This is a genomic window from Pseudomonas sp. SLFW (assembly GCF_009905615.1).
Taxonomy (GTDB): domain Bacteria; phylum Pseudomonadota; class Gammaproteobacteria; order Pseudomonadales; family Pseudomonadaceae; genus Aquipseudomonas; species Aquipseudomonas bambusae.
The window spans coordinates 55,776-112,902 of the sequence record NZ_JAAAKW010000003.1; the positions used below are offsets into that span (position 1 = coordinate 55,776).

The 57,127-nt window shown below is 61.8% G+C and carries 51 protein-coding genes and 1 pseudogene (2 of these 52 only partly in view); 33 read left to right on the top strand and 19 right to left on the bottom strand.

All coding sequences use genetic code 11. The annotated features are described in order from the left end of the window. Positions 1-446 carry the 3' end of an alpha/beta fold hydrolase gene (locus tag GVN17_RS06105; protein WP_166594343.1) on the top strand. Its footprint begins 541 nt before the window's first position, so only the last 446 of its 987 coding nucleotides appear in the window; its start codon lies beyond the left edge, outside the window; its stop codon occupies positions 444-446. 223 nt (positions 447-669) lie between these two features. On the opposite strand, the gene GVN17_RS06110 is transcribed toward GVN17_RS06105, so the two are convergent. The 3 genes from GVN17_RS06110 to GVN17_RS06120 all read right to left on the bottom strand — a co-directional run bounded on the left by GVN17_RS06110 (position 670) and on the right by GVN17_RS06120 (position 3,378). Continuing rightward, complete coding sequence (locus tag GVN17_RS06110) at positions 670-1,245, bottom strand: LysR substrate-binding domain-containing protein (protein WP_371928509.1); 576 nt, start codon at positions 1,243-1,245, stop codon at positions 670-672. Positions 1,246-1,252: 7 nt separating this feature from the next. Next, entirely contained in the window at positions 1,253-2,314 is a 1,062-nt protein-coding gene (locus tag GVN17_RS06115; protein WP_166594345.1) for a nitronate monooxygenase family protein, read from the bottom strand. A gap of 140 nt (positions 2,315-2,454) precedes the next feature. Continuing rightward, positions 2,455-3,378, bottom strand: a complete 924-nt coding sequence (locus tag GVN17_RS06120; protein WP_166594346.1) for a LysR family transcriptional regulator — start codon at positions 3,376-3,378, stop codon at positions 2,455-2,457. A gap of 93 nt (positions 3,379-3,471) precedes the next feature. On the opposite strand from GVN17_RS06120, the gene GVN17_RS06125 reads away from it, so the two are divergent. The 3 genes from GVN17_RS06125 (at position 3,472) to GVN17_RS06135 (ending at position 6,353) form a co-directional block, all read left to right on the top strand. Continuing rightward, entirely contained in the window at positions 3,472-4,794 is a 1,323-nt protein-coding gene (locus GVN17_RS06125) for an MFS transporter (RefSeq protein ID WP_166594347.1), read from the top strand. A gap of 9 nt (positions 4,795-4,803) precedes the next feature. After that, positions 4,804-5,730: a carbon-nitrogen hydrolase family protein gene (locus GVN17_RS06130; protein WP_166594348.1), complete on the top strand. Its 927-nt coding sequence runs from the start codon at positions 4,804-4,806 to the stop codon at positions 5,728-5,730. Positions 5,731-6,026: 296 nt separating this feature from the next. Continuing rightward, positions 6,027-6,353, top strand: a complete 327-nt coding sequence (locus tag GVN17_RS06135; protein WP_166594349.1) for a hypothetical protein — start codon at positions 6,027-6,029, stop codon at positions 6,351-6,353. 16 nt (positions 6,354-6,369) lie between these two features. Here GVN17_RS06135 and GVN17_RS06140 read toward each other — a convergent pair whose 3' ends face one another. Genes GVN17_RS06140 through GVN17_RS06150 form a run of 3 tightly spaced genes read right to left on the bottom strand, consistent with a single transcriptional unit; the run spans position 6,370 to position 10,476 of the window. Next, positions 6,370-7,797 (bottom strand): efflux transporter outer membrane subunit, encoded by a 1,428-nt coding sequence (locus GVN17_RS06140; protein WP_166594350.1) that lies wholly within the window; start codon positions 7,795-7,797, stop codon positions 6,370-6,372. Next, entirely contained in the window at positions 7,797-9,374 is a 1,578-nt protein-coding gene (locus tag GVN17_RS06145) for an MDR family MFS transporter (protein ID WP_166594351.1), read from the bottom strand. Before GVN17_RS06145 ends, GVN17_RS06140 begins: the two co-directional genes overlap by 1 nt. Continuing rightward, positions 9,367-10,476 (bottom strand): HlyD family secretion protein, encoded by a 1,110-nt coding sequence (locus tag GVN17_RS06150; protein WP_166594352.1) that lies wholly within the window; start codon positions 10,474-10,476, stop codon positions 9,367-9,369. The genes GVN17_RS06145 and GVN17_RS06150 overlap by 8 nt, the downstream gene beginning before the upstream one ends. Positions 10,477-10,574: 98 nt before the next feature. Here GVN17_RS06150 and GVN17_RS06155 point away from each other — a divergent pair, with 98 nt between their 5' ends. From GVN17_RS06155 to GVN17_RS06225, 15 genes are all read left to right on the top strand, one after another. Then, a complete protein-coding gene (locus GVN17_RS06155) occupies positions 10,575-11,276 on the top strand; it encodes a CerR family C-terminal domain-containing protein (protein WP_166594353.1) in 702 nt (233 codons plus the stop codon). 102 nt (positions 11,277-11,378) lie between these two features. Continuing rightward, complete coding sequence (locus GVN17_RS06160) at positions 11,379-11,783, top strand: antitoxin Xre-like helix-turn-helix domain-containing protein (protein ID WP_166594354.1); 405 nt, start codon at positions 11,379-11,381, stop codon at positions 11,781-11,783. Then, a complete protein-coding gene (locus GVN17_RS06165; protein WP_166594355.1) occupies positions 11,777-12,469 on the top strand; it encodes an RES family NAD+ phosphorylase in 693 nt (230 codons plus the stop codon). Before GVN17_RS06160 ends, GVN17_RS06165 begins: the two co-directional genes overlap by 7 nt. A 128-nt stretch (positions 12,470-12,597) precedes the next feature. After that, entirely contained in the window at positions 12,598-13,299 is a 702-nt protein-coding gene (locus tag GVN17_RS06170; protein WP_166594356.1) for a TetR/AcrR family transcriptional regulator, read from the top strand. Positions 13,300-13,523: 224 nt separating this feature from the next. Further along, the gene (locus GVN17_RS06175; protein WP_166594357.1) at positions 13,524-14,582 is read left to right on the top strand and encodes an aromatic ring-hydroxylating dioxygenase subunit alpha; all 1,059 of its coding nucleotides are present in this window, start codon (positions 13,524-13,526) and stop codon (positions 14,580-14,582) included. Beyond that, a complete protein-coding gene (locus GVN17_RS06180) occupies positions 14,569-15,528 on the top strand; it encodes a PDR/VanB family oxidoreductase (RefSeq protein WP_166594358.1) in 960 nt (319 codons plus the stop codon). The genes GVN17_RS06175 and GVN17_RS06180 overlap by 14 nt, the downstream gene beginning before the upstream one ends. A 101-nt stretch (positions 15,529-15,629) precedes the next feature. Beyond that, complete coding sequence (locus GVN17_RS06185) at positions 15,630-16,865, top strand: FAD-dependent monooxygenase (RefSeq protein ID WP_166594359.1); 1,236 nt, start codon at positions 15,630-15,632, stop codon at positions 16,863-16,865. Positions 16,866-16,925: 60 nt separating this feature from the next. Beyond that, entirely contained in the window at positions 16,926-17,777 is an 852-nt protein-coding gene (locus tag GVN17_RS06190) for an alpha/beta fold hydrolase (RefSeq protein WP_166594360.1), read from the top strand. Then, positions 17,764-18,807: a 2,5-dihydroxypyridine 5,6-dioxygenase gene (locus tag GVN17_RS06195; protein ID WP_166594361.1), complete on the top strand. Its 1,044-nt coding sequence runs from the start codon at positions 17,764-17,766 to the stop codon at positions 18,805-18,807. Before GVN17_RS06190 ends, GVN17_RS06195 begins: the two co-directional genes overlap by 14 nt. Next, on the top strand, positions 18,807-19,430 hold the full coding sequence (locus GVN17_RS06200; protein WP_166594362.1) for an isochorismatase family protein: 624 nt from the start codon (positions 18,807-18,809) through the stop codon (positions 19,428-19,430). The genes GVN17_RS06195 and GVN17_RS06200 overlap by 1 nt, the downstream gene beginning before the upstream one ends. A 126-nt stretch (positions 19,431-19,556) precedes the next feature. Continuing rightward, positions 19,557-20,777: an ABC transporter substrate-binding protein gene (locus GVN17_RS06205; RefSeq protein ID WP_166594363.1), complete on the top strand. Its 1,221-nt coding sequence runs from the start codon at positions 19,557-19,559 to the stop codon at positions 20,775-20,777. A 144-nt stretch (positions 20,778-20,921) separates the two neighbouring features. Beyond that, positions 20,922-22,868, top strand: coding sequence for an ABC transporter permease (locus GVN17_RS06210; RefSeq protein WP_166594364.1), 1,947 nt, complete (start codon positions 20,922-20,924; stop codon positions 22,866-22,868). Beyond that, positions 22,865-23,647 carry an ABC transporter ATP-binding protein gene (locus GVN17_RS06215; protein ID WP_166594365.1) on the top strand — a complete coding sequence of 261 codons (783 nt, stop codon included), beginning with the start codon at positions 22,865-22,867 and terminating at the stop codon, positions 23,645-23,647. Before GVN17_RS06210 ends, GVN17_RS06215 begins: the two co-directional genes overlap by 4 nt. Next, entirely contained in the window at positions 23,644-24,414 is a 771-nt protein-coding gene (locus GVN17_RS06220) for an ABC transporter ATP-binding protein (protein ID WP_166594366.1), read from the top strand. Before GVN17_RS06215 ends, GVN17_RS06220 begins: the two co-directional genes overlap by 4 nt. A gap of 63 nt (positions 24,415-24,477) precedes the next feature. Beyond that, a complete protein-coding gene (locus GVN17_RS06225) occupies positions 24,478-24,783 on the top strand; it encodes a DUF1883 domain-containing protein (RefSeq protein WP_166594367.1) in 306 nt (101 codons plus the stop codon). Positions 24,784-25,063: 280 nt separating this feature from the next. Here GVN17_RS06225 and tauA read toward each other — a convergent pair whose 3' ends face one another. After that, positions 25,064-26,050 carry a taurine ABC transporter substrate-binding protein gene (gene tauA, locus GVN17_RS06230; RefSeq protein ID WP_166594368.1) on the bottom strand — a complete coding sequence of 329 codons (987 nt, stop codon included), beginning with the start codon at positions 26,048-26,050 and terminating at the stop codon, positions 25,064-25,066. Positions 26,051-26,257: 207 nt separating this feature from the next. Here tauA and GVN17_RS06235 point away from each other — a divergent pair, with 207 nt between their 5' ends. From GVN17_RS06235 to GVN17_RS06255, 5 genes and pseudogenes are all read left to right on the top strand, one after another. After that, the gene (locus GVN17_RS06235) at positions 26,258-26,536 is read left to right on the top strand and encodes a hypothetical protein (protein ID WP_166594369.1); all 279 of its coding nucleotides are present in this window, start codon (positions 26,258-26,260) and stop codon (positions 26,534-26,536) included. Next, the gene (locus GVN17_RS06240; protein WP_166594370.1) at positions 26,533-27,198 is read left to right on the top strand and encodes an amino acid ABC transporter permease; all 666 of its coding nucleotides are present in this window, start codon (positions 26,533-26,535) and stop codon (positions 27,196-27,198) included. Before GVN17_RS06235 ends, GVN17_RS06240 begins: the two co-directional genes overlap by 4 nt. Further along, complete coding sequence (locus tag GVN17_RS06245) at positions 27,179-27,838, top strand: amino acid ABC transporter permease (protein ID WP_166594371.1); 660 nt, start codon at positions 27,179-27,181, stop codon at positions 27,836-27,838. The genes GVN17_RS06240 and GVN17_RS06245 overlap by 20 nt, the downstream gene beginning before the upstream one ends. Beyond that, positions 27,835-28,596 (top strand): amino acid ABC transporter ATP-binding protein, encoded by a 762-nt coding sequence (locus GVN17_RS06250; RefSeq protein WP_166594372.1) that lies wholly within the window; start codon positions 27,835-27,837, stop codon positions 28,594-28,596. Before GVN17_RS06245 ends, GVN17_RS06250 begins: the two co-directional genes overlap by 4 nt. A 68-nt stretch (positions 28,597-28,664) precedes the next feature. Beyond that, positions 28,665-29,426: pseudogene (locus GVN17_RS06255) on the top strand (transporter substrate-binding domain-containing protein); the annotation flags it as partial. A gap of 183 nt (positions 29,427-29,609) precedes the next feature. On the opposite strand, the gene GVN17_RS06260 reads toward GVN17_RS06255, so the two are convergent. The 5 genes from GVN17_RS06260 to GVN17_RS06280 all read right to left on the bottom strand — a co-directional run bounded on the left by GVN17_RS06260 (position 29,610) and on the right by GVN17_RS06280 (position 34,013). Continuing rightward, positions 29,610-30,401 carry an amino acid ABC transporter ATP-binding protein gene (locus tag GVN17_RS06260; protein ID WP_166594373.1) on the bottom strand — a complete coding sequence of 264 codons (792 nt, stop codon included), beginning with the start codon at positions 30,399-30,401 and terminating at the stop codon, positions 29,610-29,612. After that, positions 30,394-31,044, bottom strand: a complete 651-nt coding sequence (ehuD, locus tag GVN17_RS06265) for an ectoine/hydroxyectoine ABC transporter permease subunit EhuD (protein WP_166594374.1) — start codon at positions 31,042-31,044, stop codon at positions 30,394-30,396. Before ehuD ends, GVN17_RS06260 begins: the two co-directional genes overlap by 8 nt. Then, a complete protein-coding gene (ehuC, locus tag GVN17_RS06270) occupies positions 31,041-31,721 on the bottom strand; it encodes an ectoine/hydroxyectoine ABC transporter permease subunit EhuC (protein ID WP_166594375.1) in 681 nt (226 codons plus the stop codon). Before ehuC ends, ehuD begins: the two co-directional genes overlap by 4 nt. Before the next feature lie 381 nt (positions 31,722-32,102). After that, positions 32,103-32,969 carry an ectoine/hydroxyectoine ABC transporter substrate-binding protein EhuB gene (gene ehuB, locus GVN17_RS06275; protein ID WP_166594376.1) on the bottom strand — a complete coding sequence of 289 codons (867 nt, stop codon included), beginning with the start codon at positions 32,967-32,969 and terminating at the stop codon, positions 32,103-32,105. Positions 32,970-33,032: 63 nt separating this feature from the next. Beyond that, on the bottom strand, positions 33,033-34,013 hold the full coding sequence (locus tag GVN17_RS06280) for an aliphatic sulfonate ABC transporter substrate-binding protein (protein WP_166594377.1): 981 nt from the start codon (positions 34,011-34,013) through the stop codon (positions 33,033-33,035). A gap of 286 nt (positions 34,014-34,299) precedes the next feature. On the opposite strand from GVN17_RS06280, the gene GVN17_RS06285 reads away from it, so the two are divergent. From GVN17_RS06285 to GVN17_RS06295, 3 genes are all read left to right on the top strand, one after another. Beyond that, positions 34,300-35,112: an energy transducer TonB gene (locus GVN17_RS06285; protein ID WP_166594378.1), complete on the top strand. Its 813-nt coding sequence runs from the start codon at positions 34,300-34,302 to the stop codon at positions 35,110-35,112. A gap of 86 nt (positions 35,113-35,198) precedes the next feature. After that, positions 35,199-35,921 (top strand): MotA/TolQ/ExbB proton channel family protein, encoded by a 723-nt coding sequence (locus GVN17_RS06290; protein WP_166594379.1) that lies wholly within the window; start codon positions 35,199-35,201, stop codon positions 35,919-35,921. 1 nt (position 35,922) lies between these two features. Then, the gene (locus GVN17_RS06295; protein ID WP_166594380.1) at positions 35,923-36,324 is read left to right on the top strand and encodes a biopolymer transporter ExbD; all 402 of its coding nucleotides are present in this window, start codon (positions 35,923-35,925) and stop codon (positions 36,322-36,324) included. 302 nt (positions 36,325-36,626) lie between these two features. Here the strand turns inward: GVN17_RS06295 and GVN17_RS06300 are convergent, their stop codons facing one another. The 3 genes from GVN17_RS06300 to GVN17_RS06310 are packed head-to-tail and all read right to left on the bottom strand — an operon-like array spanning position 36,627 to position 40,100. Next, a complete protein-coding gene (locus GVN17_RS06300) occupies positions 36,627-38,222 on the bottom strand; it encodes an ABC transporter substrate-binding protein (protein ID WP_166594381.1) in 1,596 nt (531 codons plus the stop codon). A 40-nt stretch (positions 38,223-38,262) separates the two neighbouring features. Then, positions 38,263-39,114: an ABC transporter permease gene (locus tag GVN17_RS06305; RefSeq protein ID WP_166594382.1), complete on the bottom strand. Its 852-nt coding sequence runs from the start codon at positions 39,112-39,114 to the stop codon at positions 38,263-38,265. Beyond that, on the bottom strand, positions 39,111-40,100 hold the full coding sequence (locus GVN17_RS06310) for an ABC transporter permease (protein WP_166594383.1): 990 nt from the start codon (positions 40,098-40,100) through the stop codon (positions 39,111-39,113). The genes GVN17_RS06305 and GVN17_RS06310 overlap by 4 nt, the downstream gene beginning before the upstream one ends. A 275-nt stretch (positions 40,101-40,375) precedes the next feature. Between GVN17_RS06310 and GVN17_RS06315 the strand changes: the two genes are divergently transcribed. The 5 genes from GVN17_RS06315 to GVN17_RS06335 all read left to right on the top strand — a co-directional run bounded on the left by GVN17_RS06315 (position 40,376) and on the right by GVN17_RS06335 (position 48,201). After that, positions 40,376-41,659, top strand: a complete 1,284-nt coding sequence (locus GVN17_RS06315) for an acyl-CoA dehydrogenase family protein (RefSeq protein ID WP_371928490.1) — start codon at positions 40,376-40,378, stop codon at positions 41,657-41,659. Between the two features lie 160 nt (positions 41,660-41,819). Beyond that, positions 41,820-44,354 carry a TonB-dependent siderophore receptor gene (locus GVN17_RS06320; protein ID WP_256665103.1) on the top strand — a complete coding sequence of 845 codons (2,535 nt, stop codon included), beginning with the start codon at positions 41,820-41,822 and terminating at the stop codon, positions 44,352-44,354. Positions 44,355-44,426: 72 nt separating this feature from the next. Beyond that, a complete protein-coding gene (locus GVN17_RS06325) occupies positions 44,427-45,593 on the top strand; it encodes an LLM class flavin-dependent oxidoreductase (protein ID WP_166594385.1) in 1,167 nt (388 codons plus the stop codon). Between the two features lie 378 nt (positions 45,594-45,971). Continuing rightward, on the top strand, positions 45,972-47,033 hold the full coding sequence (locus GVN17_RS06330) for an LLM class flavin-dependent oxidoreductase (RefSeq protein ID WP_166594386.1): 1,062 nt from the start codon (positions 45,972-45,974) through the stop codon (positions 47,031-47,033). Further along, positions 47,026-48,201 (top strand): JmjC domain-containing protein, encoded by a 1,176-nt coding sequence (locus GVN17_RS06335; RefSeq protein ID WP_166594387.1) that lies wholly within the window; start codon positions 47,026-47,028, stop codon positions 48,199-48,201. Before GVN17_RS06330 ends, GVN17_RS06335 begins: the two co-directional genes overlap by 8 nt. Positions 48,202-48,210: 9 nt before the next feature. Here GVN17_RS06335 and GVN17_RS06340 read toward each other — a convergent pair whose 3' ends face one another. The 4 genes from GVN17_RS06340 to GVN17_RS06355 form a co-directional block, all read right to left on the bottom strand. Next, positions 48,211-49,803, bottom strand: coding sequence for an ABC transporter substrate-binding protein (locus GVN17_RS06340; RefSeq protein WP_166594388.1), 1,593 nt, complete (start codon positions 49,801-49,803; stop codon positions 48,211-48,213). Positions 49,804-50,058: 255 nt separating this feature from the next. Beyond that, a complete protein-coding gene (locus GVN17_RS06345) occupies positions 50,059-52,602 on the bottom strand; it encodes a TonB-dependent siderophore receptor (protein WP_166594389.1) in 2,544 nt (847 codons plus the stop codon). A gap of 391 nt (positions 52,603-52,993) precedes the next feature. Then, positions 52,994-54,223 carry an SfnB family sulfur acquisition oxidoreductase gene (locus GVN17_RS06350; RefSeq protein WP_166594390.1) on the bottom strand — a complete coding sequence of 410 codons (1,230 nt, stop codon included), beginning with the start codon at positions 54,221-54,223 and terminating at the stop codon, positions 52,994-52,996. 49 nt (positions 54,224-54,272) lie between these two features. After that, positions 54,273-55,862 carry an ABC transporter substrate-binding protein gene (locus GVN17_RS06355; protein WP_166594748.1) on the bottom strand — a complete coding sequence of 530 codons (1,590 nt, stop codon included), beginning with the start codon at positions 55,860-55,862 and terminating at the stop codon, positions 54,273-54,275. Positions 55,863-56,161: 299 nt separating this feature from the next. Between GVN17_RS06355 and GVN17_RS06360 the strand changes: the two genes are divergently transcribed. Beyond that, positions 56,162-57,127 carry the 5' portion of an ABC transporter permease gene (locus GVN17_RS06360; RefSeq protein ID WP_166594391.1) on the top strand. Its footprint extends 54 nt past the window's final position, so only the first 966 of its 1,020 coding nucleotides appear in the window; its start codon is at positions 56,162-56,164; its stop codon lies off the right edge, out of view.

Below are 57,127 nucleotides of genomic sequence, written 5' to 3' on the forward strand. Positions count from 1 at the left end.
TTCAGAAATACTGGAAAGACCCGTCGCAGCAGAACCGCGATGCATTGCGTCCGTTCTTTGAGACAGATGCCATCCGGGACCAATACACGCACGGCACGCAAGATCCGAGTGTGGTCGCACCGGAAACGTACTTGATGGATGCCGCGCATGTCGCTCGCGGTGATAACGCTGAAATTCAACTGGATTTGTTTCGCGATTACCGTAACAACGTCGCGATGTATCCCGAGTTTCAGAAGTACTTCCGCGAACACCAGCCGCCGCTCCTGGCCGTATGGGGCAAGAATGATCCGTTCTTTCTGCCACCCGGTGCAGAAGCCTTCAAGCGGGATTTGAAACATGCCGATGTTCGTTTCTACGATACCGGTCACTTCGCACTGGAAACTCACGTCGATGAAATAGGCGCGGCGATCGTTCAGTTCCTCGACCATAACGTCAAGCGCAAGTAAGGCGGCCGCTTCGAGGGTCAAGTGACACACTTGAAGCTAAAGCAGAACGTGAAAATGGCGGCCATTGTGGTCGCCATTTTTTATGGGCGTCGGTTGGGTTTCTTCATATAAACCCTAACTTGCCCAAAGGTTTTAATGAGGTTATTCAGGCCGCTTCCGCAGTCCTGTGTCAGGCCCGAGCCTTCATGGCGACGCGGCCATACGCGGCAAGAAGCCGCCGTGCCTAATCCAGAAACAACCCCTGTTCCTGCTCGAAGGTCTCCATCAGGTAATCCGCAACCGCCCGAATGGGCAAGTCTTTGCGATCCTGCGGGCGTATCAACAGCCATGCCTCCCTGGGCGGCGGGGCACTCTTCAACTGGCAAAGCCGCAGCGTCGGTTCCTGTCGCCCCACGTAATGAGGCACAAGCGCCAGCCCCGATCCGAACCGGGCCGCCGTGGCCTGGGCAATGTGGTTGTTGGCGCGAAACGGCACCCGTGCGGACGGGAAGTGGCGGGCGAGCCACAACGCTTCTGGCATGTCCGAATTTTCTTCATCGAAGCTGATGAATTTCGGATCGCCACCGGCTTCGACGGCGCGGCAGACGTCGTCCGTGCCGTAATACCCGAAGGCCAGTCGACCCAGTGGTTTGGCGATGAAATTGCCATCCAGTGGCTTGCCGATGCGCACGGCGATGTCCGCCTGATGCCGTTCCAGGCTGACCGAGCGCAGGTCGGTGGCCAGATCAATGTCGAGGCCCGGGTACATCACCGGCAGCCTGGCCAGCCGCTCGATGGGTTGAATCCCCGCGCCCTTGATCCACCGCTTAGGCTCCGGAAAGGTTCAACACCACGCCGCCCAAGTGACGGGTCAGCTCAGCAGTGGTCATCTGTGGCGAGAGCCTGAAGGACTGGCCCGCCCACATGTTGGTGAAGTCTGAGACCCCGGCCTTGTCGGTCACTGCACGCAACGGCATCAGCGCGCCGCCTGCGGTGGGAAAGGCCGGGGCGTGTTCGGACAGCGGGCCGATTTCGCGCATCAGGCGGTTGAGAATGCCCCGCGCCGGACGGCCCGTGAACAGGTTGGTCAGTACTGTGCTGTCGTCGTCGGCATTCAACAGGGCCTGACGATGGAAATCGCTGATCTTCGCTTCCGGCGTCAACAGGTACGCGGTGCCCACCTGAATGGCTTCGGCACCGAGCGCGAAGGCCGCCCGCGCACCCCGCGCCTCGGCAATGCCTCCCGCTGCGATCACCGGGATCGACACAGCGTCCGCGATCTGCGGCACCAGCGAGAACAGCCCGACCTGCGCGGCCATGTCGTGGGTCAGGAAGTTGCCCCGATGACCGCCCGCTTCGTAGCCCATGGCAATCACCGCGTCGACACCACGCTCGGCCAGCCATTGCGCTTCTTTGACCGTGGTGGCCGACGCGATGATTTTCGCCCCGGTGGCGCGCACGCGCTTCAACAGCGCTTCATCCGGCAGGCCAAAATGGAAACTCACCACCTCGGCCCGGTACTGCTCGACGACACGGCAATAGGCGTCATCGAAGGGTGCCCGCGCCGAGGAGGGAATCGGCTCGGCAGGGTCCAACCCCAGTTCGACATAATAGGGCGCCAGTTTGGATCGCCAGGCCATCTGCTTCACTGGATCAGCGGCGGGCGCGACGTGGGAGAAAAAATTCAGGTTGATCGGCTTGCGGGTCTGCCCACGAATCTCATCCAGCGCGGCGGTCATTTGCTCAATGGAGAGCATCGCCCCCGGCAGGGAACCCAGGCCGCCCGCATTGCTGGCTTCGATGACCATTTTCGCGGTGGTCGCGCCCGCCATGGGGGCCTGGATGATGGGCAGATCAATACCGAAAAGGTCGAGGATGCGGTGGCTCATGGGTGACTCCTGGTGGTTCGAATCAAGGGTTCAGACGTCCAGGCCTGATCGGAACAGAATGCCCGGACTCGTGTCGTCGGTGCGCAACGGGTGTGCAGAAAAGCACGGCGGGTCGCGCGTTGCAGGGGTCTTCTCGCCCGCTATTTCAGCTCCCTCGTGACCTGGGAGATGAAGCTGCGAATCCACTCATGCTGGGGTTTGTCCTGCTTGGCGATGTCCCAGACCATGAAGCAGCGAAACGACGGCACGGCCAGGGGCACCGGGCAGGTCGTCAGCGGCATGTATTGGGCGAAACTGCGCGCCGCAAAGGTCGGAATCGTCGCCACCACGTCGGTGCTCAACAGCGTCGTCAGCGCCCCGGCGAAGTGGGTGAACGACGCCGTCACCTTGCGCGTGTGGCCCGCCGCCTCGAACAGGTCATCAATGAACCCCCGTCGTCCGTCGAAGCAGATTCGCACGTGTTCCGCGGCAAAATAATCGTCCAGTTCCAGCGGCTCCGATTCGCCTGCTCCTGGCCGGTACAGGCAGGAATAGGACGACGAAAACAGCACCTGTGACGAGTATTGCGTACTGAAATCCTTCGGCTCGCTGCAGATCACCAGGTCCATCGCCGGATCATGCAGCGCGTTCTTCCACAGCGAACTGTTGGTCTGGTGAAAGGCGAAGCGAATGCCGAGCCGTTCCTGAGACACGGCACCGACGAGCCGGGGTGCAAGAAACGCTTCGAGGTCGTCCGACATCGCGAGGTTGAAGACGTAATGGGATTCCTCGGGTGAAAACGAGGTGTCCGACCCCAGCAGCGCAGACACGGTGGACAGCGCCTCGGTGATCATCGGCGCGATCTCCAGTGCCTTGCGTGTGGGCTGCATCCCGGCACTGGTGCGCACGAACAGCTCATCGCCGAAGTGTTCGCGCAGACGGCGCAACGCCGAACTCACCGCGCCCTGAGTCACGTGCAAGACGGCGGACGCCCGCGTGGCGCTGCGTTCCGTCATCAGGCAGTGAAACGTCAGCAGCAGGTTCAGGTCCATGCGCGCGATATTACGTACGTTAATCCGGCTCATATTTCCTAATCGTTTGTCACCGCTCCCTGGCCATTTCACGATGCCCCCGCACGACACACATAACCAGAAATGACCAACCAAAGGGGCAGTCCAATGAGCGTGGCACAACATTCGGCACAAAGGGAAGCGTCGGCTTCCGACACGGAACGGGTCGACATCAACAAGCGGGCGATCGCCGTCGGCATCGGCAATTTCATGGAATGGTTCGACTTCGCGATCTACGGATATTTCGCCGGGATCATCGGCACGCTGTTCTTTCCCTCCACCGCAGCGGGGGTTTCGCTGCTCTCGTCCCTGGCCGTGTTCGCTGTCGGCTTTCTGTCCCGCCCGTTGGGCGCACTGGTGCTGGGGCCGTTGGGTGACCGGCTGGGTCGTCGCGCCGTGTTGATTGTGACGGTGTTCGGCATGGGCATTTGCACCACGATCATCGGCCTGTTGCCCTCGTACGAGGCCATTGGCATCGCGGCGCCAATCCTGTTGATCGCGTTGCGCTTCATTCAGGGGATGATGGTCGGCGGCGAGTGGTCGAGCGCCGGGATCTACATCGTCGAAAGCGCGCCGAGCCACCGCCGGGCCACAGCTGCCAGCGTGATCACCGGCACCGCCGGGCTGGCGTTTCTGGTCGGCACGTTTACGGCGGCGATGCTGTCCTCGAACCTGACGGACGCGCAACTGATGGCCTGGGGCTGGCGTGTGCCGTTCGTGGTCTCGATCGTCATGACCGGCATCGCCGTGTTCATCCGCCGCAAGTTGGGCGACACCCCGGTCTACGAAGAACTGGTCAAACAACGTCAGTCTGCCCATGTGTCGCTGCCGTCCCGCGCGGCCAAGCGCAAGGCGTTCATCACCACGTACGCGTTTTCGGCGCTGTTCGGGGTGTCGCTGTATTACTTCATCACCTACGCCAACAACCATCTGGTCACCGCCGTCGGCCTGCCGAAAAGCACCGCGTTGTGGCTGTGCAGCGCCGCGCTGGTGGTGTACTGCATCGTCAACCCGATCATTGGCCGCATCAGCGACGCCATTGGCCGCCGCACATTGGTGCTGTTTTCCGCTGCGGGCCTGACGGTCATGGCCTACCCGATCTTTTGGATGCTCAACAGTGGCAGCACCGCGCTGATCATCACAGCCTTGCTGGTGTTCGCGATTCTGGTGGCGATCACGGCGGTCATGGACGTGGTGCTGCTGGTGGAAGTCTTCCCGGCCTCCATTCGTTCCACCGGCGCCGCATTGGGCCATAACCTGGCGTTGGCGACGCTGGCAGGCCCCGGACCGTTCATTGCCGCCGCGCTGATCAAGGCCACCGGCGACGTCAACATGCCCGCGCTTTACCTCACCGCAGTGTCGGCCCTGTGTTTTGCCGTGTTGCTGGTGACCCTTCCAGAAACCAAAGACAACAACATTTCTGCGTACTAGGAGAACAGCATGACCCGTATCGCCGTTGTACAAGCCTCTTCCGTTCCGTTCGCCCCCGTGGCCAGCGCCGAAAAGGCCTGTGAGATTTTGCACCGCGTCGCCAGCCAAGGCGCGCGGCTGGCGGTCTTCCCGGAAGCCTTTATCGGCGGATATCCCAAGGGCCAGAGTTTCGGCAGCGTCGTCGGTAACCGGACCATCGATGGCCGGGACCTCTACAACGAATATTTCGAAGGCGCCGTTGCGCTGGACGGGCCCGAGCTGGCCATCATCGCCGAGTGCGCGACTGAGGTGAACGTGATCGCAGTCATGGGCATCATCGAACGTTTCGGGCGGACCCTGTACTGCACCGCCGTGACGTTCGTGCCCGGCAAAGGCATTGCCAGCTATCACCGCAAATTGATGCCCACTGGCCAGGAACGCATCATCTGGGGGTTTGGTGACGGCTCGACCATCGAGGCGGTGCCCACCGACATCGGCATCATCGGCAACGTGATTTGCTGGGAAAACTACATGCCGGCGCTGCGGCAGGCGATGTACGCCCAAGGCACTCAGTTCTATTGCGCACCGACCGCCGATGACCGCAAGGGCTGGAGCAGTTCGATGGTGCACATCGCGCTGGAAGGACGAGCGTTCGTGCTGTCGGCCTGCCAGGCGATCAAGCTGAATGAGTACCCGCACAGCTATCAGGAAGCGTTCGGTCTGGAATTCAACGCCGACGAATACATCATGCGCGGTGGCAGCATGATCGTCAGCCCCATGGGTGAAGTGCTCGCGGGGCCGGTGTTCGACACCGAAACCGAGCTGTACGCCGACGTCGACCTGGCAATGCTGAACAAATCCAACCTGGACTTCGATGTCTGCGGCCATTACTCGCGGCCCGACGTGTTCGAGTTGCAGGTCAACACCAAGGCGATGCGTGCGGTGAGCTTTAAATAAGCCGTCATGAGGCGACAGGGGAAGGCGCTTGAGATGAGGATTGCGCATCGTTTTCAGGCGTCTTCTGAGGGCAAAGGGACTTGGTCAGGCTACGCGATACGGGCGTGGAGGCCGTAACGAAATTACGCGATGGTGGTTATCTCCTGAGCAGATGGCTCAGCGGGTGACAAGCTGTTTATCGTTAACGGTGATAGTCAGCATCAAAGATTACAAGTTCAGTTATGACGCCCGATCTGGACAATGGCCTGCATTAGAAAAGCTGCCCGCTGGGGCAGCACGAATGACAGGAATCCCCCATGCGTCTGACCCTTGCTTCGATGGCCCTGACGGCTTTCGCCGTGTTAACCGGTTGTGCTTCTGCGCCCAACGAACCCACCTTGACCCTGGAAACCAGCAAGTCGCCGGAGCAGTTCGCGGCCTGCGTGGTGCCCAAGCTGCAAAGTCATTCGCTGAGCCCGTTGCTGTCCCAGACCCAGCGCCACTACCGAATCACGATGTCCAGCTCGCTGGCGGCCGACAACGTGATCGAAGCCTATAAGGCTGGCAGCGGTGGCAAAGTGTTCATCTACGAACGCAGCCTGCTGTCGTCGGGCGTGGGGCAGGCCGCCAAAGACTGCGTGTGATTCAGCCCGCTACGGTCTATAGCACCCAACCGAGTCCCAGCGATTTGTGCAGCGCGGCGAAATCTTTGAGCAGCGCTGCATCACCGGAAATTCGGCTTTCCTGCGCCTGGTAGCGGGTGCGTTCGGCGTCGAGCCAGTCCAGCGTGCTGGCGGTGCCAGCGCGATAGCGTTGCTGGGTGAGGTCGGCGGCGCGTACGGCGGAGGCCTCGACGTTGCGCAACAGCACGACGTTTTCCCGCTGATGGCCGTAGCGCGCCAGTGACACGTCCGCATCCCGCAAGGCACTCAACACCACACTTTTATACTGCGCGAGCGCTTCGTCGTGCCCGGCTTCGGCGCCTTCGACGCTGGCGGCCACGCGCCCGAAATCCAGAATGTTCCAGGTCAGGCGCGGCAACAACAGCCACGTGCCGTTTTCCTTGCGCGCAAGGTGGCCGGGGTCGGCCGCGGAGAACGACAGGTCACCGGTCAGGCTGAGCTTCGGGAACCAGTCGGCTTTCTTTTCGCCGATCTGTGCGTTGCTGGAAGCGAGGGCGCGTTCGGCGACGCGGATGTCAGGGCGCGCCTTGAGAATCGCCGCCGGGTCGGCAAACGGCACTTGGCTGGGGATCGACGGCATGGGTTGCGCGGTGTTCAGGTTGTCGTCGAGTTCGCCGGGTTCCAGCCCGCACAGCAGACTCAACTGGTCCACCGATTCGACAATTGAGGCTTGCAGCGGCAGACGCTGGGCGCGGGTGTTGTCGGCCTGGGTCAGCACTTGCTCCAGTTGCAATTGCGACGCCACGCCCCGGCTGCGGCGTTGCCGCGTGAGGTCCAGCGCCTGATCTTCGATGGCCACGCTGGCCTCGACCAGCGCCAGACGCGCCTGTTGGTCGCGAAGGTCGGCGTAGGTTTGCACGATCTCTGCCGCCAGTTGCACCTGCGCGTCCGCCAGCCGGGCCTGTGACGATTCGGCTTCGGCCTGGGCGGCTTCGATGGCGCGACGTGAGCCGCCGAACAGGTCGGCCTCCCAACTGGCGTCGAACCCGGCGAGGTACAGCGTCAGCGGCCCACGACCACCGCCGCCACTGTCACCCCCTAATACAGAGGTGTCAGGAGAGCGCAGTTTCAGCATTGCGGCATCGCCGCTGATTTTGGGCAGCAACTCGGCGTCGGCGCCTTTGAGGCTGGCGCGAGATTGCCGCAGCCGTGCCTGAGCCGTGGCGATGTCGGGGCTGTTTTGCATCGCCTGACTGATCAGCGCATTGAGCTGCGTATCCCCAAGCGACTGCCACCACTGGGCGACAGCGGGTTCCGGGGCGGCGTGGGTGTCCGCGTGGGGGAGTTGACCGGCCGCCAGGGTTTTCGGCGCCACGTTCGGTGCGCCGTGGTAATCCGGGCCGACGGTGCAGGCCGACAACAGCGCAGCGGACAGCAGCAGGAGGGGGAATGAACGGGGAATCATTATCGTGGACCTGCCTGCGCGGCGCGCTTTTTCAGGATGAAGATCAGGGGGAAGCACGCCAGCATGGCCATCCCCAGCACATAAAAAGCATCGTTGTAGGCCAGCACCGACGCCTGCTGCGCAATGTCGCTGCCCAGTTGCGCGAAGGCCTGGAGTTGGGCGGTGGACGGGTCGCCGGTCTGGGCCAGAAATCGGGCGGTGTCACTGGCCATGTGGTCCTGCGCCAGTTGGCTGTTGGCAAGAATGCCTTCGCGCAGCACGTCGTCGTGGTAGTGACTGCGTCGGTCCATCAACACACCGAGCAGCGCCAGGCCGAGGGTACCCCCCAGGTTGCGCGACATGTTGTAGAGCCCGGCGGCGTCGCCCGCGTCTTTGGCCTCGACCGAACGCATCGACAGTTGGCTCAACGGCAGCATGACCAGAATCTGGCCGAACCCTCGGAGTAACTGCGACAGGGTGAAGTCGTGGCCCACGCTCTGAACCGTCAGTTCGGTGTCGAGAAAACAGCTGGCCCAATACAGCAGCAGCCCCGCGCCGACCATCAGCCTCAGGTCGTAACGCCCCAGCATCTTCGGCAGGATCGGCATCAGGAAGAACGCCGGAATGCCTGACAGCAGCATGATCGAACCCGACTGCTCGGCGTTGTAGCCCGAGAGGATGCCGAGGAATTGCGGTACCAGATACGCCGTGCCGTACAGCCCGGCGCCCACCGCCGTGGCGATCAGCAAGACACTGCCGAAGCTGCTGTTGAGCACCAGTTGCAGACGCAGGATCGGCGTACTGGAGCGGACCTGGCCCACCGCGATCAAAAAGAAACCCAGCAGCGTGGCAAGGCTCAGCCAGACGATCAGCAGCGAGTCGAACCAGTGCTCACGCTGGCCTTCCTCCAGCACCACGGTCAGCGAACTCAGCCCCATCGCCAGGCCGATGATGCCCAGCCAGTCGGCCTTGATGAAGCGTTCCAGGTTCATGCGCTCGCTGGGCAGACCGGTCAGCAGCAGGGTGATCAGTGCGATGCTGATGGGCAGGTTGAGAAAAAAGCACCAGCGCCAGTTGATGTTTTCCGTGAGCCAGCCGCCCACCACCGGCCCCATCAACGGACCGAGAATCGCGGTCATGCCGAAAAGCGTGGTGCCGATCGCCAATTGATGCGGCGGCAGGCGCGTGCGGACGATGGTCTGCGCCGTGGGAATCATCGCGCCCCCCGCGAAACCCTGGCCGATGCGCCCGGCGATCATCGCGCCGAGGCTCGATGACAGGCCGCAGAACAGCGAGAAGAAGGTGAACATCAGCGCCGTGCCGATCAGAAAACGCCGCAGGCCGAACACGCGGGTCAGCCAGGCGGCGAGGGGGATCATGACGATTTCCGACATCAGGTAACCGGTGGCGATCCAGGTGCCTTCCGTGCCGGTGGCGCCGATCTGCCCCTGAATCTGCGGCAGCGCCGAGTTGGTGATCGAGATGTCCAGCGTTGCCAGCAACGCCCCCAACGAACCCGCCGCGACGGCGATCCAGTCGGTCAACGAGGCGTTGCGGGGTGTCTCGGCGATGGCCGGAAGGGCAGCGGCATCAGCCATGATGGGCGTCTGCCTTGGCGGTGCGAATGTCCACGTCCACCGTCGCGGACAGGCCGGGCACGAGGGCAGGGCGCACGTCATCGGTCACGTCCAGCGCGATCCGCACCGGCACCCGCTGCACGATCTTGGTGAAATTGCCGGTGGCGTTGGACGGTGGCAACAGCGCGAACTGGGCGCCGGTGCCGGGGGCGAGGCTGTCGATGTGGCCTTGCAGGTCGCGCCCCGGCAGGGCATCGACGTGCACGACCACGTTCTGACCGGCGCGCATCTCGCCAATCTGGGTTTCCTTGTAATTGGCGGTCAGGTAAATCGCATTCACAGGGACCACGGTCAGCAACCGCGTGCCGGGCTGAACGTACTGACCCACCCGCACGCCCCGGTCGGCGACGCGGCCGTCCAGCGGGCTGCGGATCACTGCGTCGTCCACGTCCAGCTGACTTTGCGCCTCGCTGGCCTTGGCCACGCCCAATTGCGCCTGGGCCTGTTTGAGTTGAGCTTGCAGCGTGCCGTAGCGGGTCTGGCTGGAGCGCAAGGCGGCCTGCTTGGCGGCGACGTTGCTGCGGGCCTGAGCGAGTTCGTTGTTCAGTTGCGCCAGGCGTTCTTCCGGTTCGGCGCCTGATCGGGCCAGCGGCGCATAACGGGCGGCTTCGGTCTGCGCGTGTTTGGCATCGGCTTGCGCGCCTTGCAACTGAGCCTGGGCTTCGGCGATGGTCGAGTCCTGTTGCACCAAATCGGCTTCGGCTTTCGCCAGATCCGCAGTGCGCGCGGCAATGGTCGCCGAGGCTTCGTCGCTGACCGCCTGGTATTTGCGGGCATCGAGCCGGACCAGAATGTCACCGCGCTTGACGGGCTGATTGTCAGCCACCAGCACTTCACCCACATAGCCGCTGATCTTCGGCGCGACGCTGATGCTGTCGGCCTGAAGATAGGCGTCGTCGGTGGTTTCGATGAAACGGCCATGCAGCCACCACCACACGCCCCAGCCCACGGCGAGCAGCAGGGCGACGGAGCCCAGGGTCAGCAGAATGCGTCGGGCTTTGCCACGTTGGCCGGTGGCGGTTTCTTCAGGGGCGACCTGAGGGGTAGGTTGTGCAACGGACATCAGGTCAACTCCGAATTTGTATCAGGTGATATAAATTCGTTTCTTCGCCATTTTTTGTCAATCGGTATATTTTGGCGGTCACTGAAAAGGAGCAGCACATGGCACGACACAAACCTGCCGCCGAAGGGGGTTACCAACGGGGTGAAGAGACCCGCGCCCGCCTGATCGAAGCCGCCGTCGCAGTGTTTGGCGAGCGTGGTTACGACGGCGCCTCGACCCGTGATATCGCCACCGCAGCAGGCCTGAATTCCCCGGCTTTGCAGTATTACTTCGACGGAAAGGAGGGCGTTTACCTGGCCTGCGTCGAGCATCTGATCACGCTGCTGTGGCGCAAAATGGGCGACCCGGTCGAAGCGGCCGAGACGGCTCTGGCCGACGAAGCGGCTGGCGATCCGGTGCTGATTGAGGTGTCGCTGGGGATTTTGAGCGCGGTGGTTTCGACGATTCAGGACAGCCCACAAACCACAGCCTGGCGTGCGTTTCTCGACCGGCATCAGGCCGGGCTGTGCCCGGAAGGGGCCACGAACGCATTCGAAGACCGCTTCAAAAAACGCATTGGCGTGGTCATCCGGCAATTGATCGCGCGCCTGTCCGGGCTGGCCGTCGACGATGAGCGCACGATCATCCACTCCATGGCGCTGTTCACCCAGGGGCTGGCCTTCCGGGTGCAGAAACCCAAGCTGCTGGAAGCGCTGAACTGGACCGCCATCGATCAGCAGGAAATGGAGCTGGTGCGCGATGTGGTGCTGACTCAAGCCCGTTTTACCCTTGAAGGACTGGTCAGGCAGAGGGACGCGTAGCGGCCTTGAAACCTCGAACGCTCGTCGGACAGGTTCGCCATAATTTGCATCTATAGACGCATTGGGTCTACATTAGCGTCTATAGATCAGGAGGGCACTGTGATGAGTCTGCCGCTGCAACAACCGCAACTTTCCCGATCCCAAGGCGTCGTGGGCCTGCGCACCGCCTTGCGGATCCTCGACAAATGGAAGGCCTCCGGCGATCAGGCCTGTCGCATGCTGCGCATTTCCCGCAGCACCTACACCCGGGCTCGGCAGGACGACGCTGAGTGGTCCGTGGCGCTGGACCTCGATCAGATGCAGCGCATCAGTTTCGTGCTGAACATTCACGCCGCGCTGCGCACCTTGTTCGACAACCCGGACAACGTCTACGGCTTTCCGTCCATGGACAACCACAACGCGTTCTTCAACGGCCGCAAGCCACTGGACGTGATGGCTCAGGGCGACATGATTTCCCTCTACGAAACCTTCCGCCGGATCGACGCCCTGCGGGGCGCCCAATGGTGAGTCTGGACGACCTGCCTCTCCTGCCGGATGAAAAACGGCTCGCCCACCGACTGGTCAACTCCAAATACCCGCCCATCGACCTGTTCAACGACGTGGCCGATGCGGAGGAGTTCGATACCCTGTTTCAGATCCAGGCCATGACCAATCCCCGGCTGTTGAATGAGGTCGGCAGACTGGAGCTGATTCCTCGTCAGGACATCCCCTTCGGCATTCCCGGCTGCTCCTACGCCACCGCGCCGTTCACTCATGTCAATGCCGACGGTTCGCGTTTCAGCGCGGGTGAGTTCGGGGTGTTGTACCTGGCAGACACTGTCGAAACCGCCGTCGCGGAAGTACGGCATCACCAGCAGCAGTATTGGTCCCGTGTTGCCGACCTCAACTACGAGCGTTTCGTGTTCCGCAGCCTGTCCTGCCGTTTTCGCGAAGTTGGCAGCGTCGATGCCACCGTGCTCCCGTCCTCCCACCCAATTTACGCCCCTGACGACTACAGCGCGTCCCGTGCCTTGGGTGCGGCCCTCAAACACAAGAGCGTGACGGGGCTGCGTTATCACTCGGTTCGCTCGCCGGGCAATGTGTGTTGGGGGCTGCTCACGCCTCGGCACGTCGCCTCGATCCACCAGAGCGCGCATTACGAAATGATCTGGAACGGGCGGATTACCAGCGTGAGTCGCTTGTCCGGGGCGTGAACGAGCCACTGGCATGATCGCTGCTAGGAATTAAAGAGCTAATCAATTAATTTGTGGGCTCCGGCTTTCAGAGGCCCCAATGGGCCTCTCCCGACATCGAATTTGGCCGCTCAAGGTAACCCGTACCCATGCAGACAATCATTGGCCGTCGTGGCAAGGCCGCTTCTCCTGAAGGGAAGGCCAAGACCAACAGAAAAGGCCCGGGACGCCCCGAAGGCGCCAGCAACTTGCGCGACGTGATTCTGGACGCCGCCGAGGAGCTGTTCGCCAACCTGGGCTACGCCGGCACCACCATGCGCGAAGTGTCCCAACACGCCAACGTGACACAGGCGCTGATCAGCTATTACTTCGGTTCCAAATACGGCCTGTTCGAAGAGGTGTTCCTGCGACGCGGCAGCGCGATCTCCGATGAGCGCCTGAAAAACCTCGACACGCTGCAAGCCCAAGGCCAGGTACCGGGCGCGCGGGCGATTGTCGAGGCGTTCCTGTTGCCGACCGTAGTGCTGAGGACGTCCGTGCAGGGGCGACATTTCCTTCGTTTACAGGCGCGACTTCACACTGAGCCGCCTAATATTTCCTACGCGTTGCGGGACAAAGCCTATGGCACGTCCACGCAACGTTACGTCGATGCCTTGAAAGATGCCGTGCCGGGGTTGAGCGATCTGGACGCCAACTGGCGCATCACCTTGATGGTGGGCACGTACTTATATGCGTTCTCGGACAGCCATCGCATGGAAGAGCGCCTGCCGGACGGGCAATACAACCCCGAAGACTGGCAATCGCTGATTCAGCAGGTCACCAGTTTCGTGGTGGGCGGGATGTCGGCGTAACGGGTTACAGGTGGGTAAAACGGCACCAGATTGGGGAGCGACTCCCCAAACGGGTGCGGAGCGTAACGGCGACGAATCGACGGCTTAAATAGAAAATCCATAAGAATCAGGTAGTTGTCACATTTTTTAGCAATTGGCACAGCTTCTGCTATCTATTAATTAAAAGGTTGATTAATTAATTACAGCTTTTGAGTGGTTACACCCAGAAAAGCAAAGGAGTCGTGATGAACCTGATTGCCGTTTCCTCTCATCAACCGGTCACCGCCGCAGACGGATGCCAGGACCCGGTGCTGCTCAATGACTGGCACGTCGTGGGCTACAGCACTGATTTCGTCGAAGGCACTATTTATCCCGTGCGTCTCTTGGAGCGCGAGCTGATTGTCTGGCGCAGCGCCGACAATCAGATTCACGTCTGGGAAGACCTGTGCATTCACCGTGGCGCGCGTCTGTCCAAAGGCTGGATCAAGAACGACTCGGTGGTATGCCCGTACCACGGCTGGGAATACAACGGCAGCGGCGCCTGCACCTTGATGCCTGCCGCGCCGGACGAAAAACCGATGAAGAAAGCCCGCGCCTTTCCGTACCCGGCGGTGGAGCGTTATGGCTTCGTCTGGACTTGTCTGGGCGAACCCGCTTCGGACATTCCAGTGTTCCCGGAATGGGACAACGACGTGTTCATGAAGGTCCACAGCGGTCCGTACCCATACGCCGCCAACGGTTTCCGTGCGGTGGAAAACTTCATTGATGCGTCGCACTTTCCGTTCGTGCACGCCGGCCTCAACGGCGTGATGGACAAACCCGATCGTCTGGAGCCATACACCGTGGAGGAGGTCGACACCGGCCTGCGTTCTTCCGAAGTGCGTGTGTTCCAGCCGTGGGGCGATGCGCGGGGCAAGCCGCTGGTGGCGTTCTACACCTACCACGCGTTCCGTCCGCTGGTGGGTTACTTCTCCAAACGCACCCAGGACTCCGACGCCGAAGGCAATGTCATCAGCGACAAATCCGACACCTTCGCGACACTGTTCACCGTGCAGCCGCTGGATGCGGTGAATTGCATCGTGCGGGTGTGCGCTGCCATGGACGTCAACCCGCGACCGGACGCCGACGCCGTGCGCGCCCGCGCCGACGTGGTATTTGGCCAGGACCGCGACATCGTCGAAACACAGCGTCCGGAGCGCATCCCCACCGAACTGCGTTACGAACTGCACCATCGCACCGACCTCATGGGCCAGCGCTACCGCACCTGGTTGCGCAACAAGGGCATCCAATATGGCGTTATCTGACGGCTTGTTGATTGTGCGGCTGCGCGCCATCGAATACGGCGCGCCGGGCATCAACCTTTACACCTTCGAATCCCTCGACGGGCAACCGCTACCGCCCTACGAGCCGGGTGCTCACGTGGACGTGGCGATGGCCCCGGACCTGCTGCGCCAGTATTCGTTGCTGTGGCCAGCAACCGAGCCAAGCCAGTACCGGATTGCGGTGCAACTGGCTGAGGTGGGTAAGGGTGGCTCGCGCAAGCTGCATTTCGAATCGGTGGTGGGCGCGACGTACGAGGTGTCGGCGCCGCGCAATCACTTCCCGCTGATGCCCAGCGACGAGGCGTTTCACCTGTTTGCGGGCGGCATCGGCATCACGCCGATCATCTCGATGTACCGGCAGTTGAAGGCCAGCGGGCGCACGGTGTTTCTGTACTACTGGGCGGCGAGCGCGCAACACATGCTGTTCCATGAAGCGCTGTGTCAGGAAACCGAAGGCGTGCAGCTGTTCCACACCCGCTGCGGCGGGGCTGCGCCGCCGCGTTTGAAGGACGTGATCGCGACCTTGCCCAACAGCGCTCAGCTGTATTGCTGCGGCCCGCAAGGCATGGTCGATGAGTTTGACCGACTGACGCTGGACCGACCAGAAGCTAACACCCATCGCGAGCGTTTCAGCGCGACGACGGATGCGCTGCAACCCGGCGACAGCTTCCAGGTACGCCTGCAACGCTCGGGGCTGACGCTGACAGTGCCTGCCGAACTGAGCCTGTTGCAGGTCTGTGAATCGGCGGGTGTCGACGTGGCGTATTCCTGCGAAGAAGGGGTGTGCGGCGCCTGTGAAGTCAAGGTGCTTGGCGGACACGTCGAACACCGCGACACGGTGCTGACCCCCAAGCAGCGGGAGCGCAGCGAAAGCATGATGATCTGCTGCTCGCGCGGCGTTGGCGACAGCCTGGTACTCGACCTGTAGCGCTGGAATGCCCGGCGTTTTTTTCGCCGGTTAATTAATTGGTTGATCAATTATTACAAGAGGCCAGCGCGAAACTTTCTTGCGCGGCAGGAGGAACACCCGTGGACAGAGCATTGCGAGTCGGCATCATCGGCGCCGGTATCGGCGGCGTCACCTTGGCCCGAGCCCTCGAACAGCGTGGCATCGAAGCGCGGATTTTCGAGCGTGCGCCGATGTTCGGCGAAGTCGGCGCGGGCGTGCAGATGACCCCCAACGCGGTCAAGGTGCTGAGTGAACTGGGGCTGGACGATCAGCTGAAAAAAATCGGCTTTCTGCCCGACGCCATGGTGGGGCGCAACTGGAAAACCGCCCGCGAACTGTTTCGCACGCCGCTTAAAGAATCCTGCCCGGCGCTGTACGGCGCGCCGTTTTATCACGTGCACCGGGCCGACCTGCACGCCGCGCTGGCGAGCGACATCAAGCCGGGGCAAGCCACGTTTGGCGCTCACTGTGTGGGTTTGCAGCAGCTGGGCAACACTGCCGTGGCGAAATTCGCAGACGGCTCGGAATTCGAGGCAGACTTGATCGTCGGCGCCGATGGCGTGCGTTCGGTGATTCGCGAGCAACTGTGGGGCGAAGAGGCGGCGAACTACACCGGCCACATGTGCTGGCGTGCGCTGGTCAACGTCGATAAACACCCGCTGCCGTTTGTCAGCCCGGATTCGAGCTTCTGGATGGGGCCCAAAGGCCACGTCGTGACGTATTACGTGAAAGGCGGGTCGATGGTGAACATCGTCGCCGTGAACGAAAACCCATCATGGGTCGAGGAATCGTGGAACGCCAAGAGCACGCAGCAGGAATTGCTCGCCGGGTTCGAAGGCTGGCACCCGAACTTGATCGAGCTGTTCAAGCGCACCGACCCCGACGCGATCTTCAAATGGGGCCTGTTCGACCGAGACCCGATGAAGACCTGGTCAAAGGGTAACGCCACGCTGTTGGGCGACGCCGCGCACCCGATGCTGCCGTTCCTGTCCCAAGGCGCGGCGATGGCCATCGAAGACGGGTACGTGCTGGCCCAGTCCCTGGCGTATCACGGCCCGCGCCAATTGCAGCAGGCCCTGCGCGCCTACGAACTGGAACGCCTGCCGCGCACCAGCCGGGTTCAACTGGAAGCACGGGAGCGCGGGCGCACCTATCACTTGCCGTCGGCGTGGTCGCAGCTCAAGCGCGACATGGCCTACCGCTGGCGTCAGTTGCTCAACCCGAATGCCGTGGGGATTCAGGCCAATTGGGTCTACGAATACGACGCCCGGGACTGCGAAACCCGTTTCCCACTGGCGCAGAAAATCCCTGCCTGATCGTCGTTGCACAGCCAACGATTGCAGATCGGACAGAACGATAACGGGAGAGGTCATGCCATGAGTCATCTTCGCTACGGCGGCCACGTGCACGCCAACGGGATTCGCCAGCATTATTTGCGTTACGGGCCGCCGGAGGGTGCAGCCGAGGGGCTGGACCCGGTGATCATCGTGCCGGGCATCACCAGCCCGGCGGTCACCTGGGGCTTTGTCGCCGAGCGCTTTGCCAGCCACTTCGACACCTACGTGCTGGACGTGCGCGGGCGCGGGCTTTCGGAATCCGGTGACGCGCTGGATTACAGCCTCGACGCTCAGGCAGCCGATCTGGTCGCGGTCGCCGACGCGCTGGGCTTCGAGCGTTACAGCGTGGTCGGTCACTCGATGGGTGCGCGAATCGCCTTGAGGGCCAAGGCGTCCGGCGCCGATGGCATGACCCGGATGGTGCTGGTGGACCCGCCTGTTTCCGGGCCGGGGCGTCGGCCTTATCCGGCACACCTGCCGTGGTACATCGATTCGATTCGCCAGGCCAAGGTCGGCATGAGCGCCGCCGACATGCGCGCCTTTTGCCCCACCTGGACCGAGGCTCAATTGGCCTTGCGTGCCCAGTGGCTACACACCTGTGACGAGCGGGCGATCCTCGCCAGTTTCAACGGCTTTCACGAAGACACGGTGGTGGAAAACGTCGCCGCCATTGATTGCCCGGCGTTGCTGGTCACGGCCGCCAGGGGCGAGGTGGTCAAGGACGATGACGTCGCCGAATGCCAGGCGCTGTTGCCAACGCTGGCCCATGTGCGCGTCGCCGATGCCGGTCACATGATTCCGTGGGACAACGAGGAAGGTTTTTACACCGCGCTGGGGGATTTTCTTGGTGCGTCATTGAGCGAGGAGGGCGCACATCATGGCCGTCAGTGATTTCACGATGATCGAGGCCTGGACCCAGGTGTTGCGCCTCTCGAAGTTGCAAGCGGGGCAAGCCGTGACGATCCTCACCGGCGCCGACACCCACCCGCAAACCTTGCGCACCGCGCAGATTGCGTGCCAATCGCTGGGCGCGGTGATCAGCCGTCTCGACCTGGCCCCGGTCAATGGCGAACGCTCCCTCAGCCGCGACCCGCTGGCCTATCTCGGCACCACGCCGTTGACCGGCAACAAGCCAGCGATGGCCGCCCTGAAAGCCAGCGACCTGGTGCTGGACCTGATGACGTTGCTGTTCTCTCCCGAGCAGCACGGCATTCTCGCTGGCGGCACGAAGATCCTGCTGGCGGTCGAGCCGCCGGAAATTCTTGCGCGCATGGTGCCGACCGAAGCGGATCGCACGCGGGTCATGGCCGCTGCGGCGAAGATCGAGCAGGCCAGCCGGATGACCGTCACGTCGCCTGCCGGAACGTCACTGTCCTGTCCGCTGGGCGAGTTTCCGGCAATCAGTGAATACGGCTTTGTCGATGCACCGGGGCGCTGGGATCACTGGCCGAGCGGCTTCGTGCTGACCTGGCCCAATGAATTGCAGGCCAGCGGCACCATCGTCATCGACCGGGGCGACATCCTCTTGCCGCACAAAAGTTATGTGCAGGACCCCATCGTGCTGACCGTCGAGGCTGGCTACGCCACGGGCATCGAAGGCGGCGTCGACGCGGCATTGCTGCGCGATTACATGGAAAGCTTCGCCGACCCGGAGGCCTACGCCATTTCTCACATCGGCTGGGGGCTGCAACCCCGGGCGCGCTGGTCAACGCTGGGGCTGCTGGATCGCGAGGCGCACATCGGCATGGATGCGCGGGCGTACGAGGGCAATTTCCTGTTTTCACTGGGGCCGAACAACGAGGCGGGCGGGTCGCGCACGACGGCGTGTCACATCGACATTCCCCTGCGCGGCTGCACGGTTTCACTGGATGACCGGGTGGTGGTCGAGGCAGGCAAGGTGATCAACGAGGAGCCGCTGTGATGAGCAACGATCTTGAAAGCTACCAACGTCAGGGCTTCGGTGCCGATATGGCATTGCCCGCGCCTTACGCGTTGCTGATCGTCGATCTGGTGGAAGGCTTTGCCGACCCCGAGATTTTTGGCGGCGGCAACATCCCCGAGGCCATTTCGCAGACCGAACACTTGCTGGCCCACGCACGGGCACAGGGCTGGCCGGTTGCCCATTCGCGGATCGTCTTCGCCGACGACGGGGCGGACGCCAACGTGTTCTCGCTCAAGGTGCCGTCGATGCTGACGCTGACCGAACACGCACCCCGCAGCGCCATTGTGGCGCAGCTGACCCCCGTGGCAGGCGAGCTGGTGGTGCGCAAAACCCTGCCGTCGGCATTCTTCGGCACCGATCTGGCCGCATGGCTGACGTTCAGGGGCGTGCGCACGCTGTTGGTGGCCGGCGCGGTCACCAGTGGGTGCGTGCGGGCGAGTGTGCTCGACGCGCTGAACCACGGATTCCGGCCCCTGGTGGTCAGTGACTGCGTGGGCGATCGAGCCATCGGCCCCCATGACGCCAACCTGTTCGACCTGGCGCAGAAGTACGCCGTGGTCAAGCCGATGACCGAAGCGCTGGCGCTGCTGGACAACGCCTGACCCTACAACAAGCCAATCTGGCACACGCGTTGCTATTTAATTAACTGCCCGTTTAATAACGGTGGTCCGAGCCTGGAACGCCCTAATGCTGTGCAAGCCTTTCACCTGATCAGCTTGGAGAACACCATGAACATGCGTGCACGTTTCACGAAATCGAACCTGTTGGCGGGCGTGATCGCCTTGATCGTCAGCGGCGCTGCCTGGTCGGCGGACACCATCAAGATTGGCGACATCAACAGCTACAAATCCCAGCCGGTGTTCACCGACGGCTACAAGAAGGGCATGGAACTGGCCGTTGAACAGATCAACGCGGCAGGGGGTGTCAACGGCAAGAAACTGGAGCTGATCACCCGCGACGACAATGCCAACCCTGGCGACGCGATCCGTCAGGCCGAAGACCTGATCAACCGCGAGCACGTCGATGTGCTGGCCGGTGCGTTTTACGCCCACATCGGCACCGCGCTGTCGGACTACGCCAAGCAGAAAAAGCGTTTCGTGCTGATCACCGAAGCCCTCAGCGACAACATCGTCTGGAGCGCGGGCAACCGCTACACGTATCGCCTCGACGCCTCGACTTACATGCTGACCTCGGCGCTGGTGGACGAAGCCGTCAAGCTGCACAAGAAACGCTGGGCGCTGGTGTACCCCAACTACGAGTTCGGCACCGCGGCCGCCAGCGCGTTCAAGACCTTGCTCAAGGCCCGTCAACCCGATGTGGAGTTCGTGACCGAGCAGGCGCCGCCGTTCGGCAAGGTCGATGCGGGCAGCGTGGTGCAGGCCCTGGTGGACTCGAAACCGGATGCGCTGTTCAACGCATTGTTCGGGGCTGACCTGGCGAAGTTCATTCGCGAAGGCACCACCCGCAGCTTCTTTGGCGAGCAGCTGCCGGTGCTGAGCATCATCACCGGTCAGCCGGAATACCTGGAACCGCTGAAGGACGAGATTCCGCCGAACTGGACCGTCACGGGTTACCCCTGGTACAGCATCGACACTCCCGCGCACAAAGCCTTCGTTGCGGCGTATCACGCCAAATACGGCACCGAGAACCTGCGCTTCGGCTCGGACATCGGCTATTCGGCGATCCAGTCCATCGCGGCCGGGATCAAGGCGGCGGGCGGCAAGACGGACTCCGAGTCTCTGGTCGATGCGTTCAGCGGCCTGAAGGTCAACACCCCGGATGGCCCGCTGGAATACCGCAAGATCGACCACCAGGCGACCTGGGGTTTGTACGTCGGCAAGCTGGCGGTCAAGGACGGTGCGGGCGTGATGGTGGATTACACCTTCAAGCCGGGCGACACGCTCCTGCCTTCCGATGATGACGTGCGCAAACTGCGTCCGGCCGAGTGATTCGTGGTGGGTGATTCTGCCCGAAGGGCGTAGCGGCACGGCTCGTCGGCGGTGGCGATCTCACAGACGCCATTGCCGACAAGCCGTGTTGCTAAAGCGATCGACGCATCAGCAACACCGTTCCACCTCCAGATCGAGGGCGTCATGGACTTTTCAGCGTTATTTTCACAGTTACTCAACGGCCTGGCCGAAGCGTCGTCGCTGTTTCTGGTGGCGGCGGGGTTGTCGCTGATTTTTGGCGTGACCCGCATCGTCAACTTCGCCCATGGCTCGTTCTACATGCTCGGGCTTTACATCGCCTATTCCATCGTCGAACACCTGATGGGATCGATGGGCGCGGCCGGGTTCTGGCTCGGTTTGGCGCTGGCGGCGATTTCCGTGGGCCTGATTGGCGCCGTGGTGGAAATCGTTCTGCTGCGCCGCATCTATAAGGCGCCGGAGCTGTTCCAGTTATTGGCCACATTCGCCTTGGTGCTGGTCATCAACGACGCGGTGCTCGGCTATTGGGGCGCGGAAGAACTGCTGGGCCGTCGCGCACCGGGGTTGTCCGGCTCCATCGACATTCTGGGGCGTCAGTTCCCCACCTATAACTTTTTCCTGATCGCCATCGGGCCGCTCGTGCTCGGTCTGGTGTGGCTGTTGTTGGTACGCACCCGCTGGGGGGTGCTGGTCCGCGCCGCCACCCAGGACCGGGAAATGCTCGGCGCCCTCGGCGTCAATCAGGCGTGGCTGTTTACCAGCGTCTTCGCGTTGGGCGCGATGCTGGCGGGGCTCGGCGGCGCGGTGCAGTTGCCCCGCGAACCGGCCAGCCTTTCCCTCGATTTGCGCACCATCGGCGAGGCCTTCGTCATCGTGGTGGTGGGTGGCATGGGGTCGTTGCCGGGGGCTTATGTCGCGGCCCTGCTGATCGCCGAAATCAAGGCGCTGTGCATCGGCTTGGGGTCGGTCACCCTGTTCGGCATCAGCGTGTCGTTTTCCAAGCTCACGCTGGTCATCGAATTCCTGGTGATGGCCGTGGTGCTGGTGATCCGGCCGTGGGGTTTGATGGGCAAACCACAAGCCACCAGCCGCAATTCGGCGCCGGTGGAAGCCCCGATGCGACCGGGTTCGACCTCGTTCAAATGGCTGGTCGGCGTGGTGTTGCTGGTATTGGCCGTGCTGCCGCTGCTTTCGACCTGGCTGCCTTATGCCAGCGTGCTGACTCAAGATGTGTTAGTGACCGTGCTGTTCGCCGTCAGCCTGCACTTCATCATGGGCCCCGGTGGCATGCACTCGTTCGGCCATGCCGCGTACTTCGGGCTGGGAGCGTACGGCGCGGCGATTCTGTTCAAGGTACTGACGATGCCCATGCCGATGGCCTTTGCTTTCGCGCCGCTGGTGGCGGGGTTGGGCGCGTTCGTCTTCGGCTGGTTCTGCGTGCGCTTGTCGGGGGTGTACCTGGCGATGCTGACGCTGGCGTTCTCGCAGATCGTCTGGTCGGTGGTGTTCCAGTGGGAGGACGTCACCGGCGGCTCTAACGGCATCACCGGCATCTGGCCGTCGGCCTGGCTCGACGGCACGCGCTATTACTACCTGACGCTGATTCTGGTGGCGGTGAGTATTTTTCTGGTCAGACGCATCCTGTTCGCGCCGTTCGGCTACAGCCTGCGGGCGGCGCGGGATTCAGCCTTGCGCGCCGACGCCATCGGCATCGACGTCAAACGCGTGCAATGGCTGGCGTTCGTCCTCGCCGGGGTGTTCGCCGGGCTGGCGGGCACGCTGTACATCTTCTCCAAAGGCAGCATCTCGCCGGACGCCATGGCGGTCGGCAAGTCCGTGGACGGGCTGGTGATGGTCCTGCTCGGCGGCATTCAGAACCTGCTGGGTCCGGTGGTCGGGGCCAGTGTTTTCAGCGTCTTGCAGGACTCGATCATGCGCGCCACCGACTACTGGCGGGCGGTGTTCGGCGGCGTGATCCTGCTGCTGGTACTGGTCTTTCCGCAGGGCATCGCCGGGTTCTTTCAACAAGTGGGTGGGTGGTGGCACGCGTGGCGATCCCGGTCGCCTGCGCATGAGGTAAGCGTTACTACGGTGATGGAGAAACAGGCATGACCCTTCTGCAAGTACGTGATTTGAACAAGTCCTTCGGCGGCGTCCGTGCCGTTGACGGCATCAACTTCGACCTGCACGAAGGCGAGCTATTGGCCTTGATCGGCCCCAACGGCGCAGGCAAATCGACCACCTTCAACATGGTCGGCGGCCAGCTCAAGGCCTCGGGCGGTTCGATCCGTCTGCTGGGGCAGGAACTGGTGGGCAAACGCCCGCGCGACATCTGCCGTATGCAGGTGGGCCGCACCTTCCAGATCGCCGAAACCTTCGCCTCCCTGACCGTGGTGGAAAACGTGCAGATGGCGTTGCTTTCCCATCACGGCAAAGGCTTTTCGTTGTTCACCTCGGCGCGCAAACAGTACCGCGAAGAGGCCATGGACCTGCTCGCTCAGGTCGGCATGCAGCGGCACGCCGAACGTCCGTGCAGCGAACTCGCGTACGGCGACGTCAAGCGGGTGGAACTGGCAATGGGGTTGGCCAACGACCCGAAACTGCTGCTGATGGACGAACCCACGGCGGGGATGGGGCCGGAAGAACGCAACGACCTGATGGCGCTGACCAAGCGGCTGGTGGTGGAGCGCAAGATGGCCGTGCTCTTCACCGAGCACAGCATGGACGTGGTCTTCGCCTACGCCGACCGGATGATCGTGCTGGCCCGTGGGCGTTTGATTGCCGAGGGTGACGCGCAGTACATCCGCAATCACCCCAAGGTGCAGGAAGTGTATTTCGGCACCGGCAAGACGTTCGAAAACGAAATCGCTCAGTCGCAGGTGCAGGTATGAACGCAGTGCTGTCCTCGCAACGTCCGGAGTCCGCTTCAGTCGGTGAGTCCCTCCTGGAAGTCACCGGCCTCAACGCTTGGTATGGGGCCGCTCAGGTGCTGTACGACCTGAATCTCAACGTCAAACGCGGCGAAGTCGTGGCCCTGATGGGGCGCAATGGCGCAGGCAAGTCCACCACGTTCAAGGCATTGATGGGCATGCTGGCGCGGCGTCAGGGTGGCATTCACTTCATGGGCCAGGACATCTCGGCCCTGGCGCCGTTCGAGCGGGCGCGGCTGGGGCTGGGGTTCGTCCCTGAAGACCGGCGCGTGTTCACTCACCTGACCGTGACCGAGAACCTGGAAGTGGGGCGTCAGTCCAACCGGCATTGGCCGGACGGCACCGAGGCGCTGAACTGGACGCCTCAGCAACTGTTCGAGTTCTTTCCCAACCTCGGCGCCATGCAGGACCGGCCAGGCGGGCAAATGAGTGGCGGCGAACAGCAGATGCTGACCGTGGCGCGCACGCTGATGGGCAATCCGTTTCTGATCCTGCTGGATGAGCCGTCAGAAGGGGTCGCGCCGGTGATTGTCGAGCAGATGGCGCACATGATCCTGGCGTTGAAAGCCAAAGGCGCGAGCATTCTGTTGTCCGAGCAAAATTTGCACTTTGCCGGGCTGGTGTCGGACCGGGCCTACGTGCTGGAAAAGGGACTGGTGCGCTACGAGGGCAGCATGGCGGAACTGGCGGCGAACGAGGCGGTGCGCAAGGCCTACCTGACGATGTAGCCGGGGAGCGGGGCAGGCCGCCGTGATATTCTCGCGGCTTGTCTGTCCTGTCTGTGGTTCCCCATGAAATACATCCATCAGCGCGAGCACCTCAATGAAGGTGACATCGTGGTCATCGAGTCGTCGGGCGTGTGCAACATCCGCCTCATGAGCGACGCGAACTTTCGCAGCTTCAAGAACGGCGGCCGGCACACCTACCATGGTGGCGCGTTCGACCGCTTCCCGGCGAAAATCGTCGTGCCGAGCAGCGGGTTCTGGAACATCACGCTGGACACCGTGACCAGACGGGCAATCAGCGTGACGCGCAAACCCAACATCAAGCATTCGATCAAGATTGTCAGGCGGTCCGGGGGAGGGTTGCCTCGGTAAGCGTTGTCTTCCACAAGGGTGGTGGCGCGGCAATGTCTACGGTCCGACGCTGTCCCTGTGGGAGCTGCCGGAGCTGTGCGACGGCCGCGAAAGCGGTGTATCAGGCAACACATCTTCCACTGATCCACCGCTGTCGCTGCCGTCGTACCTCCGGCGTCTCCCACGAGGGCGGTGGCGTGTCGAGAATCAGGCCTGACGCAGAATCTGTAGGAGCTGCCGGAGCTGTGCGACGGCCGCGAAAGCGGTGGGTCAGACGCAGATGTGTGGTTTGACACACCCACTATTTGGCAATGAACTGCTCACTCACATACGCCGAATAATCCGGCAGTACGCTTTCAATCTTCCCCTGATCCTTCAAAAACTCCGCCGTCTTGGCAATCGCGGTCACGGTTCCGCCACCCAACAAACCAGGCGATTTCTGTTCTGCCGCTGTGGGGAAATGCGAGCCGTCCAGCAGCTCAGGCACGTCCGCTGCATTGGCACCCGTGAACCGCGCAATGGTCTTGACCGGCGTTGAGTCGGCCGTCCACTCGCTACGATGGGCCGTGTAATCCGCAATGGCGGCCAGACTGACCTTGGCAAAACCAGCGACGACGTCCGGGTGCTTCTCGGCAAAATCCTTGCGGGCGACCCAGACTTCAAACGTCGGCGAACCCCACTGCGACACTTGCCCGGCGTCGGTCAGAATCTTGCCCGTCTTGCGGATTTCCCCCAACGCAGGTGACCACGTGAACGCGCCATCAATGTCGCCACGTTTCCACGCTGCCGTGATCTGCAATGGGGTCAGGTTGAGGATCGTCACTTTCTTCGGATCGATGTTCCAGTGTTTTAGCGCACCCAACAGGCTGTAATGCGAGGTGGACACGAACGGCACGGCGATTTTCTTGCCGATCAGGTCTTCCGGCTTGTCGATGCCACTGCCATTACGCACCACCAGCGCTTCGGAACTTTGAATCTGCGAGGTGACGATGAACGCCACCAACGGCACTTTTCTCGACGCCGCCGCTGCCAGCGGACTCGACCCCAAATTGCCGATCTGCACGTCACCCGAGGCCATCGCCGCAATCACCGCAGGGCCTGCATCGAACTGGCGCCAGTCGATTTTCTGGCCGATGGCTTTTTCGTACTCACCGTCGGCGATGGCGCGCTTCACCGGGTCGATGCCGGTGATGTAGCCGAACGTGAGGTCAGCGGCCTGGGCGGCCATTGAGAACGCAAACACGCTCAATCCCAGAGAGAAAGGGGCCGTCCAATGTGTCTTGATCATGGGGGTCGATGCCTTGGTTAAAAGTTGGCGCCGGTCACAGCGAACGGCGGTCAGGCATGGAGCATAAGGTTCTATGAATTTTGTTTTAAATATCATTTTGGCATTAGCTTAGGCGTATCTGCTGGTCGAATCATACGCTTTTCATGGCGCCATTGAGGCGGTCGGCTTGTGACGTGCAACGGCTATAGATGGCGCGAAGTTCGCATCATGCGATCGATCGACGTTTCAAACATGAAAGACGGCTCGCCTGCTGTTGCGCCAGCAACACCGACCGAACAAAAATGCCTTAAAACAAACAGTTACATCGGTCATTCGACGCCTGCAAGCCTTGAAAACGGCGCCGATGACGCATGGCACAAAGCCTGCAATCCCCTGAATCCATCCCGCGATGCGCTGTCCGGCGCGTTGTGTCCGATCGTTCAGGAGTGTCCGTTGTTGTCTTTCCCTGCGTCCTGGGGCTGCCTGCCCCCGCGTGAATCGCCATGAGTTTCGATGTCGATTTTGCGCTGTCCACCTTGCCCGCGTTTCTGGTCGCGGTGGGGGTCACCCTGCAAGTCGGGTTGATCGCCATCGCCACCTCGTTGTGCGTCGCCTTGATCAACGCTGCCATCGCCGTGTTTGAAGTGCCCGTGCTGCAACGCTTGGTGCGCTGGTACGTCGAACTGGCGCGGAACACGCCGCTGTTGATTCAGCTGTTTTTCATCTACTTCGCGCTGCCGAGCATCGGCATCCGCATCTCCGGGTTTGCTTCGGCAATCATCGCCATGACCTTTCTCGGCGGGGCGTACCTCACGGAAATCCTGCGGGCCGGTGTCGCGGCGGTGCCCAAGGCGCAGATCGAATCGGGCCTGTCGATTGGCCTGTCGCGCTGGCAGTTGCTGCGGCATGTGATCCTGCCGCAAGCGGGCATCCTCAGCCTGCCCGCATTGTTCGCCAACTTCGTGTTCCTGCTCAAGGAAACCACCGTGGTCTCGGCGGTGGCGGTGCCCGAGATTCTGTACACCACCAAGAACTACATCGCGCTCTACTACAAGACCTACGAAATGCTCGCGGTCATGACCGGTCTGTGTGTGCTGCTGTTCGTGCCGCTGTCGCTGTTGCTGCGCGTGATCGAAAGGAGGCTCCAGCATGGCCAGTTCGGGTCTTGAGTTGCTGTGGGTGTCGGCGCCGCAACTGCTGACGGGGATCGGTCGCACGCTGGGGATTTCCGCCTTGGCCATCGTGTTCAGCAGCGTCGGCGGCCTGGGGTATGGCGTGCTGCGCAATCTCGGCATTCGCTGGCTGGACACGATGCTGCTGATTTATCTGGAAGCGTTTCGGGCGATTCCGGTGCTGGTGTGGCTGTACCTGTTCTTCTTCGGCCTGCCGATTTTTTTCGGCTGGAGCATTCCGGGCTTCTGGTGCGCGGTGCTGGTGCTGTCCCTCTGGGGCATCAGCGAAACCGGCGAGGTGATTCGCGGCGCCTTGCGTTCGATCCCCCGTGGCCAGCGCGAGGCCGGTCTGGCCATCGGTCTGGGTCTGCCCGGTTTGTATGGCCGGGTCTTGTTGCCCCAAGCCTTGCAGCGCATGACGCCGCCGATGATCAACGTGTTCACCCGCATCATCAAAACCAGCTCGCTGGCGGTGCTGATCGGCGTGGTCGATGTGATCAAGATCGGCCAGCAGATCATCGAGCGCACCTACGAATCGGTGCTGATATACGGCTTCCTGTTCCTGTTTTTCTTTCTCGTCTGCTACCCGTTGTCAGCCGCTTCCCGTGTGCTTGAGCGACGCTGGAGTCACTCATGAGTGCATTGATAGAGCTGTCCGGTTTCAGTAAACGTTTTGGCGATGTCCCGGTGTTGCAGGACGTCGATCTCCAGGTCAAAGAGGGCGAGGTGCTGGTCATTCTCGGCCCCAGCGGCTGTGGCAAAAGCACTTTGCTGCGTTGCCTGAACGGGCTCGAAGCGGGCCACGCCGGGCACTACCGTTTCATCGGTCGTGAACTGGCGGCCAACACCGACTGGCGCCTCGTTCGCCAGCAGATCGGCATGGTGTTCCAGAGCTACCACCTGTTCCCGCACATGAGCGTGCTGGATAACATTTTGCTGGGCCCGGTCAACGTGCAGAAGCGCCCGAAGGCCGAGGCGCGGCAGCAAGCCGAAACGCTGTTGGCGCGGGTTGGCCTGCTGGACAAACGCGACGCCTTTCCCCGCGAGTTGTCCGGTGGCCAGCAGCAACGCATCGCCATCGTCCGTGCGTTGTGCATGAACCCCAAAGTCATGCTGTTTGACGAAGTGACCGCCGCCCTCGACCCAGAAATGGTCAAGGAAGTTCTGGAGGTGATTCTCGACCTCGCGCGCAGCGGCATGACCCTGTTAATCGTCACCCACGAAATGGCCTTTGCCCGTGCGGTGGCGGATCGGGTCCTGTTCATGGACGGTGGCCGCATCGTCGAACAGGCCGACCCTGAAACCTTCTTCAGTTCCCCGCAGACCGCACGCGCGCAGCAGTTTCTGGAGAAATTCTCCTACGTTGAAAATATGCCTAAAAGGAATGCATCGTGAACCTTAAAACTGCCCTCGTTTTCCCTCTGCTGGCCCTCGGTTTGTGGGGCAGCGTCGCTGCCCATGCCGAAGGGTATCTGGACAAGATCAAGGCCCGCGACAAGCTGGTCGTGGGCGTGTTCAGCGACAAACCGCCGTTCGGCTTCGTCAATGAGAAGGGTGACTATGTCGGTTTCGACACCGATCTGGGCCGCCGTTTCGCCAAGGATTTGCTGGGTGACGAAAAGAAAATCGAATTCGTGGTGGTCGAGCCCGCCAGCCGTATTCCTTTCCTGCAAAGCGACAAGGTTGACCTGATCCTGGCCAACATGACCGTGACCCCGGAGCGTGCCCAAGTCGTGGACTTCACCCACCCGAACCTGCGCGTGGCGGTGCAGGCGCTGGTGCCGGAGAAGAGCGACGTGAAGAGCCTTGATGACCTGGCGAAGAAGACCACCATCGTCACTACTGGCACCACGGCGGACATCTGGCTGACCAAAAACCACCCGGACTGGAAACTGCTGAAATTCGAGAAGAATTCCGAATCGCTGCAAGCCCTGGCCAACGGTCGCGGTGATGCCTACGCGCAGGACAATCTGGTGCTGTTCAGCTGGGCCAAGCAAAACCCCGGCTACCGCGTGCTGACCCAGAAACTGGGCGACGAAGCACCGATTGCACCGGCGGTGAAGAAAGGCAACGTCGAGCTGCGTGATTGGGTGAACACCGAACTCGCCACTCTGGGCAAGGAAAAATACCTGCTCAAGCTCTACGACCAGTATGTCCGCAGCCAACTGGCCGACGGCACCGACCCTGCGGCAGTGATCGTCGAAGGTGGGGACTGGAAGCCATAAGGTCGTTTCCAGCGCGTGGGCGGTGAGTCAGTGATGGATGAGGGGCTGACCTACCGCTTTCGCCACTGTCGTAACCTCCAGAAGCGCCTACAGGATCTGCGTCGGGCACAGCGCCTCGATACGTCAAAGAACCTTGTGGGAGACGCCGGAGGTTACGACGGCAGCGAAGGCGTCGTCACGGGTTCACCGCCGCTCCACCACATTCAAGAACCGCCGCGTGCGTTCGTTCTGCGGGTTGACAAGAATCTGATCGGGCGTGCCGTCCGCAACGATTTTCCCGGCTTCCATGAACAGCACCCGGTCGGCAATGTCCTGGGCGAATTTCATTTCGTGGGTCACCAGCAGCATGGTCATCTGCTGCTCATGGGCAATGGCGCGAATCACCGCCAACACCTCGCCGACCAATTCCGGGTCGAGGGCCGAGGTCACTTCATCGAACAGCATCACCTGCGGCCGCATCGCCAACGCACGGGCAATCGCCACGCGCTGTTGCTGCCCGCCCGACAACTGCGCCGGGTAGGCGTCGGCCTTGTGGCTCAAACCCACCAAACCCAGGTATTCATGGGCGCGGGTCAATGCCTCTTCGCGACTCAGTTTCAGCACCCGAAACGGCGCCTCCGTCACGTTCTCCTGAACGGTCAAATGCGGGAATAGATTGAACTGCTGGAACACCATCCCCACCCGATGCACCACCGGCGCCTTCTTCGATCCCGGCCAGCGCCAGCCAGAGGACCGTGCAGGCACGTCGGCGCCCGCCACTCCGATACGCCCTTGCTGGTAGGTTTCGAGCCCTTTGATCAGGCGCAAAACCGTCGACTTCCCCGAACCACTGGGGCCGATCAGTGCGACTTTCTGGCCTTGGGGAATGCTCAAATCCAGATGATCGATCACCCGGTTTTCACCAAATTGCTTCACCACGCCGTTGAGCACGATCTGCGGCGAGGCGAGGGGGAGGCCGTGGGTGAGATCAGACATGACTGCGCCTTTCTAAGTATTTGAACAGCAGGGAAGTGGGGATGCTGATGGCCAGGAACATCAGCGCCATCACTGTGTACGGCTCGTTGTAGCGGTAGCTCATGCCTGCGATCTGTTTGGCCGCCTGGAACAGTTCGGGAATGCTGATCACCGCCAACAGGGGTGTTTCCTTGAACATGCCGATCAGGTAGTTGCCGAGCACCGGCACCATCGGTTTCAGCGCCTGAGGCAAGACGATGCGGCGCCAGGTCGTCGTGGCGTCAAAGTCCAGTGCCCGGGCCGCTTCCCATTGACCGGCGGGAACGCCTTCGATGGCGCCGCGAAACCCTTCGGCGATGTACGAGCCGTAATACAGGCCCAGGCCGATCACCCCCGTGGACATCGCTGGCAGCGTGATGCCCGCCAGCGGCAGGGCGAAGAACAGCACATACAGCTGCACCATCAGTGGCGTGTTGCGGAAAAAGCTCAGGTAGGCACTGCTCAGGCGTCGAACCGAGGTGCTTCGGGAACGTTGGGCAATGGCCAGGAGCAGGCCGATCAGCGTCGCGAGGAGGAAGCCCAGAACCACCACCTGCACGGTCACCAGCAAACCGTCGAACAGGTCCGGGACGATGGACCAGGCGAATGCGGGGTCGAAGATCATCTCGCACCTCCGCGACGCCAGGACGTGATGTGGCGCTCGTAGCGTTTCACCAGCCAACTCAACGGCCAGGCCATGGCGAAATAGCACATCAGCACGATGCTCCAGATCAGCGTTTGTTGGCCGAGGGTGGTGATCAACTGGCCGCCGGAAAAGGTCAGGTCGCTCAGGGTGATCAACGACACCAGCGAGGTGGTTTTCAGCAGTTCGACCAGTTGGTTGCCCAGGGGTGGCAGCATGAAGGGCAGGGCTTGCGGCAACACGATGCGGCGGAAGGCGGTGATGGAGTCGAAGTCCAGTGCGCGCAAGGCATCACGCTGCCCGAGGCTGACGTTGTTCAGGGCCGAGCGCACGATCTCCGAGCCGTAGGCGGAAAAGGTCAGGCCCAGCCCGAGAATGCCGGTGGTCATCGGCGACAGGCTGATGCCGAACAGCGGCAGGATGAAGAACAGGTAAAACAGCAACACGAGGGCCGAAATGCCCCGCAGGATTTCAACGTAGACCGTGGCGATCCAGCGCAGGATTCGCCAGGGCGAGAGCCGCATCAGGGCGATGACGAACGACATCACGATGACGATCAACTGAGCGAAGAACGTGAGCTGAAGCGTGACCCATGCGCCGTTGGCCAACTGATGGGCAATGAAGCGTGCCGTTTCCACGGCGGGAGAATCGAAGAACATGGCCGTACTCGTGTGGGTTGGGGCCGGAAAAGGCAGCGTCCTGTGCCAGACGTCGCTTTGTATGGCGACGCGAAGTCCCTGTGGGAGCGAATTTATTCGCGAAGAGGGCGGTACAGCCGACGCATCTCCAGCGCCTGAAATACCTTCGCGAATGAATTCGCTCCCACAGTTCAGTCCGCGTCAGACGAAACATTGCGGCGACGCGGAGTCCCTGTGGGAGCGAATTTATTCGCGAAGAGGCCGGTATAACCGACGCATCTCTAGCGCCTGACACACCGCTCGCGAATGAATTCGCTCCTACAGATTCAGTCCGCGTCAGACGAAACATTGCGTGGCGACACTGAATTCGCTCCTACAGTTGAGCCCCCGCAAGACGAAGCCTCAACGATTACACCGCTGCTCGGCCGTAACATCTGCCGGAGCCAGTTCATTTTCGGTGTAGCCGTACTTCTGCAATATCTTCAGCAATTCACCCGACGCCCGCAGTTTCGCCAGTTCCCCGTTGAAGGCCTGGGTAAACGCCGGGTCGTTTTTCGGCAAACCGTAAGCGTGGTAATTCCAGGTCGGTTTGCCTTCCGCGTCGGGGATCTGGTCGAACGGCAGGGCGCGCTCGATGCCCGGGTCGTTGGCTTTCTTGACCAGGTTGATGATCTCCGCGTCCGGGAAATACACCACGTCCACGCGACCGGCTTGCAGCGCGGCGAGGGCGTCGGTGTCCTTGTCCAGCAGCACGACATTGCTGGTGGCGATACCGCTGTCCTTGGCTTCCTGCACCTGGTTGCTGCCCGGCTGTGTGGCCAGTCGCGCTTTTCCGTTGGCGGCCACATCCTTAAGGCTGTGGAGCTTCAGCGGGTTGCCGGCCTTGACGATGAACGCGCCGCCCGAGCGGGTCACCGGGTTGGAATAGCCGATCACCTTGCAGCGCGCCGGATTGATAAACAGGCCCGCGCCGATCAGATCAAAACGTCCTGCGGCCAGTCCCGGCACCAGCGAACCGAATTCTGTGATGGGGGTTTCGATTTTGCTGATGCCCAGTTGCCCGAGAATGGCTTGCAGAATCTCGACGTTGGCGCCGACGGTCTTGCCGGTGGTGTCGATGTAGGCGTAAGGTTGCTCGTTGGCGATCCCAGCGGTCAGGCCTTGGGTGCGGCCTTTTTCCAGCAGACCGGCAAATGCGGAGGAGGCGAACAGTGCGTTGAACAGCACGGCGGAGCCGATTGCAGCAGACAGCGATTTCAGGCCTTTCATGAACAGTGCTCGATAGGAAGTGAACGAAAATCGGTTGCGTGAGATTGAGCCAGTGGCGACGAATCAGGGCGCCCAGATGCCCACGTCCTTGGCATCCACGGCTTTCGGCAACAAGCCCGCGGCTAAAAAGGCGTCGGCAATTTTCTGCTGTTCGCCCAACTGATCAGCCTTCACCGGCTCGACCTGATAGCTGCGATGGGCGTTGGCAGATTCCACGGTTTCCACGTCCAGATTGCCCCACAGCGGACCCAGCACTTTCGCGGCATCTTTAGGGTTCTTCTTGATCCAGCTGCCCGCTTCCTGCAGCTGCTGATACACCAACTTCAGCACCTCCGGATGCGCGCCCGCGTACGCGGTGCTGGTCAGGTAATAGCGTTTGTAGCTCGCCAGGCCGGTGCCGTCAGTCAAGGTGCGGGTCGGCAACTGGCGCTGAACGCTGGTCAGGAAGGGTTCCCACGTGACCCACGCATCGACCTTGCCGTTCTCGAACGCCGCTCGACCGTCAGCCGGTGTGAGGTAGGCGGGCTGAATGTCGGAGAAGGTCAGGCCTGCCTTGTTCAGCGCCGCGATCAACAGGTAATGGGTGCCCGCCGCTTTGGTCACGGCGACTTTCTTGCCTTTCAGGTCGGCCAGTTGCTGGATCGGCGAATCCTTGGAGACGACGATGGCCTGCGCACGGGGGGAGGCCGACTCTTCAGCGAAATAGGTGAGTTTGGCCTGAGCGGCCTGGGCGAAAATGGGCACGGTGTCGGCGACATCCGCGCTGATGTCGACGTTGCCGATGTTCAAGGCTTCCAGCAGTGGCAACCCGCTCGGGAACTCGTGCCAGCTGACGTCGATATTGTCGTTGCCCAGCGCTTTTTCCAAAGTCCCCTGGGCCTTGAGCAAGGTGATCAGCGTCGACGATTTCTGATAACCGATGCGCACCGTCTCCCGTGCCTGAGCGCTTGACGGCAAAACGAACGCAAGGGCGAGGGCGAGACTCAGCCCCGCGAACAGCGGACGGCGAAACGAGGTACGGCGGGTGTCGGAAGGGCTGGGCATGATGGATTCGTGCTCGAAGTATGTGGGTCGACGTAAACGGTGGCGAACGCCAAGCCCCGAATCATAGGGTTCTAAGAAATAATCTTTAAATACCTTCTGGCTATTAGCTTATTCAGCAATTTCAGCGCGGCGACAGGGCATCGCTTATGCCTGATTCAAAGCGTCTTCGACCTAAATATTCTTTTAAGAGATAAAACGAATCATGGATTATTCGGAAGGTGACTGCGGCAGGTCAGACGCTCTGGAACGCCGTTGTCATCCTTAAGTGGACATGCAGGAGTGACACATGAGTAATGCCCAAACCGCCAATGCACTGGACGTGCTCTGGCGTCAGGCGCCGGGCGGCGAGCTGCTCGACCTGGGCCGGGTCTATCGAGGACCGTTGGCGCTGTCGCGGCTGCACACCACGCCCCGGCGCATTCTGAGTCGGCGAGAGGCGGTGCTGCTCGGTGCGTTCGCGCTGGTCTTGCACGGCGCGGTGATCTACTGGGTCAACAGCACCCCGACGCAAGCCTTGCCGGTGGTGCCGCCAGAAATTCCGCCGATGACCATCGAGTTTTCCCAGCCCGCGCCGCCTGTGGTCGAAACACCGCCACCACCGCCCGAGCCGATTCCTCAACCCGTGGTCGAACCGCCGCCTCCGGTGGAAGACGAACTGGCCGTGAAACCGCCGCCCAAGCCGATTCCCAAGCCAAAACCTGTGGTGAAGCCCGTGCCTAAACCGGTGGCCAAACCCGTCGAGCAACCGCCCGCACCCCCCGCACCGCCACAACCGGTTGCGGCGCCTGCACCGCCGGCTCCACCCGCCCCGGCGCCCATCACCCCGGCCTCCGCGAGCGCCGGCTACCTGCATAACCCGGCCCCGGAATACCCGGCGCTGGCGATGCGGCGTAACTGGGAAGGCACCGTGTTGCTGCGTGTGCATGTGCTGGGCTCCGGTAAGCCGAGCGAAATCCAGGTCCAGAAAAGCAGCGGGCATGAGCAGCTCGACGACGCCGCGCAAGCGGCGGTGAAACGCTGGAGTTTCGTCCCGGCCAAACAGGGCAATGACCCGATTGACGGCTGGGTCAGCGTGCCCATCGATTTCAAGATCAAATAACGTTCAACCCCCATTCGTGACACCGCGGGCCACCTGACAAAAGGCGCATCGCTACAACGATCCCTTGCCTTGTTGGAGAGCCTCACATGAACCTCATCGCTTCCCCCTTCGATTCCATTGAACACGCGGTCATCTGGCTGCTGATTATCTTCTCCGTCGCCACGTGGGGCCTGGCCCTGCTGAAAGGTGTGCAGTTCGCTCGCCTCAAGGGGCAGGACAAGAAATTCCACAAGCAATTCTGGGCCGCGTCGAGCCTGGATTCCGCCGCTGAACTGGCCCAGACCCAACCCGGTGCTGCGGCCCGCGTCGCGTTGGCGGGCTATGCCGCGATTCAGGTACCAGAAGGCGGGCAGGCCGCCGATTTGAGCCAGGCCATCAACCATCAGGATCGCCTTGAGCGCGCGCTGCGCCAGCAGATCGTCCGTGAGCGTCGTTCGCTGGAAACCGGTCTGGCCATCCTCGCCAGCATCGGCAGCACGTCGCCCTTCATCGGCCTGTTCGGGACCGTCTGGGGGATCATGTCGGCGCTCAAGGGCATCAGCGCGGCGGGCTCGGCGAGCCTGGAAACCGTGGCTGGCCCGATTGGTGCGGCGTTGGTGGCGACCGGCGTCGGGATCGCTGTCGCGGTACCAGCGGTGCTGGTTTACAACTATTACCTGCGTCGTCTGAAACTGACCGCTGCGGACCTTGATGACTTTGCCCACGACTTCTACAGCCTGGCGCAGAAAAATGCGTTCCGCGTGCTGCTGCACCCGGTACTGAAATCCGGCGCCACCGGTGCGGGCCAGAAAGTGAAGGAGGCGTCCTGAGATGGCTTTCTCCACACAAGACAGCGATGAAGTGCTGAGTGAAATCAACGTCACGCCGTTGGTGGACGTGATGCTGGTGCTGCTGGTGGTGTTCATCGTCACCGCGCCGCTGCTGACCAACTCCATCCCGATCAACCTGCCCAAGACCGAAGCCGTTGCCCCGGTGGAACAGAAAGACCCGCTGGTGGTGAGCATCGATGACAAGGGCAAATTGTTCATCAACAAGGACGAGATTCAGCCGGATCTGCTGGAGACCAACCTGCGTTCGGCCAAGGACAAAAATGCCGATGTGCGGGTGCAATTACAGGCGGACAACGGTGTGAATTATGGCGAGGTGGCTCGGGCGATGGCGTCGATTGAAAAGGCGGGGATTACCAAGTTGTCGGTGATCACGGCCAAGTGATCGCCAGCGCTGTCAGCGCATGAATGCTTCAGGCTTTTACAGGTTGCTTCTCAGGCGGAGGGCAACCTGTTTTTTTATGGACCGTTCCTACAGCTGAGTCCGCGCCAAGCGACGAACAGTGCGGCAGCGCGGCCCCCCTGTAGGAGCGAATTCATTCGCGAGAGGTCAGTACAGCCGCTGCATCTCTTTCGCCTGAAACACCTTCGTCGGAATGCCGCCCAGAATAAATTCGCTCCCCCAGTTCAGCCCGTGCCACACGAAACATGGCGTGGCGACTCGAATTCCAGTGGGAGCGATTTCACTCAACCTTTGAGGTAAATCTGCGCCCCGTTCCCGCCCAACCCCTCGGCGCCGACGAAGAAATCGGTCACGCGTTTGTCGTAGACCACCGGGTTGGCCAAGGTCATGACGCCCAGATCCGGCAAGTCTTCGACGACAACCTTCTGGAACTTCGCAAACAACCCGAAGCGCTTCTGCACGTCTGTCTCTATCGCGGCCGCTTCCAGCAACTGGTCGACCTTCGGGTTGCTGTAATGCGCGCCATTGGAAAACGGCACCCCTGGCTTGAAATTCTTCGACCAATACAACCGTTGCACGCCCACGGTCGGGTCGAACAGGTTGCTCATGCCGTTCAGCGTGAAATCGAAATCCCGATCCGTGTACACCCGCTTCACGTAGGTCGCGAAATCCTGGGAACGCAGGGTCACCTGGATGCCGACTTTCGCCAGCGCCTGTTTGATGTAGTCCGCCGTGCGCCGGTAGGTTTCAGGGCCCGGCAATGGGTCCAGCGTCAGCTTGAAGCGCACGCCGCTGCTGTCTTTCGGCAATCCGGCCTGGTCCAGCAATTCGTTGGCCTTGGCCACGTCGAAGGCGTAGCGGGGCAGGTCCGGGCTGTAGAAGTTTTTCATGTCCGGGCTGATCGGCCCGTACAGCGGTTTGCCGTAGCCGAGGAAGATGGTCTTGCGGATGAAGTCCAGGTTGATCGCGTGGGCGATGGCCGTGCGCACCTCGTGTTTCTGCAAGTACGGGTTGTCGAAGTTGAACTCGATCCGGGTGATGCTGTTGACGTAGGGCTCGCCGCGATCATCGACGCTCAGGCGCGGATTGGTCTTGATCCGCTCGATGTCGCTGAGGGGCACGCCGCCGGTGGAGATGTCGATTTCCCCCGCTTCCAGCGCGGCCACCGTCGCCGCCGAGTCCGCGATGAAACGCACGATCACCCGGTCCAGATACGGCTTCGGCGCGTCCCAGTAATTCGGGTTGCGTTCGAGGATCACATGGCTGCCGCGCACCCACTCCTTGAACACGAACGGCCCGGTGCCGATGGGCGCGGTGGCATTGGCGTGGGTCTCCGGGCGGGCGTCGCCGTACACGTGTTTCGCCACGATGGGCGATTCACAGGCGGCCAGGGCCTTGAGCAAGTACGGCGCAGGTTTGCTGAGTTTGAGCTGTACCAGATGCGGGTTGATCGCCGTGACGCTGGCGACGTTGGCGAAGGTCGCACGGCCTCGCGGATTCGACGCCATGAGGGTTTGCAGGGAGAACACCACGTCATCGGCGGTGAAGTCCTGGCCGTCGTGCCATTTCACGCCCTGACGCAGGGTAAAGGTGTATTCGAGGCCGTCGTCGCTCGCCGTCCAGGCCGTGGCCAGCTGCGGTTTCGGGTTCAGGTCCAGGTCGTACGTCAACAAACCTTCGGTGACCTTGCCCGCGATGTACACGGTGGCGCCTGCGGTGTGGGTCAGGTTGACCAGAATCGGCGGCTCGATGGCGATGTGCATTCTCAGGGTGCCGCCGCGCACGGGCGGTTCATCGGCGAAGGAGAAGCGGGGTGTGAGTTGTAGGAGGGTGGCGGTGGCACCGGCGTAAACCAGCAACTGGCGTCGAGTCAGGCTCATGGTGGGTTTCCGTAGAAGGGCACGAAGGACAGCGACGGACTCATTCGGACGCCCGGTCGCGGGAAGGGTTGAAGGCGTCGGTGAGGCCGTCGCCTATCAGGTTGAAAGCCAGGACGGTCAGGAAGATCGCCAGACCGGGAATCGCCGTGAGGTACCACGCGGTGCGGATCTGCTCCCGGCCACTGCCGATCATGCTGCCCCAACTCACCTGATTCGGATCGCCCAGGCCCATGAACGACAGCGCCGATTCCATCAGCACCGCCGAGGCGACCATGATCGACGTGGTGACGATCAGCGTGGGCAAGATATTGGGCAGCACTTCCAGCGCAATAATGCGCAGGTGGCTGTAACCCACGCTGCGGGCGGCGAGGATGTATTCGCGCTCCCGAATCGAGCGCACTTCGGCGCGCACCAATCGGGCGACGGTGGGCCAGGAAATGACCCCGATGGCGAAGATCAGCGTCGGCACTGAGGGCTGCGCGATGGCCACCAGCGCGACGAGCAGGACGAAACTGGGCATGGTCTGGAAAATCTCGATCAGCCGTTGCAGGCCGTAATCCAGCTTGCCGCCGAAGTACCCGGCCACCGCGCCAATGCTCAGGCCCAGCAGCACGCCGAACAGGCTGGCCAGGGTGCCCACTTGTAACGACACCCGCCCGCCATGGACCACCCCGGCCATGACGTCGCGCCCCAGCGCATCGGTGCCCAACGGGTAATGCCAATCCTGCCCCGGCCAGAGCAAGGCGTCGGCTTCCATGCCCAGCGGGTCGCCGGGATAAATCAGCGGCGCGAACACCGCCAGCAGGGTGATCACCATCAGAAAGGCCAGACCGGCCAATGCGGTGGGATTGCGCAGAAAGCGGCGCAGCCCAAGGCTGCGGCGGGCGCTCATCGGTGACTCCGAATGCGTGGGTCAAGCCAGGTTTGCAGCAGGTCCACCAGCACGTTGGTGATGATCACCAGCAGCGAGGACATCAGCAGAATGCCCAGCAGCACGTTGTAATCCCGGGCCATCACTGCGTCATAGGCCAGGCGCCCCAGCCCCGGCAGGCTGAACACCGTTTCGATGACCACGGCACCGCCGAGCATGCCGCCGAAGTGCAGGCCGGCCATGGTGGTGATCGGCAGCAGGGCATTGCGCAGCACGTGTTTGAAGGTGATCACCCACGGCGACAGGCCTTTGGCTTGCGCCGTGCGCACGTAATCCTGGGCGCCGGCTTCGAGCATCGAGGCGCGGGTCAGCCGGGCGTAGATGGCGATGTAGATCAACGCCAGCGAACTGGCAGGCAACGCCATGAAACGCAGGGTGTCGCCGACAGCCGCCCAGCCGTGCAGGTCGGCGCCGATGGTGCCTGCGCCGCCCGTTGGCAGCCAGCCGAGCTTGACCGAGAACACCACGATCAGCATCAGGCCGATCCAGAATCCCGGCACCGAATAGAAGAATTGCGAGCACACCGACAGCACGCGATCCGGCCAGCGCCCTTGCCACCGGGCCATGAGCATGCCGAGGGCCACGCCCAGCAGCAGGGAAAAGAACAGCGCCAACAGCATCAACGTCAGCGTGGTGCCAAGGCGCTGAGTGATCAACGCCTGCACGGTTGCGCCGTAACGAGGCGAGTAGCCCAGGTTCAAGTGCGCCAGATTGCTCAGGTAATGCCAGAGCTGCACCGGGATCGACTGATCCAGACCGAACTGGCTGCGTAATGCCGCGAGACTTTCCTGTGTTGCCGAACCGGATTCGCCCGCCATCACATCGGCGGCGTCGCCGGGAGCCAGTTGCAACAATAGAAAGTTGATCAAAAGAATGCCCAACATCGTGGGCAAGGTATGCAGCAGCGCGCGCCAAAGTGCGCGGCTCAGGGTCAGCCATATCTTCATTAAAGGATTCCATTTCGTGCGGCGCTATTAACGGTTTGCTTATAACCTTTGTCAATGCACGAAAGGGGCATAACGTTATGCAAACAGACACTCTAAGCATAGATAAAAACGATATACGTACTTTCCATGTCGATGATTGACGCAGGAAAGAGGGAACATTACTGTCGGCCACCTGTCAGCGATGTCAGTTTGGATACATGCCCCATCGCGAACTACGTTATAGGGCTGCCCCTGCAGGCAGTGCACTTACTTTAAATTGTTTAGATGAGGCACGTGTGGCACTCAATCATTCCATTGAATCGGGTCAAGTCCGGCATGAACCTTCATCTGCTGATGCGCTGTCCCGGTTGCTGGGGCGGATTCCGGCGCTGGTGGAAGAAGTGGCCAAAGACGCTTCCCGTCGAGACCTGGAGCGTGAACTGCCATTCGCCGCCTTCGCGCTGATTCGTGAAGCCGGACTCGGCGCGCTGCGGGTGCCTCGCGACCTCGGCGGGCCGGGCGGCAGCGTGCAGGACTACATCGAATTCATCACCACCCTGGCCAGTGCCGACCCCAACGTCGCTCACGCGCTGCGCTCGCATTTCAATTTCAGCGAAGCAGTCATTCACAGCCCGGACACGGCTGAAAAGCGTGATTACATCGCCAAAATCCTCGACGGCAAGCTGTTCGCCGGGGCCCACACTGAGGTCGGCGCGCCGCTGGGCACCATCCTCACGCGGCTCACCCGGGTGGGCGATCACTACCGTCTCGACGGAAAGAAGTGGTACGCCACGGGCTCGGCCTACGCGGACCTCCTCTCGTTTTCCGCCACCGATGACAGTGGCAAACTGATCAGCGTGCTGTTGCCCGCCGACCGCGCCGGGATCAACGTACTGGACGACTGGGACGGCATGGGCCAGCGCCTGACCGCCAGCGGCGGCGTATTGCTGGACAACGTCGAAGTCTTCCCGAACGAAATCAAGACCCGCAGCCACAACGCCGACGTCGGCCGTCACTGTTCCAGCCTGCGCCAATTGCACTTGGCAGCCTGCGCAGCCGGGGTGGTGCGCAACATTCGCGAAGACGCCGTGGCGTACGTGCGCAAACAGGCCCGCGCCGCCATGCACAGCCCGGCAGACACCGCCCGTGACGATCAATTCGTGCAACAGGTGGTGGGTGAAATCGCCGCCAACGCCTATGCGGTGGATGCACTCATCGCTCATACCGCCCGTGTACTTAACGACAGTTCACTGGGGTTGTTTGCAGTGGCCGACGTGCAACTTGCGTCGGCAGAAACAGTGGCTGTTGCTACAGCAACACTGGATCAGCAATTAATCAACGGATCGATCAGTAATGCACAGATGCAAGTCGTGGTCGCCAAACTAGCGTTGCGTTCCGCTGAAATCATCTTTGAAGTAGGCGGCGGGTCGGCCACGTCGCGCAAATATAACTTTGATCGTCACTGGCGCAATATACGCACCGTATTGAATCACAACCCGCTGCTGCACAAAGCCCGAGTCGTCGGTGATTATTATGTGAATGAAACGACCACTCACCTGCGGGAAGGTTTGGTCTTTTAGTGTCAGCAGGACAGGGATTCGTCCACCCCCTTACACAATCAGAGTTCATCAGAACCTCCACGCGCAAGACCCCACCAGGTACCGCTTTTTCACAATCCTTGTTAGATGGCCAGGAACGTCCACCACGCCAGCAATAAATTGATTTTTTGCAGGTAGTCCCATGAATGCTCGTATCAATAACCCACGCTCACCGCTCGCGTTGATGGTGTCCATTGGCGTGATGACGCTGTGTGGCAGCGCGGCCGTGTTCGCCGATGACACCGTTCCGAAAAACTCCGCGCAATCGGGTAAAGGTGAGGACGCACTGGAAACCGTGGTAGTGACCGGCTCGCGGGCCGAGAAACGCACGGTCGCTCAAAGCCTGGCGCCCATCGACGTGATCAGCGCCGATGACCTGGCGCGCTCCGGCAAGCAGAACCTGCGCGATGCCTTGGCCGCGCAGGTGCCGTCCTACACCAACGACGCGGGTTTCACCGGCGCGACCGGGATCGCCGTCAAATCGGCGACCCTGCGCGGCTTGGGCGGTAACGCCGTGTTGGTGCTGGTCAACGGCAAGCGCCGTCACAACACCGCACAAATCTTCCACCAGTCATCCGCCACCTCCAACGGTCAGTCGCCGGTGGACCTGGACCTGATCCCGATCAGCGCGGTGGACCATATCGAAGTCCTGCGTGACGGCGCGGCGGCCCAATACGGGTCGGACGCCATCGCCGGGGTGATCAACATCATCCTGAAGAGCAACAAATCCGGCGGCCAGGCTTCGGCGATTTACGGGCAGTACGGCCAGCGGGAAGGGCACAAGGGTTTCTACGGCGCCACCGGCCAGACCTCCGCCAACCAGGGTTTTGAATTGCCGAACGACGGCTTCTTCAACCTCAGCGCCGACATCAAGATTCAGGAAACCAGCAACGCTGCTGGCGCTGTGCCGGATCGCACCAAGATCTACGCCGGCAATGACCCTCGCGAGTACGGCGAAAGCCGCTACCGGCAGACCATGGGTCAGCCTCGGGTGCAGACCTACAACACCTCGTACAACCTCGACCTGCCGCTGAACGACGACCTCGACTTCTACTCGTTCTCGACCTTCAGCCACCGCGACTCCACCGGCTTCGGCACCTTCCGTACGGCGGTGTCGGCGCAGAACGTACCGGAAATCTACCCGGACGGTTTCCAGCCCAAATTCCGCTCCGTCGAAGACGACGTGCAGAGCGTGTTCGGCCTCAAGGGCAAGGACGTGTTGGGCTGGGATTGGGACCTGTCCAGCAGCTGGGGTCGTAACGATCTGCACCTGCACAACGATGATTCCCTCAACGCTTCGTTCGGCCCGGCGAGCAAGACCGACTTCGACAACGGCGAAGCGATCTTCAGTCAGTGGACCAACAACCTCGACATCACCCGTGCCTTTGACACCGGGCTGTTCAAGGACCCGCTCAGGGTCGCGAGCGGTATCGAATACCGCGTCGACAGTTATCAGATTCGCAAAGGCGAGTTCCAGTCTTACGCCGACGGCGGCTACGTGTACCCGGTCGGCTCGCCGAACGCGGGCAAGCGTCCGAATTCCGGCTCGGCGGGGTGGGGCGGGTTCAGTCCGGCGGCAGAGGGCAGCTGGGATCGCAGCAACACCGCTGGCTACGTCGACTTCACCCAGAAAGTCACCGACAAATGGGAGCTGAGCCTGGCCGGTCGTTACGAGCATTACAGCGACGTGGGCGACACCACCAGCGGCAAGCTGTCCACCCGCTACCAACTGACGCCGACCTTCGCGGTACGGGGTACGGTGAACAACGGCTTCCGCGCGCCGTCGTTGCAACAACAGCACTTCTCGTCCAGCACCTCGGCCTGGGGCGTCAGCCCGATCACCGGCCAGTTGCAACAGCAGGTCACCAACTACGCGGTGCCGGGGTCGGCGACAGCAGCGGCCCTGGGGTCGAAGAAACTCAAGCCTGAGAAGTCGCAGAACTACAGCATCGGTTTCGTCGCCACGCCGTCGAAAGACCTCGACCTGTCGGTGGACTTCTACCAGATCGACATCAAGGACCGCATCCTGCAGACCAGCTCCCTCAGTGGCCTGAACGATCCGAACGTCGCTGCCCTGTTGAACGCGGCCGGGTTGAGCACCAATCAGGCCGTTTCGTATTACGGCAACCTGGCCGACACCCGCACCCGAGGCATCGACCTGGTCGGCGACTATCGCATCGATTACGGCCCGTGGGGCCGTGGCAAGTGGACGCTGACCAGCACCCAGCAATTGCAGCAGATTCGCGGCATCAACGAGCCGGACTCTCTGGCGGGCACCGGTGTGTCGGTTCTGGGGCGCGACAAGCAGGGCAACCTGGAAACCGCGTTTCCGAAGAACAAGACTGCGCTCCAACACACCTGGTACATCGACGATTTCGAGGTCTCGCTCAAGGAAACCCGCTACTCGGCGGTCACCGGCAAGAGCTACTACAACGAAAACCGCGACGAGAAGATCAAGCCCGCGTTCATCACCGACCTGGACGTCGGTTACAACATCAGCGACAGCTTCAAGGTGTCGGTGGACGGCTTGAACATCTTCAACAAACGGCCCGAGCAACTCTCGCAACAGGCCAAGCAGTTCTACCTGTTCCCGGTCGATAACCCGGCCTACAGCTGGTACTCCCCGTACGGGGTGGACGGCGGCTACTACTACGCCCGACTCGATTATTTCTGGTAACCCGACAGGGCCTCGCGACCGCATTCGGTCCCGTGGCCCGGCCTTTCAATCACCTGGAAAAAGGAAACCGAAATGGCTCAAGCACAGCTCAACCCGGCGTTCGAACGCTCGGCCTTTCCCGCGCCGACCGATTACCCCGACAGCCCGCTCAGCCAGGCCCTCAAACAGCCGTTGCTGCTAGGCGTGTTCCTCAACATGCAGGACATTCGCCTGACCAATCACCCGACGTCCAACACCTGGACGTTCGACTACAACACGCAAATCGTCCAGCAGGCCGAAGCGCTGGGCTTCGAACTGGCGTTCAGCCGGACCCAGTGGTTGCCGAAAGGCGGGTATGACGGCGAGGCGTCGCTGGACTCGTTCATTGCCCTCGGTGCGATGGCGGCGGTGACCAAAAGCATCCTGTTGGTCTCGACCATTCACGTGTTGTACGGCCCGTTGCACCCGCTGCACATCGCCAAATACGGCGCGACCCTGGACCACATCGCGAAGGGCCGCTGGGGCATCAACATCGTCACTGGCCACCGTCCGGTGGAGCATGAAATGTTCGGCCGCCCACAGATCGAGCACGACCAGCGTTATCAACTGGCGGGTGAGTTGTTCGACGTACTGAACACGCTGTGGAGCAGCACCGAGAATTTCAGCTACGAAGGCGCGCACGGCTGGAAGATCAAGGACGGTTACATCACGCCGAAGCCGCTGTACGGGCGCCCGGTGCTGGTCACGGCCACGGGGTCGGAGGCGGGGATCGATTTTGCTACCAGCCAGTCGGACCTGATTTTCATCACCAATTCGTCGGGCTCGGGCATTCGCGAAACCCTGGAAGACATCCCGGCCCACGTGCAGAAGATCAAGGCCCGTGCGCGGCAGTTCGGGCGTGAGGTCAGGACCATCATCAACCCGATCATCGTCAGCCGCGACACCGAGGCAGAAACCCGCGACTACCTGGAAGGAATCGTCGGCAACAAAGTCCCCGGCGCGTTCGGCAACCACAAAGCTTACGCCAGCGACGCCCACGCCTGGCGCGGTCGCGCAGACGGCTCGCGCAACACTGGCCTGGGACTGGGCGGCAACATCGAAATCGTCGGCACACCGGAGCAGGTGGTCGAGCAATTGGTGGCGTTGAAAGCGGCGGGAATCGATGGCGTGCAACTGAACTTCCACGACTTTGCCGTGGACCTCAAACATTTTGGCGAACGGATTTTGCCGTTGTTGAAAGAGGCGGGGTTGCGGGTGTAACGCGCGTCACGGCACTTCATCCGAATTCGGCGGAATACCTGTAGGAGTGAGCTTGCTCGCGAAGACGGCGTGACAGGCGCCGAAATTAGCTTGGGCTGTAACGGCTTCATCGCGAGCAAGCTCACTCCTACAGGTTTGGCGGCGCGCTGTTTTGTGAGACAGACATCGGCCTTTCTGTAGGCGTGAGCTTGCTCACGAAGACGGCATGACAGGCGCCGAAATTAGCGTCGGCTGTACCGGCCTCATTGCGGGCAATCGCGCTCCTACAGGTTTGGCGGCGCGCTGTTTTGCGGGACAGACATCGGCCTCTCTGTAGGCGTGAGCTTGCTCGCGAAGACGCCGTGCCAGGCACCACATTTTTATCATCAGGAGCACACCATGAGCCTCGAATTCATCGGGCATACCAGCAGCCGCAGCGGTGCGGAGGTGATTGAGGCCAGTGGTCCGGTCATCGACAAGGCGTACATCAAACACATGGCCCACACCGCCGAGGCCAACGGCTTTGACCGGCTGCTGATCGGCAGTTTTGCCACCTGGCCGGACAACAACCAGATCGCCGCCTACGTGCTGCACAACACCGAACGGTTGGGCGTGATGCTCGCGCACCGTCCCGGTTTCGTCGCGCCCACGGTGGCAGCACGGCAACTGGCGACGCTGGATCAGTTCAGCGAAGGCCGCCTTGCCGTGCACGTCATCAGCGGCGGCACGGACGTCGATCAACAGCGGGACGGTGATTTCCTTGCTCATGACGAACGCTACGCCCGCACCGCCGAATACCTGAGCGTGGTGAAAAAGGTCTGGCACAGCGACCAGCCGTTCGACCACCAGGGCGACTATTACCGGGTCAAGGGCGCGCTGTCGAACGTCAAACCCTGGCGCGACAGCGGGGTGCCGATCTTCTTCGGCGGCTCGTCCCAGGCCGCGTTCGACGTCGCTGGCCAGCACGCCGAGGTCTACGCGCTGTGGGGCGAATCCTTGGCCCAGACCGCCGAAACCATCGCCAACGTGCGCAAGGCTGCGGCCCGTTATGGCCGTGAGGAACAGATCCAGTTTCTGCTGGCGTTCCGGCCGCTGGTCGCCGACACCGAAGATGCCGCGTGGGCCCGCAGTCGCGAGCTGCTGGCCGCCGCCAAAGCCAAATACCCGGCCGCTCCGGTCCTGCACCAGAACGTCGGTTCGCAACGTTTACGCGATGCAGCGGCGCAAGGCGCGGTACTGGATCAGCGGCTGTGGACCGAATTCGCCGCCGTGACCGGTGCCCATGGCAATTCCACGGCGCTGGTCGGGACGCCGCAGCAGGTCGCCGACGCGCTGTTGGAATACCACAAGATCGGCGTCAGCAAATTCCTGATTCGCGGTTTCGACCCGGTTCCGGACACCCTGACGTTTGGCCGCGATGTGATTCCGCTGGTTCGTGCTGCTGTCGCCCGTCATGCCTGAGCGCCGCTTGCTGGATCAGTTATTCGGCGAGACGGGTGCGACTTTCGACGGGAGTAGCTTTCCGTCCATGGTGCGGGTTGATCATGGTGATCTCCAGCGCTTGCCCGATCTCTTCAGGCACCCCGTCCTCAGTGATCTCGAACAACTGGCCGACCGCTACCGGGGGCGCCTGTCATTCGGACGCGGCCTGCGCTCGCCCAAAACCTTCGACAGCCACGCCAACGCCGCCAGCCTGCTGCAACTGGGCCTGACGGTGTTTTTTCAAGACGTGGCGGGCAGTGTTCCAGGTTCGGCCGCGCTCCTGCGCCAACTGGAAAATGAACTGGGCGTCACCCCGGGCAGCGCTCGCCTCAGTGCCTTTGCTTCACCGGGCGACGATGGCGTGTCTTGCCATTACGACGCGGAGGAGGTGATCTCGATCCAGTTGCTCGGCCACAAGACCTTTCACGTCGCGCCCATGACCCAGATCGAACACCCCTATGGCGTGCAATTCGGGCCGGACATGGTGGCCGTGGAGAACCTCTACGAACAGGCGCGTGAAGGCTTTCCAGCCCCCGATGACGCTGCGTTCGTCACCCACGACATGGCCCCCGGCTCGGTGCTGTACCTGCCGCGAGGCACCTGGCACAGAACCGAAGCCCGGGAGCCGTCGCTGTCCCTGAGCATCGTCATTCGCCCGCCGGTCCTGGCCGACGCACTGCTAAGCTGGCTCAAACCGTGGCTGCTGGGCGACTCGCGATGGCGTGCTCCGGTTTACGGTGATCGAGCGGCCCATGAAAAAGCGTTGAAACCGCTATTAGGGGAATTGGCCCAGCGTCTCAGCGAGGGCGCCGAAACCCCTATCCTCAGCTGGAACGCAGGCCCTTCAGTGGAAAACAGCGAGCTGTTGAACGTTCCGAGTTCGCGCATCTCATGGCAAACCACGGCATCGAACAGAGCGCGCATCGAAGTTCGGGCGCTGGATCAGGACTGGCGTGAACGCGTGACCCTCGACACGGAAATCCCCGTCGCGCTGCTCCCCGCATTGGCGTGGATCAATAAACGCCCAACTGCCTTCAATCTGCGCCAACTGAGCGAACAGTTGCCGAAGATCACACCGAGCGATCTGCGGCAATTGCTGGAACTGCTGGTCAAGGCCCATGCCCTGCGGTTACTGGTGCCGCGCTGAACCCGCGCGCTAGCCCAGACGCACCCCGGACAGATTGCCAATGAACCCGCCACCTGTGGAATCGGTAAGGTTCTGCACGTTGCTGCGGGCGAGCAGGGCGTCCTCGGTGGAGATGATCGGAATCCTCGGCAGGTCTTCCAGCACCTTGTTCTGCACCTGGTGGTACAAGTCCCAGCGATGCGTGGGGTCGTTGTCCACTTGGGCCTGTTCCAGCAGGCCATCGACCTCGGCGTTCACGTAGTGGGTTGCGTTGGAATAGGCCACCCCGGACTGAATGTTCTTCGACCAGTAGAACCGTTGCAGGCCGATGGCCGGGTCCGGGGCCGTGGACGCGGGCGAAAGGTTGGTATCGAAGTCGTAACGGCCATACACCCGGTCGATGAACTGGGCGTAATCCTGATTGCGAATCTCCAGCTTCACGCCGATTTTCGCGAAGGTGCTGCGCAGGAAATTGGCCGTCTGCTGATACACGGCGGACGGACTCGGGTCGTTCTTGATGCGCAGGCGCACGCCGTCCTTGTCTTTCTTCAAACCTGCGGCTTCGAGCAAGGCCTCGGCGCGCTTCAGGTCGAAGGGGTACTGCGGCACGTCGGCGCTGTAAAACTGCGGAAAGTTTTTCGGGATCGGCGAGTCGGCGGTGGTGCCCTGGCCCAGCAGGATGTTCTTGAGGATGAATTCCTTGTCGATGGCGTGGGCGAAGGCCTGACGCACCCGCAGGTCCTGGAATTCCGGCCGTTGGAGGTTGAACTCCAGGGCCATGATGCCGGTGCCGCCGTAGGTGTTCAGGCGATCAACGATGGTCAGGGCAGGGTTGGTTTTCAGGCGCTTGATTTCGCTGTTCGACAGGGTGTCGGCATAGGCCACGTGCACCGCGCCGGTTTCCAGCGCCGCCGACACCGAGGACGGGTCGGCCATGAAGCGATAGACCACCTGATCCAGCAGCGGCTTGCCGGACTGCCAGTACGCGGGGTTGCGTTCAAGGGTCAGGTAATTGCCGCGCACCCATTCCTTGACCTTGAACGGACCGGTGCCGATCGGCGCGGTGTTGGCCGGGTTGTTGAGGATGTCGGTGCCTTCATAGAGGTGACGGGGCAACACTTGCGAGTCGCGGGCGTTCAAGGCGCTGAGCAGATAAGGCGTGGGTTTCGACAGGTGCCAGACCGAGGTCAGCGGGTCAGGGCTGTCCACGCTTTGCACGTTGGGGAACGCCGAGCGGCCTCGGGAGCTGTATTTCTTCCAGACCTGCAGCACGGAAAACGCGACGTCTTCCGACGTGAACGGTTTGCCGTCATGCCACACCACACCGGGGCGCAACTTGAACGTGACCTGCAAGCCATCCGGGCTGAATGTCCAGCTCTCGGCGAGTTGCGGTTGAGGGCCGTTGTCGGGGCTGAGGTACAGCAGGCCATCGAAAATCTTCGGTGAAATAAGTTGCGTGGCCGGTGCGGTGGTCAGACCGGTGGTGAGTAAGGTCGGCTCAGGGTTTTGCGCAATGATCAGCGTGCCGCCGGGGCTGTTGCCGAAAGCAAAGCGCTGGCCGAGCAGGCCATAGGCGGCGGTGGAGGCCAGGGAATAGCCGAGGAAGGTGCGTCTTGAAACCATTCAGAAAAGCTCCTCTTAAATCGTTCGTGGGACCGGTTGTGAAGCGGATGTTTCGCCTGGCTGGGTTCCTGTGGCAGCGGATTCATTCAGGGCGGCATTCCGACGGATAGGGCGTACGGGCAAAATAACTGCGTTGGAGGCACCGGCCATTCGCGAATGAATTCGCTCCTACAGAGGTCGCTGCGTCTATCAGGACCGCTATGGATGCCTGAAAGCGTGCGGGTCAATTACCCGTCATCACTCACTCGTCATAGCTCACCAGTCATAGCTCACCCGCGCGTAGTAGAAACCGCCCCCGATCCCGTACGGCGTGTTGCGGTTGGCGTACGGGTCTTCGTGGTTGATGGTGGAGGCGAGGGTGTCGGGCTGGTTCGGGGGGCGTTTGTTGAACAGGTTGTTGGCGCCGAGCGTGGCCTTGATGTTGTCGGTCAGCAGGTAGCTGATGGCGGCATCGGTGATGAACGCGTCGCTGGTGGTCGAGTCTTGCGACCGGTTCAGGACGTTGTTCACGGCGCGGGTCTTCGAGTAGTAGTGCTCGGTCAACTGCACCTGAACCTTGCCCAATTGCCAGTCCAGCGCCGCCCGCACGATGTTCTGCGGCAATGCTTCTTCGAGCAGGGTGATGCGCTCGCGGTCCAGCAGGCTCAGTCCGGCGTTGCTCAGCACGGCAGGGTCGTCGACGCTCTTTACCTCGTTCTTGTTGCGCGCATAGGACAACGCCCAATGGGCCCGGCCGTAACGCTCGTAGTCGGCGTCGTAGTCGAGCTTGAACTCGATGCCCCGGGTCTGGGTGTCGCCGAAGTTGGTGAAGTAACGCACCTGCTGCTGGCTGGTCAGCCCGGCATTGGTCAGCGCTTGTGCCACTGCGGCGTTGTTAAAACCGTTGAAGGCCCCCGTGAGGAAGATGCGGTCGCGGATGTCGATCTGGTACACGTCGACCGACGCCGACAGGCGATCGGTCGGGGTGAAGACCAGGCCGAAACTGACGTTGGTGGACTTCTCCGGCTTGAGCTTCTTCGCACCCAGTGCCTGAGCGGCCGGTGAGTCCGGGCGCAGGGTGTCGTAGTAGTACGAAATGTACGAGGTGTTGGTGATCGGGTCGTTGACCGGCTGCACCGTCGCACTCTGGTAGTTCTGCTCCGCGAGTGACGGCGCGCGGAAACCGTTGCTCAACGTGCCCCGCACCGCGACCTGGTCATTGAACTGGTAGCGGTTGGAAAACTTGCCCGCGACCGCCGAACCGAAGTCCGAGTAATCCTCGTAACGCACCGCCAGCCCGGTGTCCCATTTGTCCGTGAGCTTTTGCGCCAGATCGACGTAATACGCGGTGTTGTGCCGCGCTTCATTGAAGGCGAATTGCGGACTGAAACCGGTGAGAAACGCCGAACCGGCGCCGGCCAGCTTGCCCCGCAGGTTCACCGCCGGGTAGTCGTTGGGGTAGCGGTAGCCGCCGCCCGCGTAGGAGTAGTATTCACCGGGGCCCAGTTCCAGCTGGTCGTAGCGGTATTCGGTGCCGATGGTCACGTTCAGCGGTGCCGCAAACAGCCCGGTGTCGAAAGCCCGTTGGCCGCTCAGCGACAAGATGCTCTCGCTGAATGTGAGGTCTCCGGCGTGCATGTTCTGCAAGGGCAGCAGCGCGCCGAACGACGGGTTGGTGGTGTTGAGAATGTTGATGTCGGCGCGGTTCTGGCCGTAGCTCACGCCCGCGTCCCACCGCCAGCCCAGGATGTCTTCGGCCTTGAGGCCCAGGTTGAGTTGCAGGTCTTCTTCCTTGGTTTGCAAACGCGAGCTGTAGCCGCCCGGCGTGGTGATGACGTTCGAGGTGGCGTTGGTTTCGGAGCGGAACGAGCCCTTGGCCTCGGAGGTGCGCGGGGCGTAGGTGGCGAAGGAATACAGCGCCAGGTTGTCGTTCAGCGGCAGGCCGATGTTGTAGGCGAAACTGGTGCTCTCCTGAATCGGCACCACCTCGTAGTTTTCCGGCACGTTGCGATTGGCCGTGGCTTCCCGAGGGTCGTTGGGCGCGGCGTAAATCTGCCAGATCGACTGGCTCGGCTGCTTCCACGGGCCGACGGTGTGGCTGTCACCGGTTTTCAGGTACGACAAGCTGAAGTTGGCGAAGCCGCCGTTTTCACCCAATGCGAACCCGGAGTTCAGGCCGCCGGTGTAAGTCGCACCGGCGTCCCCGAGGTTGCCGACTTTCGACACGTCGTGGTTGTACTCGCCATAGGAAACGTCCGCCGAACCGCCGGACGACGCGGATTTGAGGATGACGTTGATCACCCCGGCAATCGCGTCCGAACCGTATTGCGCCGCTGCGCCATCGGTCAGCACTTCGACCCGTTCCACGGCCGAAATCGGGATCAGGCCGAGGTCTGCGGCCGATGAACCCAAGGTCGCGCCGCCGCTGTTGTTGATCATGGACGTGCCGTGGCGCCGTTTGCCGTTGACCAGCACCAGTACCTGATTCCCGGACAGCCCGCGCAAAGAGGAGCCGCCCACGTTTTTTGACAGGGCGCCGCCGTTGCTGTTGATGTTGATATAGGACGGCGCCACCTGGGACAGCGCCCGCCGCAAATCGCTGGCCCCGGTGGCGCGCAACGCATCGCCCTTGATCAGCTGCACGGGAGCGAGGGCCTTGAGGGCCGTGGTCTCGACCCTGGAGCCGGTCACGACCACGGTTTCAAGGCGTTCCTTTTCGTATTCGGTTTCAGCGTTGGCGGTGTCGTACGGCGCGAGACTGGCGGCGCCGACGGAAAGAACCACGCCAAGGGTATGGCGTCTGGACGGGAGTGAAGACATGGGTATGTGCCTGGTGTTGCTTCTGCATTCTTCGCTGTGTGTGCAGGAGTGAGTCGACGCTGGCCGGTTGGGCCTGGCAGGGTTTTGGGTGAAGCGGTGTTCGGCCAGAATCAAAAACTGATGGGTGTTTCATCAACCTACGGATCAGGATCAAAATGTTTGCTGATGCCGCCATCCTGCATCTGCCGAAGGCGTGGGAGCTGGCTTGCCTGCGATCTGCCGGGCACCGGCAGCAAAACCTAGGTCTTCGATGTGCCTGACACACCGAGGTCGAAGGTCTTGCTGCCGGTGCCCGGCAGATCGCGAGCAAGCAACGCTCCCACGGCCTGCGGCCAGAATCAAAAGCTAGGCCGCGGTGTACTCAAACCTCCGGCCAGAATGAAATCCCTGTTCACCGCCCCAACAACTGAAACTTCCCGATCAAATTGAATTTCCACGCCACCGGGTCGTGGACGGTGTGGGTGCGTGCATTGCGCCAGTGGCGGTCGTAGCCATATTCGAGGCGGGTGGAGCTGGCGCCGCCGAGCTGGAACAGTTTGTTGCTGGCCAGCAAGGCCGCTTCGGTGGTGAGGATTTTCGCGGTGGCCAGCGCCGACGACACCTGAATCGACGGCCCCGGCCCATGTTCCGCCGTCACCTGGTCGAACAACGCCGCCGCTTTCTCCAGCACCGTTTCTCCGGCGTGAATCCGCGTGTGCAGGTCGCCGATGATTTCCAGCACATATGGATCTTCGGCTACTGCTGTCACCCCAGTACGCGCATAAGGCCGGGCGTGTTCACGCACGTAATCCAGCGTGTCGCGAAACGCTGCCCTCGCGATGCCCAGGTCCAGCGCGCTGTGAAACAGATCGGGAATGCCGTAGGTGTTGGCGCTGACTTTGCCCTGTTCGGTGTCGAGCACGTGGCTGTGTTCGACGCGCACGTTATCCAGCAGCAGGGTGCCGCTGGCGGTGGTGCGCTGGCCGAAGCCGTCCCAGTCGTCAATGATGGTCAGGCCCGGTGCGTAGCGGTCCAGCACGGCGGTTTTCGACTGGCCGTTCTCGTCCACGCAGCCCACGGAAATCAGCTGGGAAAACAGCGCCCCGGTGGAATACGCCTTGGACCCGTTGACCCGATAGTGATCGCCTTCACGGGTGATCTGCGTGCGCGTGGTGCCCGCGGGCAAGCTGCCGCCCTCGGCATGGCCGTTGCCCCAGCGATAGCCCTCCAGAATCTTGCCGAAGAACAATGCCTGCTGCTCCGGACGGCCTACCGCCTCGATCACGCTGCACGCCAGGAGAATGCTCAGCATCAACTGGCCAATGGAGGCGTCGGCCTCGCCGATGATCGCCACCACCTCGGTCAGCGTCCGGTACGACACCTCCGCACCGCCAAACGCCTTGGGCACGCGAATGGCCAACAACCCGCTGTGGGCGAAGTCGTCCAGCTCCTGCCACGGCAGCTGGCGCTCTACGTCACGGCGTTGAGCGTTCAACCGGAACACGGCGGCCAGCCGTTCAGCCGTCTCCACCGCTTCGCGTTCACTGCGAATGACCTGGGCCGGGCGGGCAGGGGCGGTGACGTTGCGCTCTGAGGCTGAAGGGTTCGACGAGGCGTGCCGGGCAAACGATGTGTCGGTCATGAAAGAGGTGTCCTGTTCCTGAAGGGCGTCGGTGAATCTGGCGACTGCATCACGCCTGATAACGGGCGTCGGCGAAATTGCCGTACAGCGCTTCCGAAGAATTGAAGAAATCCTTGAGCTGTTTCTGGGTGACCACCACCACCGTCGGCGACACCAGCGGAATCTTCGGCAAATCCGTGAGCACGATCTGCTGAAACTCGGCGTACAGCGCTTTGCGCTTAACGGGATCGACCTCGCCCTGACCCTGTGCAAGCAGTTCATCGACCCGGGGATTCGCGTAACGCGCGCCGTTGGAGAAGGCGATGCCGGGCTTGAAGTTCGACGACTGATAAAAACGTTGAGTACCCATCACCGGATCGGGACCGGCGGTGGCGCTGATCAGCGTGGTGTCGAAGTCGCGGCGGGTGTACACGCGGTTCACGTATTCGGGGAAGTCTTGGGAGCGGATCACCAGCTTGACGCCGATCTTCGCCAGGTTACTGCGCAGGTAATGGGCGATCTGCAGGGTTTCATTGGCCGGGTTGGGGTCGTTGTAGACGGTCAGTCGCACGCCGTCGGCGCCTTTCTTCAAGCCCGCCTCCTCCAGCAGGGCTTCGGCTTTGGCCAGGTCGAAGGGGTAACGCGGCACGGTGTCGTCGTAAAAATCGCTCATGCTCGACGGAATCGCGCTGTACGCCGACTTGGCAAAACCGAAGTAGATGTTCTTGACGATGAAATCCCGGTCCACCGCATGGGCGAAGGCCTGACGCACGCGCACGTCCTGAAACACCGGCTTTTCCAGGTTGAACTCGAAGCCCACCAGCCCCGGCGAGTACGGCGCGCTGATCTCGCTGACTTGCAACTGCGGCACGTTGTGCAGGCGCTTGACGTTGCTCAGGGCCACCGACGCCAGTTGCACGGCCTGGGTTTCCAGCGCGGCGGAGGCTGCGGTGAGGTCGGGAATGATGCGGAAAATCAGGCTGTCCAGGTGCGGCTTGCCGGTGTCCCAATAGTGTTCGTTCTTTACCAGGTTGATCGACACGCCACGGTCCCAGCGCTCGAACTTGAACGGACCGGTGCCGATGGGCTTGATGTTGTACGGGTTGGTCAGCGGATTACCGTTGGCGTACAGGTGTTTGGGCAACACTTGCGCATCGGTGGATGACAGCGCGCTGAGCAGATACGGCGCAGGGGCGGAGAGGGTGATCACCACTTGCAACGGCGTCGGCGTTTCGACCTTGCTCACCGGCGCGAAGGTGGTGATACCGCGAGAATTGAATTTGCGCCAGATGTTCTGCAGGGAAAACGCCACGTCGTCGGCGCTGAACGGCTGGCCGTCATGCCAGGTGACCCCGGCCCGCAGGTTGAAGGTGTACACCAGCCCGTCGGCGCTGACGTGCCAGTCGGTGGCCAGTCGTGGGACCGGTTGGCGTTGGCTGTCGTAGGACAGCAGGCCATCGAACAGCTTGCTGGTCACCGTATAGATGGTGCCGTCGGTGGTCAGCGCGTTGGTCAGGACGGTGGGCTCGGGGAATTGCGAGACCACCAGCGTCTGCGTGCCGTCGGTGGCGGCGAACAGCCCCGAGGCGTGACTGGACAACCCGGCCGCGGCCGCCAGAATCGTGGAATGTTTGATGAACGTTCTTCTGCTCAACGACATGCTGCACCTTCAATGACACGGACGAGAGAAACGCGCGCACTCATGGCCTGGCCTGCGCGGCGATCTTATTAAGAAGTAAGGGAGGCGATGTTCTGTTGGGCGTCAGAATCGAACCGCGAGACTAACGGACTTATTCCAGCGGACACAAGTGCCGGTCTTATAACTTTAAATTCAGACTTCATGCCGCCTGGCTTTATAAGTTTAGAACTTTTTAAGCGGTGTTCGCGCCGAAAAATTACTGTATTAGTGTTCGCCGTTGAAACAGTCCTCGCTCAATTCGATTGTTTATAGAGAACTCGATGTCGGTCCGAACTTTCTACCAGCGTTTAACTCAGCGGCTGCATTCAGGCTTTCGCAGTTCACTGTTTCGTGCCGTGCCGACCGCCCTTGGCGTGATCGTCCTCAACTTCATTCTGTTGCAGATGGTGCCCGGCGACGCCGTCGATGCCCTGACCGCCGAAGCAGGCTCCGCGACCGCGAAAACCAGCGCCTTGCTGCGGCAGCAATACGGCCTCGACAAATCTTCGCTGGCGCAATTTGGCGACTACGTGAATCAACTGGCCCACCTCAGCCTCGGCGACTCGCCCCGTTACGGCATTCCGGTGCTGGACGTGATCAGCCAACGCCTGCCCAACACCCTGTTGCTGATGGGGCTGGCGCTGGCGATTTCGTTGGTGGTCGGCGTCACCCTCGGGGTGATCATGGCGCTGTGGCAGGGCAAATGGCCGGATCGCGTGCTGTCGTCGCTGGCGTTCGTGCTGTATTCGACGCCCGGTTTCTGGATCGGCCTGATGGCCATCGTGCTGTTCGCGGTCAAGCTGGAATGGCTGCCCAGTGGCGGCGACGGGACCATCGGCGCCGGGCTGACCGGCGTCGATAAATTCGTCGACAAATTGCAGTACGCGATCCTGCCCGCACTGACGCTGTCCAGCTTCTTCATCGCGATTTATGCCCGGCTGACCCGCGCCTCGGTGTTGGAAGTCCTGACCCACGATTACGTGCGCACCGCCCACGCCAAGGGCCTGACGGCGTGGCACATCACCTGGCGCCATGTACTGCGCAACGCCTTGCTGCCCTTGACCACCGTGGCCGGGACGCATTTGGGCGGCTTGCTCGGCGGGGCCGCCGTGGCAGAGACCGTGTTCGGCTGGCCGGGCATCGGGCGCCTCACCCTCGAAGCGGTGCAGGCCCGTGAATACAAGGTGTTGCTCGGCATTCTGCTGCTGTCGTCGTTCATCGTCATCGTCGCCAACCTGCTGGTGGAC

Coding starts and splice junctions, on each gene's coding strand:
- GVN17_RS06155 (WP_166594353.1), top strand. CDS start 10,575: ATGGCACGACACAAACCTGCCGCCGAAGGGGGTTACCAACGGGGTGAA.
- GVN17_RS06150 (WP_166594352.1), bottom strand. CDS start 10,476: ATGTCCGTTGCACAACCTACCCCTCAGGTCGCCCCTGAAGAAACCGCC.
- GVN17_RS06220 (WP_166594366.1), top strand. CDS start 23,644: ATGAACGCAGTGCTGTCCTCGCAACGTCCGGAGTCCGCTTCAGTCGGT.
- GVN17_RS06130 (WP_166594348.1), top strand. CDS start 4,804: ATGACCCGTATCGCCGTTGTACAAGCCTCTTCCGTTCCGTTCGCCCCC.
- GVN17_RS06295 (WP_166594380.1), top strand. CDS start 35,923: ATGGCTTTCTCCACACAAGACAGCGATGAAGTGCTGAGTGAAATCAAC.
- GVN17_RS06325 (WP_166594385.1), top strand. CDS start 44,427: ATGGCTCAAGCACAGCTCAACCCGGCGTTCGAACGCTCGGCCTTTCCC.
- GVN17_RS06345 (WP_166594389.1), bottom strand. CDS start 52,602: ATGTCTTCACTCCCGTCCAGACGCCATACCCTTGGCGTGGTTCTTTCC.
- GVN17_RS06145 (WP_166594351.1), bottom strand. CDS start 9,374: ATGGCTGATGCCGCTGCCCTTCCGGCCATCGCCGAGACACCCCGCAAC.
- GVN17_RS06205 (WP_166594363.1), top strand. CDS start 19,557: ATGAACATGCGTGCACGTTTCACGAAATCGAACCTGTTGGCGGGCGTG.
- GVN17_RS06225 (WP_166594367.1), top strand. CDS start 24,478: ATGAAATACATCCATCAGCGCGAGCACCTCAATGAAGGTGACATCGTG.
- GVN17_RS06140 (WP_166594350.1), bottom strand. CDS start 7,797: ATGATTCCCCGTTCATTCCCCCTCCTGCTGCTGTCCGCTGCGCTGTTG.
- GVN17_RS06350 (WP_166594390.1), bottom strand. CDS start 54,223: ATGACCGACACATCGTTTGCCCGGCACGCCTCGTCGAACCCTTCAGCC.
- GVN17_RS06215 (WP_166594365.1), top strand. CDS start 22,865: ATGACCCTTCTGCAAGTACGTGATTTGAACAAGTCCTTCGGCGGCGTC.
- tauA (WP_166594368.1), bottom strand. CDS start 26,050: ATGATCAAGACACATTGGACGGCCCCTTTCTCTCTGGGATTGAGCGTG.
- GVN17_RS06135 (WP_166594349.1), top strand. CDS start 6,027: ATGCGTCTGACCCTTGCTTCGATGGCCCTGACGGCTTTCGCCGTGTTA.
- ehuD (WP_166594374.1), bottom strand. CDS start 31,044: ATGATCTTCGACCCCGCATTCGCCTGGTCCATCGTCCCGGACCTGTTC.
- ehuC (WP_166594375.1), bottom strand. CDS start 31,721: ATGTTCTTCGATTCTCCCGCCGTGGAAACGGCACGCTTCATTGCCCAT.
- GVN17_RS06195 (WP_166594361.1), top strand. CDS start 17,764: ATGGCCGTCAGTGATTTCACGATGATCGAGGCCTGGACCCAGGTGTTG.
- GVN17_RS06340 (WP_166594388.1), bottom strand. CDS start 49,803: ATGGTTTCAAGACGCACCTTCCTCGGCTATTCCCTGGCCTCCACCGCC.
- GVN17_RS06235 (WP_166594369.1), top strand. CDS start 26,258: ATGCGATCGATCGACGTTTCAAACATGAAAGACGGCTCGCCTGCTGTT.
- GVN17_RS06355 (WP_166594748.1), bottom strand. CDS start 55,862: ATGTCGTTGAGCAGAAGAACGTTCATCAAACATTCCACGATTCTGGCG.
- GVN17_RS06320 (WP_256665103.1), top strand. CDS start 41,820: ATGAATGCTCGTATCAATAACCCACGCTCACCGCTCGCGTTGATGGTG.
- GVN17_RS06170 (WP_166594356.1), top strand. CDS start 12,598: ATGCAGACAATCATTGGCCGTCGTGGCAAGGCCGCTTCTCCTGAAGGG.
- ehuB (WP_166594376.1), bottom strand. CDS start 32,969: ATGAAAGGCCTGAAATCGCTGTCTGCTGCAATCGGCTCCGCCGTGCTG.
- GVN17_RS06120 (WP_166594346.1), bottom strand. CDS start 3,378: ATGAGCCGGATTAACGTACGTAATATCGCGCGCATGGACCTGAACCTG.
- GVN17_RS06335 (WP_166594387.1), top strand. CDS start 47,026: ATGCCTGAGCGCCGCTTGCTGGATCAGTTATTCGGCGAGACGGGTGCG.
- GVN17_RS06190 (WP_166594360.1), top strand. CDS start 16,926: ATGAGTCATCTTCGCTACGGCGGCCACGTGCACGCCAACGGGATTCGC.
- GVN17_RS06180 (WP_166594358.1), top strand. CDS start 14,569: ATGGCGTTATCTGACGGCTTGTTGATTGTGCGGCTGCGCGCCATCGAA.
- GVN17_RS06210 (WP_166594364.1), top strand. CDS start 20,922: ATGGACTTTTCAGCGTTATTTTCACAGTTACTCAACGGCCTGGCCGAA.
- GVN17_RS06125 (WP_166594347.1), top strand. CDS start 3,472: ATGAGCGTGGCACAACATTCGGCACAAAGGGAAGCGTCGGCTTCCGAC.
- GVN17_RS06240 (WP_166594370.1), top strand. CDS start 26,533: ATGAGTTTCGATGTCGATTTTGCGCTGTCCACCTTGCCCGCGTTTCTG.
- GVN17_RS06300 (WP_166594381.1), bottom strand. CDS start 38,222: ATGAGCCTGACTCGACGCCAGTTGCTGGTTTACGCCGGTGCCACCGCC.
- GVN17_RS06260 (WP_166594373.1), bottom strand. CDS start 30,401: ATGTCTGATCTCACCCACGGCCTCCCCCTCGCCTCGCCGCAGATCGTG.
- GVN17_RS06290 (WP_166594379.1), top strand. CDS start 35,199: ATGAACCTCATCGCTTCCCCCTTCGATTCCATTGAACACGCGGTCATC.
- GVN17_RS06305 (WP_166594382.1), bottom strand. CDS start 39,114: ATGAGCGCCCGCCGCAGCCTTGGGCTGCGCCGCTTTCTGCGCAATCCC.
- GVN17_RS06245 (WP_166594371.1), top strand. CDS start 27,179: ATGGCCAGTTCGGGTCTTGAGTTGCTGTGGGTGTCGGCGCCGCAACTG.
- GVN17_RS06330 (WP_166594386.1), top strand. CDS start 45,972: ATGAGCCTCGAATTCATCGGGCATACCAGCAGCCGCAGCGGTGCGGAG.
- GVN17_RS06165 (WP_166594355.1), top strand. CDS start 11,777: ATGGTGAGTCTGGACGACCTGCCTCTCCTGCCGGATGAAAAACGGCTC.
- GVN17_RS06200 (WP_166594362.1), top strand. CDS start 18,807: ATGAGCAACGATCTTGAAAGCTACCAACGTCAGGGCTTCGGTGCCGAT.
- GVN17_RS06175 (WP_166594357.1), top strand. CDS start 13,524: ATGAACCTGATTGCCGTTTCCTCTCATCAACCGGTCACCGCCGCAGAC.
- GVN17_RS06115 (WP_166594345.1), bottom strand. CDS start 2,314: ATGAGCCACCGCATCCTCGACCTTTTCGGTATTGATCTGCCCATCATC.
- GVN17_RS06250 (WP_166594372.1), top strand. CDS start 27,835: ATGAGTGCATTGATAGAGCTGTCCGGTTTCAGTAAACGTTTTGGCGAT.
- GVN17_RS06310 (WP_166594383.1), bottom strand. CDS start 40,100: ATGAAGATATGGCTGACCCTGAGCCGCGCACTTTGGCGCGCGCTGCTG.
- GVN17_RS06285 (WP_166594378.1), top strand. CDS start 34,300: ATGAGTAATGCCCAAACCGCCAATGCACTGGACGTGCTCTGGCGTCAG.
- GVN17_RS06160 (WP_166594354.1), top strand. CDS start 11,379: ATGAGTCTGCCGCTGCAACAACCGCAACTTTCCCGATCCCAAGGCGTC.
- GVN17_RS06280 (WP_166594377.1), bottom strand. CDS start 34,013: ATGCCCAGCCCTTCCGACACCCGCCGTACCTCGTTTCGCCGTCCGCTG.